59 protein-coding genes (1 of these 59 running past the window's edge) are annotated in these 56,381 nt (G+C 54.4%); 41 read left to right on the plus strand and 18 right to left on the minus strand.

Going from position 1 to position 56,381, the window contains the following annotated elements; genetic code table 11:
* From RBH33_RS08575 to RBH33_RS08615, 9 genes are all read left to right on the plus strand, one after another.
* The coding region (locus RBH33_RS08575; RefSeq protein ID WP_306731758.1) for a hypothetical protein at positions 1-323 on the plus strand (323 nt) is incomplete at its 5' end.
* 129 nt (positions 324-452) lie between these two features.
* The gene (locus RBH33_RS08580) at positions 453-830 is read left to right on the plus strand and encodes a hypothetical protein (RefSeq protein WP_306731759.1); all 378 of its coding nucleotides are present in this window, start codon (positions 453-455) and stop codon (positions 828-830) included.
* 527 nt (positions 831-1,357) lie between these two features.
* Complete coding sequence (locus tag RBH33_RS08585; protein WP_306731760.1) at positions 1,358-1,849, plus strand: HEPN domain-containing protein; 492 nt, start codon at positions 1,358-1,360, stop codon at positions 1,847-1,849.
* A 158-nt stretch (positions 1,850-2,007) separates the two neighbouring features.
* A complete protein-coding gene (locus RBH33_RS08590) occupies positions 2,008-3,567 on the plus strand; it encodes a transposase (protein ID WP_306731761.1) in 1,560 nt (519 codons plus the stop codon).
* Positions 3,568-4,184: 617 nt separating this feature from the next.
* Positions 4,185-4,544 carry a hypothetical protein gene (locus RBH33_RS08595; RefSeq protein WP_306731762.1) on the plus strand — a complete coding sequence of 120 codons (360 nt, stop codon included), beginning with the start codon at positions 4,185-4,187 and terminating at the stop codon, positions 4,542-4,544.
* A gap of 515 nt (positions 4,545-5,059) precedes the next feature.
* Positions 5,060-6,475 carry a hypothetical protein gene (locus RBH33_RS08600; RefSeq protein ID WP_306731763.1) on the plus strand — a complete coding sequence of 472 codons (1,416 nt, stop codon included), beginning with the start codon at positions 5,060-5,062 and terminating at the stop codon, positions 6,473-6,475.
* Between the two features lie 112 nt (positions 6,476-6,587).
* Entirely contained in the window at positions 6,588-8,243 is a 1,656-nt protein-coding gene (locus tag RBH33_RS08605) for an alpha/beta hydrolase (protein WP_306731764.1), read from the plus strand.
* Between the two features lie 99 nt (positions 8,244-8,342).
* Positions 8,343-8,879, plus strand: coding sequence for a DUF421 domain-containing protein (locus RBH33_RS08610; protein WP_306731765.1), 537 nt, complete (start codon positions 8,343-8,345; stop codon positions 8,877-8,879).
* Between the two features lie 143 nt (positions 8,880-9,022).
* A complete protein-coding gene (locus RBH33_RS08615) occupies positions 9,023-9,511 on the plus strand; it encodes a DUF421 domain-containing protein (protein ID WP_306731766.1) in 489 nt (162 codons plus the stop codon).
* Positions 9,512-9,663: 152 nt separating this feature from the next.
* On the opposite strand, the gene RBH33_RS08620 is transcribed toward RBH33_RS08615, so the two are convergent.
* Positions 9,664-10,983 carry a ferredoxin reductase family protein gene (locus RBH33_RS08620; protein ID WP_306731767.1) on the minus strand — a complete coding sequence of 440 codons (1,320 nt, stop codon included), beginning with the start codon at positions 10,981-10,983 and terminating at the stop codon, positions 9,664-9,666.
* Positions 10,984-11,290: 307 nt separating this feature from the next.
* On the opposite strand from RBH33_RS08620, the gene sseA reads away from it, so the two are divergent.
* From sseA to RBH33_RS08635, 3 genes are all read left to right on the plus strand, one after another.
* Positions 11,291-12,118 (plus strand): 3-mercaptopyruvate sulfurtransferase, encoded by an 828-nt coding sequence (sseA, locus tag RBH33_RS08625; protein WP_306731768.1) that lies wholly within the window; start codon positions 11,291-11,293, stop codon positions 12,116-12,118.
* Between the two features lie 90 nt (positions 12,119-12,208).
* The gene (locus tag RBH33_RS08630; protein WP_306731769.1) at positions 12,209-12,751 is read left to right on the plus strand and encodes a GNAT family N-acetyltransferase; all 543 of its coding nucleotides are present in this window, start codon (positions 12,209-12,211) and stop codon (positions 12,749-12,751) included.
* Positions 12,748-14,019: a hypothetical protein gene (locus RBH33_RS08635; protein WP_306731770.1), complete on the plus strand. Its 1,272-nt coding sequence runs from the start codon at positions 12,748-12,750 to the stop codon at positions 14,017-14,019. Before RBH33_RS08630 ends, RBH33_RS08635 begins: the two co-directional genes overlap by 4 nt.
* 96 nt (positions 14,020-14,115) lie before the next feature.
* On the opposite strand, the gene RBH33_RS08640 is transcribed toward RBH33_RS08635, so the two are convergent.
* The gene (locus RBH33_RS08640; protein WP_306731771.1) at positions 14,116-15,561 is read right to left on the minus strand and encodes a RimK family protein; all 1,446 of its coding nucleotides are present in this window, start codon (positions 15,559-15,561) and stop codon (positions 14,116-14,118) included.
* A gap of 81 nt (positions 15,562-15,642) precedes the next feature.
* On the opposite strand from RBH33_RS08640, the gene RBH33_RS08645 reads away from it, so the two are divergent.
* From RBH33_RS08645 to RBH33_RS08665, 5 genes are all read left to right on the plus strand, one after another.
* Positions 15,643-16,740, plus strand: coding sequence for a GNAT family N-acetyltransferase/peptidase C39 family protein (locus RBH33_RS08645; RefSeq protein WP_306731772.1), 1,098 nt, complete (start codon positions 15,643-15,645; stop codon positions 16,738-16,740).
* 25 nt (positions 16,741-16,765) lie between these two features.
* Entirely contained in the window at positions 16,766-17,104 is a 339-nt protein-coding gene (locus RBH33_RS08650) for a nuclear transport factor 2 family protein (protein ID WP_306731773.1), read from the plus strand.
* A gap of 39 nt (positions 17,105-17,143) precedes the next feature.
* Positions 17,144-17,671 carry a 5' nucleotidase, NT5C type gene (locus tag RBH33_RS08655; protein WP_306731774.1) on the plus strand — a complete coding sequence of 176 codons (528 nt, stop codon included), beginning with the start codon at positions 17,144-17,146 and terminating at the stop codon, positions 17,669-17,671.
* Between the two features lie 76 nt (positions 17,672-17,747).
* Positions 17,748-18,515: a glucose 1-dehydrogenase gene (locus tag RBH33_RS08660; protein WP_306731775.1), complete on the plus strand. Its 768-nt coding sequence runs from the start codon at positions 17,748-17,750 to the stop codon at positions 18,513-18,515.
* 81 nt (positions 18,516-18,596) lie between these two features.
* On the plus strand, positions 18,597-19,190 hold the full coding sequence (locus RBH33_RS08665) for a GNAT family N-acetyltransferase (protein ID WP_306731776.1): 594 nt from the start codon (positions 18,597-18,599) through the stop codon (positions 19,188-19,190).
* 43 nt (positions 19,191-19,233) lie between these two features.
* On the opposite strand, the gene RBH33_RS08670 is transcribed toward RBH33_RS08665, so the two are convergent.
* From RBH33_RS08670 to RBH33_RS08680, 3 genes are all read right to left on the minus strand, one after another.
* Positions 19,234-20,517, minus strand: coding sequence for a glycoside hydrolase family 5 protein (locus RBH33_RS08670; protein ID WP_306731777.1), 1,284 nt, complete (start codon positions 20,515-20,517; stop codon positions 19,234-19,236).
* A 13-nt stretch (positions 20,518-20,530) separates the two neighbouring features.
* Complete coding sequence (locus tag RBH33_RS08675; RefSeq protein ID WP_306731778.1) at positions 20,531-20,977, minus strand: hypothetical protein; 447 nt, start codon at positions 20,975-20,977, stop codon at positions 20,531-20,533.
* Between the two features lie 176 nt (positions 20,978-21,153).
* Entirely contained in the window at positions 21,154-22,326 is a 1,173-nt protein-coding gene (locus RBH33_RS08680) for a helix-turn-helix domain-containing protein (RefSeq protein ID WP_306731779.1), read from the minus strand.
* Positions 22,327-22,500: 174 nt separating this feature from the next.
* On the opposite strand from RBH33_RS08680, the gene RBH33_RS17790 reads away from it, so the two are divergent.
* From RBH33_RS17790 to RBH33_RS08690, 3 genes are read left to right on the plus strand one after another with little or no spacing between them, the layout of a single operon-like run.
* The gene (locus RBH33_RS17790; protein WP_473752978.1) at positions 22,501-22,650 is read left to right on the plus strand and encodes a glycine zipper domain-containing protein; all 150 of its coding nucleotides are present in this window, start codon (positions 22,501-22,503) and stop codon (positions 22,648-22,650) included.
* Positions 22,651-22,691: 41 nt separating this feature from the next.
* A complete protein-coding gene (locus RBH33_RS08685; RefSeq protein ID WP_306731780.1) occupies positions 22,692-23,183 on the plus strand; it encodes a GNAT family N-acetyltransferase in 492 nt (163 codons plus the stop codon).
* A 5-nt stretch (positions 23,184-23,188) separates the two neighbouring features.
* On the plus strand, positions 23,189-23,692 hold the full coding sequence (locus RBH33_RS08690) for a GNAT family N-acetyltransferase (RefSeq protein WP_306731781.1): 504 nt from the start codon (positions 23,189-23,191) through the stop codon (positions 23,690-23,692).
* 15 nt (positions 23,693-23,707) lie between these two features.
* On the opposite strand, the gene RBH33_RS08695 is transcribed toward RBH33_RS08690, so the two are convergent.
* Positions 23,708-24,241, minus strand: coding sequence for a hypothetical protein (locus RBH33_RS08695; protein ID WP_306731782.1), 534 nt, complete (start codon positions 24,239-24,241; stop codon positions 23,708-23,710).
* Positions 24,242-24,444: 203 nt separating this feature from the next.
* Here RBH33_RS08695 and RBH33_RS08700 point away from each other — a divergent pair, with 203 nt between their 5' ends.
* Positions 24,445-24,978 carry a CPBP family glutamic-type intramembrane protease gene (locus tag RBH33_RS08700; RefSeq protein WP_306731783.1) on the plus strand — a complete coding sequence of 178 codons (534 nt, stop codon included), beginning with the start codon at positions 24,445-24,447 and terminating at the stop codon, positions 24,976-24,978.
* 28 nt (positions 24,979-25,006) lie between these two features.
* Here RBH33_RS08700 and RBH33_RS08705 read toward each other — a convergent pair whose 3' ends face one another.
* Positions 25,007-25,282 (minus strand): hypothetical protein, encoded by a 276-nt coding sequence (locus RBH33_RS08705; RefSeq protein ID WP_306731784.1) that lies wholly within the window; start codon positions 25,280-25,282, stop codon positions 25,007-25,009.
* Positions 25,283-25,488: 206 nt separating this feature from the next.
* Between RBH33_RS08705 and RBH33_RS08710 the strand changes: the two genes are divergently transcribed.
* From RBH33_RS08710 to RBH33_RS08775, 14 genes are all read left to right on the plus strand, one after another.
* A complete protein-coding gene (locus RBH33_RS08710; RefSeq protein ID WP_306731785.1) occupies positions 25,489-25,875 on the plus strand; it encodes a helix-turn-helix domain-containing protein in 387 nt (128 codons plus the stop codon).
* Between the two features lie 121 nt (positions 25,876-25,996).
* Complete coding sequence (locus RBH33_RS08715; RefSeq protein ID WP_306731786.1) at positions 25,997-26,365, plus strand: SpoIIAA family protein; 369 nt, start codon at positions 25,997-25,999, stop codon at positions 26,363-26,365.
* Between the two features lie 137 nt (positions 26,366-26,502).
* Positions 26,503-26,856, plus strand: a complete 354-nt coding sequence (locus RBH33_RS08720) for a DsrE family protein (protein ID WP_306731787.1) — start codon at positions 26,503-26,505, stop codon at positions 26,854-26,856.
* A 265-nt stretch (positions 26,857-27,121) separates the two neighbouring features.
* Positions 27,122-27,712: a gluconate 2-dehydrogenase subunit 3 family protein gene (locus RBH33_RS08725; protein ID WP_306731788.1), complete on the plus strand. Its 591-nt coding sequence runs from the start codon at positions 27,122-27,124 to the stop codon at positions 27,710-27,712.
* Positions 27,713-27,714: 2 nt separating this feature from the next.
* Positions 27,715-29,415: a GMC oxidoreductase gene (locus tag RBH33_RS08730; RefSeq protein ID WP_306731789.1), complete on the plus strand. Its 1,701-nt coding sequence runs from the start codon at positions 27,715-27,717 to the stop codon at positions 29,413-29,415.
* A 373-nt stretch (positions 29,416-29,788) separates the two neighbouring features.
* Entirely contained in the window at positions 29,789-30,928 is a 1,140-nt protein-coding gene (locus tag RBH33_RS08735; RefSeq protein ID WP_306731790.1) for an ABC transporter permease, read from the plus strand.
* Positions 30,925-31,719: an ABC transporter ATP-binding protein gene (locus RBH33_RS08740; RefSeq protein WP_306731791.1), complete on the plus strand. Its 795-nt coding sequence runs from the start codon at positions 30,925-30,927 to the stop codon at positions 31,717-31,719. Before RBH33_RS08735 ends, RBH33_RS08740 begins: the two co-directional genes overlap by 4 nt.
* Complete coding sequence (locus RBH33_RS08745; protein WP_306731792.1) at positions 31,720-32,616, plus strand: MlaD family protein; 897 nt, start codon at positions 31,720-31,722, stop codon at positions 32,614-32,616.
* The gene (locus RBH33_RS08750) at positions 32,613-33,218 is read left to right on the plus strand and encodes an ABC-type transport auxiliary lipoprotein family protein (RefSeq protein ID WP_306731793.1); all 606 of its coding nucleotides are present in this window, start codon (positions 32,613-32,615) and stop codon (positions 33,216-33,218) included. Before RBH33_RS08745 ends, RBH33_RS08750 begins: the two co-directional genes overlap by 4 nt.
* A 79-nt stretch (positions 33,219-33,297) precedes the next feature.
* Positions 33,298-33,861: a TetR/AcrR family transcriptional regulator gene (locus RBH33_RS08755; RefSeq protein ID WP_306731794.1), complete on the plus strand. Its 564-nt coding sequence runs from the start codon at positions 33,298-33,300 to the stop codon at positions 33,859-33,861.
* Between the two features lie 29 nt (positions 33,862-33,890).
* The gene (locus RBH33_RS08760) at positions 33,891-34,901 is read left to right on the plus strand and encodes a metal-dependent hydrolase (RefSeq protein ID WP_306731795.1); all 1,011 of its coding nucleotides are present in this window, start codon (positions 33,891-33,893) and stop codon (positions 34,899-34,901) included.
* A gap of 171 nt (positions 34,902-35,072) precedes the next feature.
* Positions 35,073-35,843 (plus strand): MlaA family lipoprotein, encoded by a 771-nt coding sequence (locus tag RBH33_RS08765; protein WP_306731796.1) that lies wholly within the window; start codon positions 35,073-35,075, stop codon positions 35,841-35,843.
* A gap of 375 nt (positions 35,844-36,218) precedes the next feature.
* Positions 36,219-38,603, plus strand: a complete 2,385-nt coding sequence (locus tag RBH33_RS08770; protein ID WP_306731797.1) for an efflux RND transporter permease subunit — start codon at positions 36,219-36,221, stop codon at positions 38,601-38,603.
* 166 nt (positions 38,604-38,769) lie between these two features.
* The gene (locus RBH33_RS08775; protein ID WP_306731798.1) at positions 38,770-38,976 is read left to right on the plus strand and encodes a DUF3185 family protein; all 207 of its coding nucleotides are present in this window, start codon (positions 38,770-38,772) and stop codon (positions 38,974-38,976) included.
* A 61-nt stretch (positions 38,977-39,037) separates the two neighbouring features.
* Here the strand turns inward: RBH33_RS08775 and RBH33_RS08780 are convergent, their stop codons facing one another.
* From RBH33_RS08780 to RBH33_RS08790, 3 genes are all read right to left on the minus strand, one after another.
* Positions 39,038-39,625, minus strand: coding sequence for an NAD(P)H-dependent oxidoreductase (locus RBH33_RS08780; protein ID WP_306731799.1), 588 nt, complete (start codon positions 39,623-39,625; stop codon positions 39,038-39,040).
* A 93-nt stretch (positions 39,626-39,718) separates the two neighbouring features.
* On the minus strand, positions 39,719-41,350 hold the full coding sequence (locus tag RBH33_RS08785; RefSeq protein WP_306731800.1) for an ATP-binding protein: 1,632 nt from the start codon (positions 41,348-41,350) through the stop codon (positions 39,719-39,721).
* Entirely contained in the window at positions 41,347-42,138 is a 792-nt protein-coding gene (locus RBH33_RS08790; RefSeq protein ID WP_306731801.1) for a response regulator transcription factor, read from the minus strand. Before RBH33_RS08790 ends, RBH33_RS08785 begins: the two co-directional genes overlap by 4 nt.
* Positions 42,139-42,813: 675 nt before the next feature.
* On the opposite strand from RBH33_RS08790, the gene RBH33_RS08795 reads away from it, so the two are divergent.
* Together RBH33_RS08795 and RBH33_RS08800 are read left to right on the plus strand one after the other, a co-directional pair.
* The gene (locus RBH33_RS08795; RefSeq protein ID WP_306731802.1) at positions 42,814-44,355 is read left to right on the plus strand and encodes a hypothetical protein; all 1,542 of its coding nucleotides are present in this window, start codon (positions 42,814-42,816) and stop codon (positions 44,353-44,355) included.
* A 3-nt stretch (positions 44,356-44,358) separates the two neighbouring features.
* Complete coding sequence (locus RBH33_RS08800; RefSeq protein ID WP_306731803.1) at positions 44,359-45,039, plus strand: vWA domain-containing protein; 681 nt, start codon at positions 44,359-44,361, stop codon at positions 45,037-45,039.
* Between the two features lie 53 nt (positions 45,040-45,092).
* Here RBH33_RS08800 and RBH33_RS08805 read toward each other — a convergent pair whose 3' ends face one another.
* The 7 genes from RBH33_RS08805 to RBH33_RS08835 all read right to left on the minus strand — a co-directional run bounded on the left by RBH33_RS08805 (position 45,093) and on the right by RBH33_RS08835 (position 50,782).
* Entirely contained in the window at positions 45,093-45,602 is a 510-nt protein-coding gene (locus RBH33_RS08805) for a chalcone isomerase family protein (RefSeq protein WP_306731804.1), read from the minus strand.
* Entirely contained in the window at positions 45,599-46,117 is a 519-nt protein-coding gene (locus RBH33_RS08810; RefSeq protein ID WP_306731805.1) for a DUF2878 domain-containing protein, read from the minus strand. The genes RBH33_RS08805 and RBH33_RS08810 overlap by 4 nt, the downstream gene beginning before the upstream one ends.
* Before the next feature lie 124 nt (positions 46,118-46,241).
* A complete protein-coding gene (locus tag RBH33_RS08815) occupies positions 46,242-47,504 on the minus strand; it encodes an SAM-dependent methyltransferase (RefSeq protein WP_306731806.1) in 1,263 nt (420 codons plus the stop codon).
* On the minus strand, positions 47,485-48,282 hold the full coding sequence (locus RBH33_RS08820) for a DUF1365 domain-containing protein (protein ID WP_306731807.1): 798 nt from the start codon (positions 48,280-48,282) through the stop codon (positions 47,485-47,487). Before RBH33_RS08820 ends, RBH33_RS08815 begins: the two co-directional genes overlap by 20 nt.
* A 3-nt stretch (positions 48,283-48,285) precedes the next feature.
* Positions 48,286-49,584 (minus strand): NAD(P)/FAD-dependent oxidoreductase, encoded by a 1,299-nt coding sequence (locus tag RBH33_RS08825; RefSeq protein WP_306731808.1) that lies wholly within the window; start codon positions 49,582-49,584, stop codon positions 48,286-48,288.
* A gap of 2 nt (positions 49,585-49,586) precedes the next feature.
* Complete coding sequence (locus RBH33_RS08830) at positions 49,587-50,351, minus strand: SDR family NAD(P)-dependent oxidoreductase (protein WP_306731809.1); 765 nt, start codon at positions 50,349-50,351, stop codon at positions 49,587-49,589.
* An 8-nt stretch (positions 50,352-50,359) separates the two neighbouring features.
* The gene (locus RBH33_RS08835) at positions 50,360-50,782 is read right to left on the minus strand and encodes a nuclear transport factor 2 family protein (protein WP_306731810.1); all 423 of its coding nucleotides are present in this window, start codon (positions 50,780-50,782) and stop codon (positions 50,360-50,362) included.
* A 152-nt stretch (positions 50,783-50,934) separates the two neighbouring features.
* Between RBH33_RS08835 and RBH33_RS08840 the strand changes: the two genes are divergently transcribed.
* The 4 genes from RBH33_RS08840 to RBH33_RS08855 all read left to right on the plus strand — a co-directional run bounded on the left by RBH33_RS08840 (position 50,935) and on the right by RBH33_RS08855 (position 55,673).
* The gene (locus tag RBH33_RS08840) at positions 50,935-51,537 is read left to right on the plus strand and encodes a sigma-70 family RNA polymerase sigma factor (RefSeq protein WP_306731811.1); all 603 of its coding nucleotides are present in this window, start codon (positions 50,935-50,937) and stop codon (positions 51,535-51,537) included.
* An 84-nt stretch (positions 51,538-51,621) separates the two neighbouring features.
* Positions 51,622-52,296 carry a ChrR family anti-sigma-E factor gene (locus tag RBH33_RS08845; protein ID WP_306731812.1) on the plus strand — a complete coding sequence of 225 codons (675 nt, stop codon included), beginning with the start codon at positions 51,622-51,624 and terminating at the stop codon, positions 52,294-52,296.
* A 204-nt stretch (positions 52,297-52,500) separates the two neighbouring features.
* Positions 52,501-53,706 (plus strand): efflux RND transporter periplasmic adaptor subunit, encoded by a 1,206-nt coding sequence (locus tag RBH33_RS08850; RefSeq protein WP_306731813.1) that lies wholly within the window; start codon positions 52,501-52,503, stop codon positions 53,704-53,706.
* Positions 53,706-55,673: a MacB family efflux pump subunit gene (locus RBH33_RS08855; protein ID WP_306731814.1), complete on the plus strand. Its 1,968-nt coding sequence runs from the start codon at positions 53,706-53,708 to the stop codon at positions 55,671-55,673. The genes RBH33_RS08850 and RBH33_RS08855 overlap by 1 nt, the downstream gene beginning before the upstream one ends.
* A gap of 14 nt (positions 55,674-55,687) precedes the next feature.
* Here the strand turns inward: RBH33_RS08855 and RBH33_RS08860 are convergent, their stop codons facing one another.
* Positions 55,688-56,381: the 3' portion of an alpha-L-glutamate ligase-like protein gene (locus RBH33_RS08860; protein ID WP_306731815.1), read on the minus strand. 299 nt of this gene lie beyond the right edge of the window; only the last 694 of its 993 coding nucleotides appear in the window; its start codon lies off the right edge, out of view; the stop codon is at positions 55,688-55,690.

Raw genomic sequence — 56,381 nt, forward strand, 5'->3', positions numbered from 1 at the left:
TGTGTCGTGAGATTTCAATGAGCATCGTTAAATCAGGTATATGGCTATACGACGATACTGTTGAAAAGCCAGTTGACATCGTGGCGCTAGATTATGACTGGTGGTACGAAATGGTAGCCGAGGAGGATGGGCTTGAAGAGGGAGAGAAGCCCGGGCCATTCGATGAAAATGGTTTAATTTATTATGTACGCTTTCGCTACGCTGGAGAATTAGATCAAGTTCACTGGGCTGATTCTATAGGCCACACTAAAATTTCTGATGCAGTTAAAGAAGCTGAATCAAAGGTGCAAGGTGGCATTAGGTGGTTAGGTGAAAACACATAACCATACGTTCAACCGGACAGTTTGCAGCGGGGCATTTGCTTTGCAAATTCTACGCCCCGCTGCAAACCGCTTCGCCGGTAGGCCGGCTCCGCTCTGCCGGTTAACTTGGCGTTATGAGAATCGAATCAAATGAATAGAGTTGCTAAATCTATAGTTTTATATTTTGTTGTTGTTTTAGCTGGATTGGCTACGAGCCTGTTCGCTATAGGTCTTGCATGGGATGAATTCGGTTCTAAAGCAACAAAGGTAATCTTGTCGGCTGGTGAAAATGGAAGCTTAGGTCGCTTGTCTCAAGATCTAGATTATCAGTTAATGCTTGTCGAAGCATTGGAGCGTGACAATACAGAATTTCTCTATAATGCGCACTGTTATAAAATAAACAGCATTATTGAAAGCATTAATCCATCATTAGCTGAGGATTTCGCTCAAATGAATAGGCTCGTAGAGTTAAGCTCCAAAGCTTCGAAAAAACTGGAGGAGTTGAAGCGCAGTGGAAAGTGCGAATAAAATCATAACAATGTGCTGCAACATCGCGCACTGCGTGCGCTGGACAGTTTGTAAGTCGCAGTTTTGTGATTTTGCTGCGCAAAAGTATTCCACAAAACCGCAACTTACAAACTGCCGTTGAGCACGGCGTTCTGTGTCTATACGATTTCAAATGATGGAAAATTAATATGGCAATTTATATTATATTGATCCTTACTATAGTAAGCATTATCGCCTGCCATTACATCGCCAAAAGTCGGGGAGCCAAACCTGTATTTTGGGGTTTAATGGGAGCAATATTCGGACCCTTTGCAATACCGTTTGCTTTTATCTCCAAGCCGGAAGCGTAATTGTCGGGGCAGAAGTTAGATTGATGCGCAAAATGGCACATCTGTCAGAACATGCGTGGTTTTCGCCAAAGAAAGACGTTGTGCGTGCATCCCACAGAACAAGGCGCACCACTACACAGCCTTCGGCTGTCGGACGCTCGCAAGCTCGCGCCGGTGTGCGCAACGTTAGCATTCCCAGGAGATTGTTGAGCAAATCATATGTCAGTCAAAAAGATGCATGGTGGAGCTGCTCACACTGCCGAAGAATTTGTGCTGGCAGGCATGGAGCTCTCAAAAAAAGCAGAGAACAACCGGCTGATAGCGCCAACTATGGTTTGTTTCTCATTTGCAGTGGAGCTTTTCTTAAAAGGCATTCTATCTGAAGAGCAGGTTGATCCTGGGAAAAATCATGATTTATGGAGTTTGTATCAACTTCTCCCAGACAGAAAGAAAAGCTGGGTTCAGAGAATGTATGCCCTAATAGTTGACGATGTTGCGTCTGGAGAGTTCGAGAAAGAGATCGAGCGATGGGGGAAAACATTCGTTGAAATCCGATATTGGCATGATGAAACAGGGAAGGAACAGGCCTTTTTCGATTTTTCAAACTTTATCCCGAACTTGGCCATAGGTCTTAACAACGCATACCTTCATACCGAGAAATTCAGTCGCTTCTATTTCCCTCAAATCGAGGGTGCTGGTGGTTCGGATTGATGCGAATGCTAACCATGCCAGTCACGGCGACGTCTACTCCATTGCGGCTTCGCCTCCATTCCGTAGCCGCGCGTGCTGAGCGGCGTTGAGGCCGTAGAAAAACTCCAAAAACAAGGTGTTTTTTGCTAAAATTGGCCATCGTTTCAGGAAGCGAAGCCATGCCAAACTTCAAAAAGTATAACTACAACCAGGACGCGATGGTTGTGGTCAATTTTGAGCAACAAATCAAGCCCGGTACCTTCGAATTTACCCTCCACAAGCTCATTGATCACCATATTGATCTGAGCGTTTTCTACGATAACTACAAAAACGATGCTGGTGGCCGTTCCGCCTATGATCCGGCCATCCTTCTGAAGATTATTCTGTTTGCCTATTCCCGCGGGATCACCTCCAGCCGAGAGATTCAGTGGGAGTGCGAGAACAACATCATCTTTAAGGCCCTGACTTGCGACGCGGTGCCCCATTTCACTGGCATTGCCCATTTTGTCAGCAGCTACCCAGACGCTATTGAGTCGGTTTTTGAACAGGTCCTATTGGTCTGCGACCAGCAGGGTCTTTTAGGCAATGAGCTATTTGCCATTGACGGCTGCAAAATGTCATCCAATGCGGCTAAAGAACATTCTGGCACCCTCGAAGAGCTGAGCCAGAAACGAGACAAGATTCAGAAAAGAATCCGCACCTGCCTCAAGGAGCATAAAAAGCTGGATGGCCGCCGACCCAAGGAACGCGACCGCAAGCAGCAGCTCGCCCAAGCCTCGGAAACCCTGCAAAAAGAGTTCGAGCGGATCGACCAGTTCCTAAAGACGGCAACCCCAAGGATGGGGCAAGGTAAACGACCTAAGGAAGTCAAAAGCAACATCACCGACAACGAGTCGGCCAAAATGACCACCAGCAAAGGCACCATTCAGGGCTACAACGGTGTAGCGACCGTCGACAAAAAACACCAGATTGTTGTGGACGCCCAAGCCTTTGGTGAAGGCCAGGAACAGCACACCTTAAAGCCGGCATTGGACTCCGTTCAAAAGCGCTACCAAAGAGCCGGCATCCATTCTGACATTCTGAAATCCGGTGTTGTTGTTACGGCGGACACCGGTTTCTCAAACGGTAGCAACAATGTCTATCTAAAGGACGAAGGTATCAACGCCTTCATTCCAGACAACCAGTTCCGATCCCGCGATCCCAAGTTCAAAGATCAAAAGGCCAAGTACGGGCATCGCCACCCTGGAAAGGGTGTCGACAAAGATGTGATTCCCTCCAGCGAATTCGACTTCGACCCCGCCAAGAAAACATGCATCTGCCCACAAGGCAACCCCATGTGGTTACATTCCGAGCGGCTACAAAACAGCGGTAATTACTTGATCTCTTTCGAAGGTCGGCTGACCGACTGCCGACACTGCCCCAATAAAACGGACTGCATGAAAAACCCCGAGTCGGCCAACACCCGTAAGGGTCACGGTAGACAGGTATCCTTTACCGTAAAAGCCAAGCGCAAACCCAACGCCACAGACTGGATGAAGAAACGCGTCGACAGCATCGAAGGCAAGCGCATCTACGGTCATAGAATGTCGGTCGTGGAGCCGGTCTTTGGCAACATCGGCACCAACAAAGGCCTTAATCGTTTCTCCTTGCGAGGAAAACGCAAGGTGCAAGGTCAATGGCAGTTGTACTGTTTAGTGCATAACATCGAAAAATTAACGAATTACGGCGCTGTGGCGTGATCCACAGGCTTATCCACACTCGAACTCGCCCCACTGTCGATAATGGGTGATTATGTTAAGCGATTCTGGTTAAATATCGATCATAGAAGAATACAAAAATAGGCCTACGAGCGGCGATTTCCAAAATCGTTTTTCTACGGCCTCGTTATGTTTTTGAATAGGATTGTGACAATTAGAGGGAGGTCAGATGGAGCACAGAAAGTTAGATTGGATATGTCCTGCATCCACAGCAAAGATAGTTAGTCTTATCGCATTCGCAGTGACGCTCGCTTTGTACGCGCTTGGATTGCTTGCCGGCTTCGTCTGGTTTGCTCTCTCCGCGACTCAGCAAGGAGATTTTAGCTCGGCAACTAGCGCACTAAGCTGGCTGAGCGCGCCTCTTTGGGCCCTATTAATCAAGTCTTTTATGTACTGGGCTATTGCTTACATCGCTGCATACGTAATCTGCTTCGTGTACAACAAATTCGCTTCTAGCTTTGGAGGAATACGCTATGTGTCCAGCGTATTACCCTAAACATAGATTCAAGAGTGAAGCGCAACACTACGACATATCGTAGTGCCTGCGGCGGTATGCTTGTAAACTCGAGCCCTTGCTCACGACATTATGCAGAGTGACTATGAAAATTCCATCTAGAAACAGGCATTGGCTGAAAGAGGTCATCAAAGCGTACGAGGCTGCTGAAAAGACAACGTCGAAATCCGGCGGGGACACCCTGGAAATGTATAAATTGGCGCCCTCGTTCGTCGCCAAAAATAGAAGCATTACATCTGAAGCGATAGTTCAAGATATGCTAGCCGAAGCCGAGAAGGATGTAGCGTACGAAAAGAAAGTAGACCCAGATTCCGAGAACCACTACAAATTTCACTTTGTTTCAGCCTACATTAGGGGGCACGTTGTAGCAGATTTGATGAGCGAGTTTGAGGCAGACAAGATCATGGATTATATCAATCAAGAATGGCAGTTGTTCACGGATTAACAACCAACTGAAAAAATTCACTATGCCGCTACAACCATTTCCGGAAGCGTCTTTGGGACGACTTAAGGTCGCACCCCCACGCAATTTTGTTTTTCAGAGCGATTTTATCAATGCCAGATAAAGGACAAGGGATTCACATGTCTTATATGGATATTTATCAGAAGAACATGCAAAGCTGGAAACTTTACATATCGGGCTTTGTACTACTTTGGATTCCAGCTTTGGTAATAAACATAACCCCTGGCTACAGCAACATTATCGTTTTGCCACTAATGGGAGCTGCCATTTGCAGTCTTGCTGTGGCAATTTCTAAAGCAAGATGCCCAAAATGTAGCAGACTACCCAGATGGGGCTGGAGAATTAAAGTGTGCAAGGGCTGCGGTGAAAGGCTTTCGTAACCATAACTCAAGTAGACTTCGGGCTTTCGGCCCTCAGCAGGAGGCTTGGACACGCCAAAGATATCTCGGTAAGCTTAACGGAGACATCATAAATGGTTGGAGGCTGTAGGGGATGGCGTGTTTTCACTGAGGCGCAAGGGCGATTACCGTTTACAGCTGACCCGCACGTTGAAGAACCCTGGGCAGTATACGGTTGAGCTGTACCTGTTTACTCCGTATGAAGGGAAGTTTTCCGAGTGGACGCTATCCGAGCAGCAATTCTTTTTCAATTCTCTGGAGCATCGCTTCCGGTTGCTGGGCCTGCCGGACAAGAAGCGAATCAGCAAATCCGGTAGTTCATTCGCGCTGCTCTCCCCCCACTACGAAATCCAGTATGGCTCCTGGCTGTTCCAGTATCGGGCCTCTATGGACCATCTGCGCCAACAAATTCTGGGGGCGGAGCTCGCCGCCGAGCCGGTGAAACGCGCGCTGCGTCTGATACAGAACTTTGCCCAGCGTTTGCGCAAGTCCAACCCCGAACGAAGCAGTCATATACGCTATTTTCGGTTGGTAGACGTTTATTTTTCATGGCACGCCGAACAGTTCCTGCTTGAATGCATGACGATGGAAGGATACTCAGAACTGAACCAAGAGCTCAGGGATTCCATCAGGGATTTTTTGCAACAGGAATACCGGTATCGGCGAGAGATGAAGTACCTGCCGGATTTCCGCGGCACGCCGACTCGGCTCTGGAACCGCATGAGTCTGTATCTCAGGCTACTGGAGTTCCCCGTGGTGCTGCGCTCCAAGGTGGTCGAACTGGGTTCTGGTACACGCAAGCTCGTGAAAGCGGGCTCGACCATGATGGTCATGTCACTGATCACCTATTTCCTTTTCAACGCACGAGCTAGCACCCAGCAGCTATCCCTAGCGCTTCTCCTGGGCATTGCCTTGGCCTATGCCCTTCGTGACCTGCTGCGCGACGATATGATCGCGCGCGTCACCAGTTGGTTGCGCAAAGGTAAGCCACGCTGGAAGGTTCGCTTACAGATGCCCTACACCAACAAGTTGCTGGCTGTGCAGAGTGTCTGGCTGGACTACCGCAAGCTGCCCGATTTGCCGCAACAGGTTTTGGAACACTCCGGCACATGGACTTCCAACGAGGAGCGGCAAATCATCTGCTATCGCTCGATGCTGAATCTGGATAAGGCGGCGTTGGAGCAGGATCAGATTCAAGAGCGCCTTAGCCTGGATTGCGAAGAGCTCTGCGCGATGATTCAAGCCGCCAGAAATAAAGTGTTTACCTGGGCAGACGAGGACGATCCGATGTCTCCCGTAGAGGCCCATCCCATCGAAAAACAGCATGATTACGATCTGCTCCTGGTGTGCTCTGAAGACAGCACGGGGCATTCTTCGGCCCAGCGATGGCGCCTGCGGTTGGGCACTACTGGTATCGTGAAATGCGAGAACAAGAAGACGCACTGGCCCAGCCCAGAGGAGCAACAGAAGAAAAATGGGTTGGCACGCCTTCGTGATAGTTTTCGCCGGCGCTGACCCGCCGCGCAGTCAGAACAATAGCTAAGCTCAAGCCCAGTGGGCATTGCTGGACCACTGGTTGCCTTTGCCTCTGTTGACACCAAAATTTTTTACTGAAGATTATAAGACTATGATTCCACGCCCCTTGCTACGGCTTTGGTCTACCTTCTCGGCCGCGGGGTTGCTGATCGGCACCCTACTGTTTGCCATCTCGCTTACACCCAGCCTCGTTCCTCGTCCCTTTGCTCTACAAGTCATACTGTCGGGCGTCGCTCTGGCCGGAGGCTACGGCGTGGGTGTTTTGGGACGCTGGTTATGGGACTTTATGGGATTGCCCCATTTGCCTCGCCGCCCTCGCCGCTATGTGAAGTTGGCGTGGGCGGTTATCAGTGTGACCATCGCCATTGTGTTTTTGGCTATGGCGGCGTCCTGGCAAAACTCGATCCGCACGCTGATGAATATGGAGCCGGCCGGGGGTACGCGGCCGATTCTACTCGGGTTGCTGGCAGTGTTGCTGTTTGTGGCTATCGTGGCGATGGCTCGGTTTTTTCTGTTTATTGCACGGCGCCTTTCACGTTGGTTAAGGCGCTTTGTGCCACGACGGGTGTCGATTGTGATGGGCTCCGCCGGGGCGTTGATTCTATTCTGGCTGATTGTGGAAGGCGTGGCGGTCCGTTTTGTACTGAACACGTTTGAGAGGTCTTTCCAGCAGCTTGATGCGGTGGTCGAGGCCGACCGTGATCCACCGGCATCGTCTGCGCTCGCGGGCAGCCCAGCTTCATTGATCGACTGGCAGGACTTAGGCCGGCACGGGCGGCGTTTCGTCAGTGGTGCGTCAACACCTACCGAGCTGGAAGACTTTTTCCGTGAAGATACTGCCGAGCCAGTGCGGGTCTATGTGGGGTTGAATGCCGCCGAAACGATTGCTGAACGGGCTGAGCTGGCGCTGCAGGAGCTGATCCGCGCCGGGGGCTTTGATCGGGAGGTGCTGGTCGTGGCCACGCCCACCGGTACTGGCTGGATCGATCCGGGCTCCATAAACAGTGTGGAGTATTTGCATCGTGGCGACGTTGCCAGCGTGGCGATTCAATATTCCTATCTCCCCAGTTGGCTGACTCTAATGACCCGCCCGGAGTACGGTGCTGAAACCGCTCGCCGGCTGTTTGAGGCGGTGTACGGACATTGGAGCGCTATGGATGTTAATGAGCGTCCGCGTTTGTATCTACAAGGTTTGAGTTTGGGTGCACTCAACTCCGAGCGGTCGATGGACGTGTGGGATATTGTGGGAGATCCGATACACGGTGCTCTTTGGAGTGGCCCCCCATTTCGCAGTGATACCTGGCGCTGGATTACTGAAAATCGCACACCTGACTCCCCGGCGTGGCTGCCGGAGTTTCGAGACGGCTCGGTGATTCGGTTCACTAACCAGTACGATGGCCTTGCTTCCAACGAGGCAGGCTGGGGCCCCTTGCGCATTGTGTATTTGCAGTACGCCAGCGACCCGATCACCTTTTTTGAGCCAGACTCCTGGTACCGTGAGCCGGAGTGGATGGCCGAGCCCCGCGGCCCGGACGTTTCCGAGCATTTACGCTGGTACCCCGTCATTACGTTTATGCAGCTGGCGGCCGATATTGCCGGCGCCGAGAGTGCACCCATCGGCTATGGCCATACCTATGCGACGGAACATTACATCGATGCTTGGCGCGCCGTGAGCAACCCCCAGGGTTGGGATGACGCCGCCATCAACCGGTTAAAGGAGACCATTGGCGACTTGGTTGCGGAGTGACCTAAAGAGCGAGAAGATAACGGCCGAGCCGGGCCATAAGCGAGACTAGAAAGGCATACCAGTGCTTTGCTATGGAATCAGTTCTACCAAGGAGGAAAAATGGATCAGATGTTTTTTGACGGATGGGAGAGCCTACTTCGTACCCTGGTCGTTGGAATCTTGGCGTATATCGCTCTGATCTTGTTCTTGCGCCTCTCAGGCAAACGTACGTTGTCAAAGATGAACGCTTTCGACTTTGTAATAACCGTTGCATTGGGCTCCACCTTGGCTACCGTCCTGCTGACCAAAGATGTCGCCTTAGCTGAGGGGGCACTGGCCTTCGCCCTACTCATTGCTCTCCAATTCGTCGTTACGTGGTCAAGCGTTCGGGCAGGCTGGATTCGCCAGCTCGTCACGGGAGAACCGCTGATGCTGCTGTATCGCGGCGAGCTTCTCACGGCCGCTCTTCGGCAGGCGCGGGTGGCCGAGGAGGAAGTGCGTGCGGCTGTCCGGTCGGCGGGTATCGCATCACTGCAAGACGCTGAAGCCGTCGTGTTGGAAACGGATGGATCATTCAGTGTTGTTCAACCGGGCTCTGGGGAAGACCGCTCAAGTCTTGCTGGGGTGCAAAGGCCACCGCTTAGCCAGAAGATATAGCGTCGAGACAGTTACCCGGTATGGCAGCAGCGAAGCTCGTCAATGGTACTCGATTGGAAATCCCGTTTCAGTCAGATAACCGCACAACGAGGAGGTGAGGAATGAACGACATTGGATGGCTATACGGGGGCTGGGAGCCTATCGTGCGCATTGTAGTGGTCGGCAGCCTCGCTTATGTGTCGCTGGTTCTGATCGTCAATATGAGCATTAAGCGAACGCTGGCGCAGCTCAATGCCTTTGATTTCATCATTACTGTCGCGCTCGGCGCCTCTTTTGGCCGGATTCTTACAGCCCGCCAGGTCGCCCTAGCCGAGGCGGTAACGACCTTCGCGCTTCTGGTTATACTTCAGTTTGTTTTCACTTGGCTGCAGCAGCGCTCTCCCCGTATTGCCAGTGCAGTCACTGCCGCGCCTTCATTGCTGTTTTATCAAGGGCAATTTATCCGTGACGCTATGCGTCGGGAGCGGGTGACGGAGGCGGAGTTGAAATCGGCCGTGCGGCTGCAAGGTGCCGGCGCGTTCGAAAAAATAGAGGCAATCATTCTCGAACCCAATGGAAAGTTCTCGGTAGTGAAGAAGGAGTCCGCTGGCGACGGGGCCTTAGTCGAGAAATTGGATCCGCCCTCTGGTTGACGGAAGTGCGCCGGATCCTTTCGGATCCGGCTGAGCTCTGAAATTTTTCTTATCCGGCTATAAGCCATGCGACGACGATTACGATCGCCACTAGCACTATCGCCATTACTGTGCCGGTGCGCCGAGCTAGGACATGTAACATAGATAGCTCCTCAAACGAGATCGAATCGTTCAGAGTAAAGGTGCTGTAGCCGCACCCCGCGCTCACGTAACGATGACTCAACTTGGTTCATCATCGGGGGAGGGCCACATACGAAGTAGTCGATTTTGCCGTCGTCGTCAGGAAGATACTTATTGAGCAGGTCCGCATCAATGAGCCCGCTTTCACCATCCCAATCTTCGGGCGGTTTGCGAATGACATGCACCACCTTTAGGGCCAGGTCTTTACTAAGTGAATCCAGTTCCTCTTTGAAAATAATATCGTCCACACTCTCATTGGCGTAGAGCAACAATAAAGACTGCTTACAACCCGTTGCACGACAGCTACGCAACATGCTCATCATCGGCGTAATTCCGATACCACCAGCAACAAATACAGCGCGCCTACCAGAACTGGGCTCGAACCAAAAAACGCCATAGGGACCTTCAAGCCACGCTTTGGTGCCGGCCTTAACATCGGGCAGGGAGCGGGTAAAATCCCCGGCGTGTTTGGCGGTGAACTCCAGCCGGCGGGGATTGTTTGCTTCTGAATCTATCGAGAACGGATGTTGCTGCAATGAAAATGGTGTATCACCTAAAGTGATCCATGCCCATTGGCCGGGCTTAAAGATCATGCCCTTGTGATTCTGCGCCTCTAATACTAGTCGCGTAGCATCGCCAGCTTCCTGACTGGTTTCCACAACTTGCCAAGGGGCCCGTTTTAGCCGCCACGGACGCAGAAAGCGCGAGTCCACCAATAACAACAGAGAGAGGCCAACGAGCGCGCCGACCGACAACTTCGTGGCCATATCAGCTGTGTAGTTGTTCACCAGCCACGCGTGGACAAAACCACCGGATACAACCACAACCGACAGCGCGCCATGGATCGCTCGCCACCACTCGTATTGCAGCTTCATGGCGACGCGCCATAACGAACTGGCAACCAAAAAGGTTGTCGCCAGCAGCACGAAGATCAGTGAAGCGGCGCGGAGCAAGTCGGCACGAGGATTCAAGTAGGCAAGGAAATTGGGATCAGCGATAAACAGAGTCAACGGGTGGGCCAATACCAGCAGCCAGGCGAAAATACCCATCTGGCGATGAAACTGCAGCATATTGTCTTGACCGACTGCTCCAGCAAACCACGGGTGCCGCCCGGATATCACCAGCTGCATGGCCAGCACACCTAGGCCAAGTAACCCCAACATCACGCCCAACTCGACTAAAAACGAGCGTGGATCTGGACGATCAAAGGCTACAGCCAGCGTCAATGGCAACAGAGCAAGTGCCCCATACACAACCAGCCAAGCCAGCACCCGCGCCAGACTAATCTTCATTTATCTCTCCGATGAACGGCGCCCATGGTTCGATTAATGAACGTCGAGACATTCAACAATTAGTCACAACAGCCTATTTCAGTGCGACTGCGTTGGTCAAGTATGGAATCAACGCCCCTCATCGTTTTAACGATATGAGTGCGGATTGACGATATACTTAGGTGACGCACGGGACTCGGGTTGGGCGATTGGGTTCGTCTAAGGGCGATTCATTGTCGCACACAGTCTTATGGAGTTACTTCTATAAACGACTCACCCTTGCCAAGCTTGTGGAGATGCAAACAAGATACTTAAGGAGCACCATTTAGTGAACCCCACCGTTAGTTGCTCATGGCTTCAAGAGAGAATGTCAGAGCCGGACTGCATCATCTTAGATGCTAGCCTCACCCCTGTAGGCGGGGAGGGTCAATCACCTGCTTCCTCATGTATACCGGGGGCCGTGCGCTTCGATTTGGAGGAGCTATCTGATACGTCGAGCCAATTACCTCATTCACTACTTGGCCCCATGGAATTTCAGCGGAAAGTCAGACAAATGGGGGTTAACGCGGATTCCACAGTAGTCGTTTACGACAACAATGGCATCTACTCGTCACCCAGGGCTTGGTGGAACTTCAAACTCACGGGCCATGACGACGTTTACGTCTTGGATGGAGGTATTAATGAGTGGAACGCTCAGGGGCTTGAATCTACAAACCAACACAAGGTGATTGAGCGCGAGGGAGATTTCGTCGCAACCCCGCGCGACAGCATGACCTCATCTGTTCAAGATGTGTTGGCGGCCATTCACAGCCCTGCCCATCAAATCATTGATCTTCGAAGTGCTCCCCGATACGGGGGCGAACAAGACGAACCTAGGCCAGGGCTGCGCAGGGGTCACGTACCTTCAGCGGTAAACATTCCGTTTAGTGAATTGTTTGACGGGCACCGTCTAAAGGAGCCCAAACACCTAAAGGAATTTTTCGAGCGGGCCGGCTGTTCCACAGATCAATATCTGATTTTCTATTGTGGATCTGGCGTCACGGCTTGTATTGGAATCCTGGCCGCATTCGCGTGCGGATTTTCAAATGTCAGCTTGTACGATGGCTCTTGGGCGGAATGGGGTGCTGAAGGCAGCTTGCCTATAGCCAATCAGTAGTCTAACGTCAAAGCATGCCTGGGTGTGTTTTCAGTTTCCGTCATTACAAACCCCCACCTTGAGTTCCCACAATGAAACAAAGGATTCTGTGTGCCTGAAGTCGAAATACGAAGAGCAATGCCGACCGACGCGGCAGCTATCGCGCAATTGGTCAACCTGGCGTATCGCCCACCGCCCGGAGAGGAAGGGTGGACACATGAGTCGGCGCTGGTGGACGGCGACAGGATTAGTCTCGATTCGGTGAACTCCGCGCTGGAGAACACGATCGTATTGGTTGGCGTCAGCAACTCGGTCGTGGTCGGCTGTGTCCAAATTGAAGTAAATGGTCGAGCGGTGCATATTGGCATGCTGGCGGTTGACCCAATGCTTCAGACTTCGGGCGTGGGCAAGCTTCTCCTGGAGAGAGCGGAAGCATTTTCAGCTCAACATCTGCAGGCGAAGGAAGCCGTATTAATTGTTATCGCGGCTAGAATCGAATTGATTGAGTTCTATCAACGGCGCAAGTATAAGATTACTGGAGAGGGGCTGGAATATCCCATCGAAGCCGGCGTTGGAGTTCCGGGCGAGGAAGCGATGAAATTAGTGGTTTTGAAAAAAGCCCTCAACCCGGCAATGTATATGGAAAAGTCATGACAGTAATAGCACGCGAACGCACCACGGCGGGCACTGCGCCCACGGAGGGCGAGCAGCTACAAATCGATGAACATTTGGGCGCTCGGTGGTTCTCTTCGGCCACCTTGAGGCTCGGTATAACACCTGTACGCGGTAGCCACATGATGTGGGCCACGAGCCTCACGCTTTTTCTACTAGTGGCAAGCGTGGCGGCGTTCGTCATAGTAGCCATTACTGAAGAAGCGGACCTTGCAAAGTTTACCCAGGCCTTTGCGGACCTTCAGTTTCTGCTGCCCATGGTTTTTTTACTCGCTATGGTGCTATATATACTGGTCACCGCTGCAGGGGCGCGGGCTTCGAGCCTTAAGCTGACGGCGGATGGCATCGTCGGCGATATATCGCCTTGGTCTGGAATCGGACTTCTAAAACCCCGGCATACCACTGGCCAATTTCAAGTGTTCTGGCAATCTGTGCGCTCGGCCACAGTACACTGTCCGAAGACCATGCGCCCGGGTGCAGCAGGGTTGAAGCAGCTTCAGCTGGTACTGCACACGGATAATGGCCCATTCTCGTTTAATCCCTACTTCTGGTTCGACCCAAAGCACTCGGACCACAGGCTATCGCTGCGGGAGGGAGCTCAAAATACACCGCATCCCGTAAAACCTTTATTGCTACAGGCGCCACTGATACAGGTGCTGCTCAGCAGACGTATTCCGGTGTACATGGACCCAGCGCACGGGACCCACGGCCAGCAAGCCGCACCTAAGGGTTTTGACCTTAACAGTCATCGCGGCCTCATGACGCAGATGACAATACTATTCGTTGCCGGTAGTTACGCACTGGTGGATGGGCTCGCACTCTCCCCCTACCGCTTACTGGATCCGACGCCATGGCCTCTATTCGTTGGTGTTGCTGTGGTGGCTGGCGGACTGGTATGGGCGCTCGGCCAAGGGGCCCCGCGCCTGGAGCGCGGTGCTGTGGGTACGATGTGCGTAGCGGCAGTGGTTGCGGCCACCTATCCCGGCTTGCTGCGACTAAATGCCTTCGCCTCCGAATCGCACCAGGTGGTTTATGTTGCTGATGAACCAGCTCGCTTTCGTGCCGCGAATGGGGATTTTCCGCCTTTGGATATGAACTTTATGAGTCTGCCAGAATACTGGTCGCAATACCCAAGGGGCACCGAATACACCTTTACTGTCTTGCGGGGGTCATTGGCCGGGGACCAACTTGATCTAGAACCCATCCGGGAACAGACTCGTGACTTTTACAGCGAGAATTACCGGCCCTAGAACTGAATTCTTTTTCATAACAAAAATAAACCCAATCGATGCATGGCAAAGCTGGCACAACGATTAAGTTTAGAAGCTTAGAACCGGAGGTTAACTCTACTGCAGATCAAGGCGCCGCTTAAACTCGCCCATAATCGCATCGTAGAGCTCGCCCTCTAGGAATTTGTCCTCCACGGCGGATTCTATGGATGGGTTGTCGTTGACCTCGATCAGGTACACGGAGTTACCCGACTGCTTTAGGTCCACACCGTAAAGGCCATCGCCTATGTGTTTGGTCGCGTTGATGGCTGCTTTCAATACCGGCTTAGGCACCTCGAAAGTGGGCATGGCATCGAAGCCGCCGCTTTTGTTGGTCTTGCCCGCGTGGTTGTAGATCTGCCAGTGATTTTTTGCCATGTAGTAACGGCAGGCGTAAAGGGCCTGATTGTTCATCACGCCGATGCGCCAGTCGAATTCCGTATACACATAAGCCTGGGCTAGCAGCAGGGCGCTACTCTTGAACATTGCTTTTAGCTCGGCGCTAAGCTCGCCCTTATCTTTGACCTTTTTCACACCCACCGAGAAAGACCCGTCCGGCACTTTAAGGACTATGGGCAAACCTAGATCGGCAATTAACTCATCGACCTTATTCAGATCCGAGCGGGTCAGCACTCGTGTTTTCGGCGTTGGCAGGCCATGGTTTTCCAGCAGCTGCGCCAGATAAATCTTGTTGGTGCAGCGCAAAATCGAGTCCGGGTCGTCCATCACTACCAAACCTTCAGCCTGGGCTAACCGGGCGAACTTGTAGGTGTAGTGATTGACCGATGTAGTAGCGCGGATAAACAGCGCGTCGTACTCCGACAATTTTCCTAAGTCCTTGCGGGTAATAGTCTCAGCAAGAATACCGTGTTTTTTGGCGGATTTGATAAACCGGTTGATAGCCACACTGTTACTGGGTGGAAAGGGTTCGTTGGGGTCCACCAGAATGGCCATGTCGTAACGGTAGTTTTTACGCACCTTGGCCTTGCGCCACACCAAGTGGCTGTAGCTATCCAGGGCGTTGGCAAAATCGGTTTGCTGCTGTTCGTTAAGGGTATTGAGCGCAACCGCTTCAAAGCCCGCCAAGCGCCAGCTGCCTTTGTGCTGAAACGTCACCTTCAGTATCGGCACCGGAATCTGCTCAAATACCTGGCGAGCCAGCTCGGTCAGTTGCGGCTCGGCTGTGAAACCAAAGTAGATCCACAACTGGTGCTCTTTGGCCTCCCCGGCCACCGCACTGAGCTGCTTTTGAGCATCAACATTGATGACGCCGAGCCAGATACGGCGGGACAGGTCTTGAATGTGCTTGACGGCGGGGATCACTTGGTGGGAACGTGCCTCTGCCAACAGCGAACAGTAATACCCGGTGCTTGAGTAAGTGTATTGACGGCAAAGGTTAATCACCTTATAGCGTTCTTTGGAGACCGGCTGTTCTATGTAATCCTGCGCTAAGATCACATCCTCTGAGGGGTAAAAAGGGGCCCAATCGGAGGCATTTTCGATTACGATCTTCAGTTGCGTCATATACTGTAGGGGCTCTGTGTTAAATGGCTTACGGCTGCACGCCAGTGTGGCAAAAATTGCTAACTATTCAAGTGTTATTTTATGGCTTCGACCTCAGTACGCCTCGCCCACCGCGATGACCTCAGCGCCCTGGTTGCGCTGGAGAATCAGTGCTTTGAACACGACCGGCTGAGCACCCGCAGCTTTCGCTACTTTTTGACCAAAAGCCAAGCCGAAATCTGGGTAACCGGCACCCCCATCAACGCCTACGGTTTGGTGCTGTTTCACCGCGGCACCTCTTTGGCACGCATTTACTCATTGGCGGTACACCCCGAGGCCCGCGGCCAAGGGCTCGCTCGACAGCTGGTGGAAGCCATGGAGCGATCGGCGGTGGAGCACGACATCCTGTTTATCCGCCTGGAAGTTGCCGATGACAACCACGGCGCCCTGAGCTTGTATCGAGCCCTGGGCTACGAGCCTATTCGGCGCTTGCAGCGCTACTATGAAGATGGCAACGACGGCTTACGCATGGAGAAGCGGTTGCAATTGGACCGACCTAAACCACCGAACCTGCCCTACTATGCGCAAACGACCGAGTTCACCTGCGGCCCCGCAGCGCTTCTAATGGCTGCTAAAAAGCTCAACGATCGCCAAGCACTCAATCAGATTGAAGAACTCAACATTTGGCGTGAAGCTACAACAGTGTTTATGACCACCGGTCACGGTGGTTGCTCCCCGTTTGGGTTAGCACTGGCCGCACAACACCGAGGCTACCAAGCGCGCCTTTGGGTATCCAATACGGACGCGCCCTTTATTGACAGTGTGCGCAGCACCAAAAAGAAGGCGGTGATTGAACTGATCCACCAGGATTTCGTCGAGCGAGCGCAGCAAGCGCAGATTGGCGTAACGCCCTTTCCCAAAGACATTCAGACGGTGCAGCAAACACTGCGGGATGGAGAGCAGGTTATCTTATTGATCAGCACCTACCGTCTCAATCGTAGTAAAGAACCGCACTGGATATGGCTGGTGGGTATGGATGAGCACTACGCCTACTTCAATGATCCGGACGTAGACAGCTACGAATGGAAAACGCCGTTCGATTCGCACTACGTACCGGTGCCCCTCGCCGACTTTGCCAAAATGATGAAGTATGGGCGCAATCAGTACCGCGCCGCTATTTTGCTTTCGCGTAGTGACTGAACATGAAACGTACTAGTGATGACCTATGACGGAACTATCGGATCTCCTTATTGGATACGAACGGGAGCTGGCAGCACCCGAGGTGATGGAAGATCTCGCACGACTGGAAACACTTGTTGCTGACGATTTTGAAGAAGTTGGCAGCTCCGGAAAACATTCCGTCAAATCGGACCTGCTGCGCGCAACAGGTGCGAGGCCACAGTACGAACTCAGCGATTTTTCGGTTTTCCTTCTGGAGGAACGAACGGCGCTAGTGAAGTACAGCGCTAGCTTTTCAGGAAAATTGTCATACAGAAGTTCGATTTGGATAAAGAACGGCAACCAATGGCAGCTCCGCCACCATCAATCAACTCTGGCACGCTGATTGATTTACGGTTGAATGTAACAAGAAAAGGTAGTTGAAGTGAAAAAGAGTATAGCGATAGATATGGATGACACAGTTGCAGACACGCTGGATCGTCACCTGACTTGGTACAAGAGTGAGTTTGGAATCAGTCTGGAGCGGTCAGATCTGATCGGTAAGAAAATTTACGACGTAGTTCCGGAGCATCACTTAAGCACGGTACGCTCCTTCCCCACACACCCAGATTTCTTCCGAGATTTAAAAGTCATCGACAATGCCATTGAAGTGATTTACGAATTGTCTCAGCGATATGAGATCTACTTTGTTAGCGCCGCAATGGAGTACCCGCCGTCCTTTAACGCCAAGTACGAATGGCTCAAGCGTCACTTTTCTTTTATTTCGGATATGAATTACGTGTTCTGTGGATTTAAAGGTGTGTTTAATTGCGACTACCTGATCGATGATAGCTCGCGCCATCTTGACGCGTTTTCGGGTCAAGGCTATCTGTTCACATCGGAAAGCAATGCCCATGTATCCGGTTATGAACGAATCAACAGCTGGCTCGAGGCGAAAGAGTTATTGGGCTAACACCCACTAAATCTCATGCCTGGAAAGTGTGTACAGCGCCCCGCAGGAAGTAGATGAACATAAAGGACCTGACCGAATGACACGGAATCAAAGCCCCAACGATAAAGTAGCCATCGTCACGGGCGCAAGCCGGGGGATTGGTGCCGAAACCGCGAAACTGCTGGCTCGCGAGGGCTACTCTGTGTGCGTTAATTATTTGAACAATGACGCCGCAGCTCAGCAGGTTGAGCGTGAGATTACTGAAGCTGGCGGTCACTGCATCACTGTTAAGGCAGACGTGTCCAGCTCGGTGGAGGTTGCTCGACTGTTTGCAACGGTCGATGAAGAATTGGGCACTGTGTCCGTATTGGTGAACAACGCGGGCATCTTGATGCAGCAGTGCCAGCTGGAGGAGATTTCAGAGGAGCGTTTCCTGCACGTTCTACACACAAATGTGATGAGCTGTTTCCTGTGTTGTAAGGAGGCGGTTAAACGCATGTCGACATGCCACGGTGGAACGGGCGGCGCCATCGTGAATGTCTCCTCGGGTGCGTCTAAAAGCGGATCGCCCAACGAGTATGTTGACTACGCCGCGTCAAAAGGAGCCATTGATTCGCTGACTCGGGGATTGGCGCTGGAAGTGGCGGCTGAAGGAATTCGAGTCAATGCGGTGCGCCCCGGTCTGATTTACACGAACATGCATGCCGCAGGTGGGGAGCCCGACCGGGTAAATCGCTTGGCATCGAAGATTCCGCTGCAGCGCGGAGGCGAGGCGATTGAGGTGGCCGAGGCCATCCTATGGCTCGCCAGTGAAAAGGCCTCCTTTGTCACAGGTAGTTTTATCGACCCCGCTGGGGGCTTATGATAGCTGATCTGGCAAGGCGGTTGCCAAGGTGGGGGTTAACTTCCGTCGTCAGGGAGACAACTAACTAAGGAACACTAGTGCATGGAATGTATATTGCGGAAGGCGGAAGTAAACGATTGCCGGGCATTGGCCGAGCTGATGAATATTGCGGGGGAAGGTTTACCGGCTTTTTTGTGGCGAGCTACCGCGGAACCCGGCGAAGATCTTTTGGATGTTGGCGCGCGGCGGGTTGCCCAAACTGAAGGCGCCTTTAACTATAAGAATGCGTATGTGAGCACGTCGTCTGGAGTTATTACAGGCATGGTGCTGTGCTACCGGCTCCCTGATCCGTATGTTGTCAGCTCGATATCAGATATTCCAGACGTCGTACAACCGCTGGTAGAACTGGAATCGCTCGCGCCGGGCGCCTGGTATGTTAATGGCATAGCCACGGTTTCCAGTTGCCGGGGGCAAGGCTTGGGCCAAAAGCTTATGGCGCTGGCCGAGCAGCTGGCTATCGAAGCGCAAGCAACCACGGTTTGTTTGATCGTGGCGGAAGAAAATATTCAGGCCAGGAGGCTCTACGAGAAGCTGCACTACCAAGTCATAGCACGGCGGCCGGTGGTTCCGTTTCCCGACTGCCCTCACATGGGGGATTGGCTGTTGATGGAAAAGACTTTGAAAACGAGGAGCTAGCCGCCTAGATCCTGCGTAGGCGGCTTGTGCTTTTTCTCAATGGCTATTCCGCATCCTGCCAGTAGGGAGGATGGACGTTGGCCCCGTCTATAAGTCCATCTAACGCCAGCTGATCCAGCACCGTGTATTCGCTCCGGTCCAGTAGGCTACCGGTGTCCCAATAGAAAGGCACCATGCCGGTGGCGATAGCTTGTTGGGTTACATAGTAAAAGTAATAGGCGCGGCTTTCCAAATGCAATTGCAGGTCATCGCCCGTGAGATGGTCGCGAACCATCGCACCGTATTCACCGAGAATAATCGGGATACCCTGATCGGCGAATTGGACTTTCATCAGGTCAAACATGTCGTCCACGTATTCCTCTTCGCCCCAGGTAGGGTTGTGGGCCGTATCCGTGTCGGAGTGGTTGCCGTTACCCCAATAGAAGAACCGATTCCCCCAGGACTCATCCTGCTCCATAAGCGTGAAATTCCACGGGCTGTAGAAGTGCAATTCCACCATCATGCGCTCACTCACGCTGTCGGTTGGCAGGGTTGTCATTAGCTCATGGGTCTGCTCGATATCGGTATACGGGCCTTGTACGATCAGCGACCGGTAAGCGTTTTTACCGCCGGTCGAACGGACCGCGTCGATAAACGTCTGGTGGGAGGACATGAGAACGTCCATTTCTTCCGCGTCGGCAACATTGGGTTCATTGGTGCCGGCAAACAACAAGCGCTCATCAAAGTCGCGCAGTAGGGTAGCGATTTGCTCCCAGTAGGCTTTTTGCTTCGCGTTGTTTTCTTCTTGCTTGGCGGGTGTAACGTTGTTCTCCAGCCAGCCGCCGTCCCAGTGAATGTTTACTATCACGTACAGATCTTCGTCGATGCAGTACTGCACCACTTCTTTCACCCGGTCGAGCCAGGCCTGTTCAATTTCCGCCGTTTCTTGATCGGCGTATTGATCCCAGGATACCGGCAGGCGTATCGCATTAAATCCCGACTCTTTGGCAAAGGCGACGAATTCGCGGGTGATCTCCGGGTTGCCCCAGTAGGTTTCGGTCTTTCCGCCCATGGCTTCCAGGGTGTTGCCGATATTGAGGCCGATGGTCATACGCCCGGCGAGCTCCGCCGCTGTGCTCTCCATCCCGGTAATGTCCGGCGCTTGGGGGCTGGTGTTGTAACTGGGTAGCTCCACGGAAGAGGGCGGTGTCTCAGGCGGTGGTTCGCTGGGAGGTGGCGTCTCGACCGGGGGCGTCTCGACCGGAGGCGTAGTACTCTTGCTCCCGCCGCCACACGCGGTTAGCGAAAGGATGAACAGTAGAAGTATCAGGTGTTTACACAACGTCATTGGGCAGACTTCTCTATTGGGAGGTGAGTTGAGTTTGCTTGAGCAAAGTGCCCTGGGAATCCGCAATCAGCGAGGGCTTATGCTCGCCCAGTGCGTAGACGGCGCTTTGATAGAGGGCGTAGCGGGACGAGGACGAGTCGATCTGAGCGGTTACGTAGAAGCTTGTGGCCGTACACGGCGCCCGAAAGTGCAGCTCTTGCTCGAGCAGTGAACAGATCCCGATAGCCGGCCTGGCGGCAAGACGAGCTGCGCAATCTATTACGCACCCCAAAGCGGCTCGTAGGTCACCGCTGTCCGCGAAAGCGGAATCGCGCGCCTGAAACTCGATGGTCACGGCATTGACAGTACAGCGGGTGATGGTCAAATCGAATAGCTGGCTCGCCGGGTGGCTACTGAGTAGCGTTTCCGGCGGTGGAATGTGCGGAATCGAGGAGTCTGTTGGCGCGCTTATTATAGTCATGGGTACCTCTGCAGTTTGAACGGGTGCCAATCACGTCGAAGGCTAGCCTATTCAAAGTCGCTGAGGATCCAGTAGCGATTTTCTCAAAAAACGTATCAGCCGGTAAAAAGTTGAAGTTATTTTTACGCAAATTGAAGTTTTGGTGGTGGAGAGCGGGCCGACTTGCCGCCCAATGATTAGCTTTCGCTATCTTTGGGCGCTTTCTCATAGAGCGACTTGAACGTCCGGGGTGTGCAGCTGTACTCGTCTTTAAAGAGCTTGTTGAAGTACGACACGTTTTTGTAGCCCACTGAGTAGGCAATTTCAGAGACGCTGGCCTCTGGCGCCTCCGCCAAAAGCCGGGCCGCCTCAGTCAGGCGAAGCTTGTTGAGGTAGCCGGTAAAGGTAAAACCCAACTCGGCCTTGAGAATATCGTTAATCTTGGTGCGGCTCACCCCAATAGCGGCACCCATGCCTTCCAGATTCAGATCCGGGTTGGAATACTCTGTGGCCATAAAGCGCAAAATGGCGTCTTTGTCCTTGTCCCGTTTCGGCTCAACAGACAACTGCTGGTAAGCGACCAGGGGCCGGTCCTTGTGCAGTTTGCTTCTGAGGTCACTGACCAGTGCTTTGGTGTGCTGGCGAAATAGCCAAACACCAAACACAGCCCACGCTACAAGCAGCAGCATGGCCAAGAGATACATGTAGCGCCAATCTCGGCCGTGCAACGTTAACTCGTTCACTTGAACCCGGGAATCGGTTTCCATGGGGCTTTGAAAGGTGGAGCCAAACATGACCTTGGCCACTTTGGCTAAGTCATACCCCTTCATGGAGAGGTCAATTTCAAAGGCGTCTAGCCACCACTGAGGCATTTCCAGGCGGGTTAAATCCACTTCCACCTCGCGCCACTGGTCGCTGCAGGAAAAGTAAGCTGAAGGTGCGCGATACGTGAAGTAATCGCCAGGTTCGGTAAGCTGACGGTCAAAGGTGAATACGGTAAACCCCAGTACATTAGACGGTGCGCATTTGACGTTGAAGGTCAGCCGGTCGAACGAAGCCAAGTCCTTTAGGGTAGGCTCGCCGCTTTGGTCCTTGAAGACCAGTGACAAAGAAGCCTGGGCGTAATCCACGGCGGGCGATAGGAACAATTCAAAATCCAGGCTGTAGCTGGCGTCGTGGATCTCGACGGTGGAAAGGCCGCCGCGGTTACGATCGGATTCCGTTTCGGCTTCCCAGGGGATAGCGCTGGTGTCGGCCGGCAATAAGGGCCACTGCAGGAATGCGCGCTGCACGCACAGGTAGGCCGCAAAGGCGCTGACAATGAGCAACCCCAGGAGGACCAAAAGCGCTTTTTTATAGAATTCCAGCATGCGCGGAGGTTACTCTCTAATCAGCATTGCGCCAACTCTGGCAGGTTGGGCGAAGCGGAAAATTATTGCACAGATTTCGGTTATAGTAACCAGAACAGCTACAGCAGCTGGACAACCAATAGCTTACAAGGAGTTATTATGAACCGCCTATGTAAAACATGTTTTTCCTCTAGAATGGGGGCTGGGATCGCGATCGGCGTTGCCGTGGGGGCTGGCTTTGGTGTGGCAACCGGAAATATGGCCCAGGCGGTGGCTTTTGGTACGGCATTCGGTGTGGCACTGGGAGGCCTTTGGTCCCGGCGGGCTCGCCGGCCTGAGCAGTAACTGAAGTACAGTCCTCATTGGTAACTTGAGAAAACACAACAATGGACATACGCGTTGATGACCTTCAAGGCGCTGCGGTTCGGGCGTTACTGGCCGAGCACTTGCGACACATGCATGAAATCTCCCCACCGGAAAGCGTTCACGCGCTAGACCTGGACGGGCTCCGCCAACCGGGTGTTACTTTTTGGAGTGCGTGGGAACGGGATACACTGTTGGGCTGCGGCGCATTGAAGGAACTGAGCCCAGACCACGGTGAAATAAAATCCATGCGCACCACGGCCGCTGCGCTGCGCAAAGGTGTCGCGTCGGCGCTGCTTAGCTATTTTATTCAAGAAGCTAAACGTAGGGGTTACCAACGGTTGAGCCTGGAAACTGGCCCCTTGGCCACGTTTGCGCCCGCACACCATTTGTATCAAAAATTTGGCTTCGAGCTGTGCGGCCCTTTCGCCAGTTACTGTGAAGATCCCCACAGCGTGTTTATGACGCTGCCCTTAGCGGAGCAACGGCTGGATGACATTGAGGAGTGCTGTTAATTCACATGATAAATATTGAGACAGTTGAAGTTGTCCCTGAAGAGGACTTAACCCGGTTGATGCACTGGCGGGAACAAGTATTCCCTGTGGAAGGCCGGGGTATGGAATGGGCGCAGTCCACTTGGCACAGTGTCGCCTACGACGCTGGCGGGCAAGCGATTGGGCATATTGGTTTTGGAGCGTTTACTCTCTTTGAGGACTCGGTGGAACGCGCGGTTATTGGGGTTGGCGGGGTTGTAGTTCGGCCCGAGCACCAGAGCGAAGGCATTCCTGCGCAATTGTTTGCGGAGGTTCATCAGCAGGCGGAGCAGCGGTTAGGCTCGGACATTTTTACGCTCTTCTGCCCCCTCAGGCTCGTGCCGTACTACACAAGACACGGCTACGGTCACCACAGCGGGCCGGTACAGTTTATACAGAAAGGCGAACTGGTTACTTCAAACTTTGAGTTTATGCACCGGGATGGTTTAAGCCTGGACAGTGCAATAGAGCTCAAGGGCAACCCCTGGTAACTAAAAAGCCGGGATTTACGGCCGCGAAATAGTCCCCACAATATTTTCCGCAACTGCTGTTGCCGCTTCAAAATAATCCCCATGTTGAGCAACAATGATTAGGCGGATCAGGTTCCCTTCAAATTCAAAGGCGTACTCCCGCCGGGATCGTTGTTCGTTCGGATAGTCGGCAATTACTACTTCGCGACCGTGAACGGTAGCCGAACGTGAGCTGAAATTTTCCTCATCACCAACCAACTGATCAAGCAGGCCACGGATGCTTTGCGCATTCAACGTCGCAGGCACTCTGGGGCCATTTTGCGTGATCATTTCACCGGACTCGAAGCGAGTTACGCCAACCAAGGCGTTGGTTAAATAGTTGGGCGTTAAAATAAATGGGTCTGAAGTATCGCTGTGATTCCATCCACTGGTGGCAAAACGCACGGCGGGATCGTCCCGCAAAGTGACGTAGCCTTCAGCATCAACTCTTGGCGCCACCGAGGCTGGCTGACTGGCGCAACCCACCAAAAAAACGAAGAGTAACAATGCCGTGCTGGCGCAATACTTCATAGCGTCTCCTGTCAGTACGCTTACCCAAACCCTGAAATTCGTACAGCCATTGGCTCGAAAATCATCACCAGTGCGTCAAATTAGGCCGATGCTGTAAACCTGTCAAGACAAAAGGCCCTGAGGCGAGGCACGGCCAGAGCGGAGAAAACTGAGCGGCACCCGGTCCAGGATCTAGGTAGGTAATAAGCGGAGGAGCAAGGGACATGTTCGCGAAGCTGAAGCGATACGTTGTCGAGAATCTTTTTAAAGGCCTCCTGGTGCCGCCGTGGCGAGCACCCCGCGAGGCCTGGCTGCCAGTACCCGTGTTTGTTGTGGTAGCTCTGGCGCTGGCTATTGGGACGGGATTGTTTCAGCTCGATGTAATCAGCAGCCCTTTGGCGCCGTTGCTGTTCGTGGGGCTACTGTTTACACCTTCTCTGGTGGAAGAGGCGCTGTTTCGCGGTTTACTGATTCCACGCCATATCCGCGACCGGGGCCCTCTTTGGGTGGCGTTGGCCATTGGCGGGAGTACCATCCTCTACGTGCTCTGGCACCCCCTAAGCGCTCTCACCAACCGCCCGGAAGCCCAAGCGCTGTTTCTCGATCCGGTGTTCCTGACGATTGTCGCTCTGCTGGGCATCACCTGCGGTTACAGCTACGTATACTCGAGCTCCCTCTGGGTGCCGACCCTCATCCACTGGGCAACGGTCGTAGCCTGGGTATTTTTACTGGGAGGACACCACTTGGTGTTGGACTAACGAGCCGCTAAACGTACAAACCCAGCCCTTAATGATGCGTGGCGAGTTCCACTAACAGAGTCGCCCGAAGACGCCCCGAATGAGCTCGGAGCTCTTCCAGCTGTCGTTTCATTTGCTCGGAGGTGGCCTTTGCGCCACCCCAGGTGGCGGGGTCAACGCCAGCGTCCACTTGCAGCATGGCTATCACTGCATCGCAGAAAAATGATAGGTTGTCCCTGAATTCATCGAGATCGTCGTCGAAGTCGGTTAGATGACGACAGACATCCCGCCCAACGACGGGGGCTTTTGTTGATTGATCCGACATTAAATTCCCTCAAATACGTATAGCTCTTCTTCGGCTACTTCAAAAGTCTCGACAAATGCTTCAATAATGCGAACAAATTCATTCTTAAGCGTATTTGCCGAGTAATTACATCGTTTATGTTGATGATTCGATGTTATCGGCTGATTAACATACCTGTCAACCGTGTGAATTCTGTAAATTCACCCGTTTTTTGGATGATGTCGTAAATGCCGAAACCTTTAGTGACTGATATTGATCGACACATAGGCGCCCGCCTTCAAAAGCTGCGCCAACAGAACGGCATCAGCGCCTCAGCCTTGGCCGAAGCCATTGGCTCCACCCAACAGCAAGTCTCCCGATATGAAAACGGGGAGAATAAAGTGGGTGCCGCACAGCTGTACCGCATGGCCCAATCCTTGAATACCCCCGTCTCCTGGTTCTTTCAGGGCGTCGGCTCGGATCGCGCGCCCCTGGCCGTCCGCGAAAGCAATGCCTATTACGAGAAAACCCACGTCGCCGATGAGTTGGCGATTTTGGAGTCCATGTGGCCCCGGCTTACGGAGCCTCAACGAGCCTCCATCTTGCGCTTGCTGGATACCTTTCTGAACCAATAGCCCTGACTCAGCGCCTGCTTGACGGGGCGGGGGCTGAAGGATAGGTTGGTAAAGTCACACTTGCTATTGGCGTCTGAGCTTGTATGGACTCCAGCGTCACTCACCGCAAAGGAGGAGCCGCATGTTTCAAGTAACGCGCAAAACCGACGACCGCCTGAATGTTGAGTTTTCCGGAAAGCTCGAGACAGAGGAAATGAAACGGTTACTGGACGAACTCATGGAGAAGTCCGAAGGCGTCACCCACGGCACTATGCTCTTCAGAATCAACGAGTTTGATTTTCCATCCCTTGGGGCAATTGGCGTCGAATTGTCCCGCATGCCAAGTATGTTCAAATTTATCCGCCGGTTCGATCGTGTTGCCGTAGTCGTTGGAAAGACCTGGTTACGTAAAGCCAGTGAAATAGAGGGCGCGTTGATTCCTGGCGTTGAAATTAAAGCGTTCGACCTAACGCAAGGGTCCGATGCGGAAGCCTGGTTGCAGACAACCTAAAAAATGCCAAAGGCGAGAATAGCGCCATCGCGGCTGGTAACGGAAAGTGCAATGGGCTTTCGCAAATAGGGCGTACAAGTTGATTCTGTACCCCGACTTTCGCAAAAAGACAAAACAGAGATAACAGGAGGCGATACATGCACTATGCAATTTCCACTACCTGGGGCCCCAGTGACACCACCCGGGCGGCAATCCCCTTTATATTCGCTGCGACCGCTCTGGAGGCCGGGGATACGGTCACCATGATTTTGTTTCACGATGCGGTCAGCATTGCGGTTCCCGGTGCTCACGAACGAATAGTCCCTTGCGGTCCGCCAGCGAAATTTAAAGAGGTATTTGAAAGCAACAATGTTGATGTAATCGTTTGCAAACCCTGCGCGGATGTTCGGGGGATTACCGAGGCCGATCTACCCAGCAACTGCCGCATGGGTGGAATGGGTGATTTTTACAAACAGGTGAGCCGGGAGGATTGTAAGCCCATCGCCTTTTAAGGCCTGTCACCGCACGGGAGGCCCGGCCTCCCCCTCCTGCACTTAACTCTCCTTTACAATTCATTTCGTTGACCCGTTCACAAGTTTCGGGGTAACTTCCTTGAACCAAAACAACAAGTTGCGGCCTATATTCCCCCGGTTAATTGCAGTATGGGCAACCTTGGCCTATAAATAGGGCTTTAGTAAAAAACCGCACCCGAAATCAATAGAACACCCCCATCAACCCCTGTACCGGCTGTTTTCAACGGTATCGCAAAGGCTTCCCATGAACAGACGACAAATACTTCAATACACCGCTTGGATCACCGGCTCAGCCGTGTCCGCGCCCCTAGCCGGCGCCATCTTATCCGGTTGTTCCAGATCCGATAATGACAAAGTGGCGACGCGCACCAGCAGCGATAGCGAGCTTCCTATCCTGCATTTTTTCAGCCCTGATCAGTTTAAACGGGTCAAGTATTTGGCAGACACCATTCTGCCCAAAACGGACAGTCCGTCCGCGAGTGATGTGGATGTGCATATCACCATGGACTCTATGCTCGGCCAGGTTTTTGCCGAGCCGCATCAACGGACTTTTAAGCATAACTGGTTGGCGCTTGAGCGCCATTTGGAACAGCAAAACTTTATGCAGCAGGATACCAGCCAGCAAACCGATATGCTGAGCGCGTTGGAACTAAGCACCGACAGTGCCACGGCGGAAGCACGCCAGGGCTTGCTCGATTTCAAGCAACAGGTGATTGCTTATTACCTCTCCACGGAAGAAATTGGTCGCAACTATCTGAACTACCTCCCGATTCCCGGCACTTATGAACCGTGCATTTCCGTGGATGATGTAAACAACCGAGCTTGGGCCATATAACGATGATTGAAACTAAACAAACCGACTACGATGCCATTGTTATTGGTTCCGGCATCAGCGGTGGCTACGCCGCTATGGAACTGTGTCAAAAAGGCTATAAGACTTTGGTGCTTGAACGCGGGCGCTCCGTTGAGCACGGAGATTACCCCACGGCCCACAAAGACGTTTGGGATCTGCCGCACGAAGACATGGTGACCCAGGAAGAAATTGCCAAACACTACGAGAAGCAAAATCGCTTGCCCTGGTGGGTGCGCCAAAGAGTCAAACACTTTATCAACAAGGATGACGAGTATCCCTACGATGAAGACGAACGATTTGACTGGATCCGGGGCCATCACACCGGCGGCCGGTCCATTATGTGGGGCCGCCATTGTTACCGCTTTAGCGACATCGATTTTGAAGCCAACAAAAAAGAAGGCATCGCTATCGACTGGCCCATTCGTTATGCGGACATCGAATCCTGGTACGACCGAGTGGAAACGTTTGTCGGCGTGGCCGGACAAAGCGAAGGATTAAAGCAGGTTCCGGACGGAAAGTTTTTGAAGCCCTTTCCCCTGAACTGCGCTGAACAATATTTCCGCGAAGCGGTTGCCAAAAAATACCCTGAGCGCGTGGTGACACCCGGACGCGTGGCCAACCTGTCCGAGTACAACCCGGACGTGCACAAAGGCCATCGCGGTCAGTGTTTGTCGCGCAACCGCTGCGACCGCGGCTGCCCGTACGGTGCTTACTTCAGTAGCGTATCCGCCACATTGCCGGTGGCTCAGGAAACCGGCAACCTGACCATTCGCCCCAACAGCATTGTGCACGAAATTGTTTATGACCCGGCCAGCGGCAAAGCCACGGGCGTGCGTCTGAAAGATGCGGTTAGCGGCGAGGATCTGGAAATTTCCGCGCGGCTGATTTTCTGTAATGCCAGCACCGTGGGCACCACCGCGATCCTGCTCAACAGCCGTTCTGAAGCTTTCCCCAACGGCCTGGGCAATGGCAGTGGTGAATTGGGCCACAACATCATGGACCATCACTACGGCATGGGCGCGTCAGGCATTCTGCCCGGTTTGGAGGACACCTATTACTCCGGCCGCAAACCCGGCGGTTTTTACATTCCACGCTTCACCAACCTTGACGAAGAAACAAAACGCCCGGATTATCTGCGCGGTTTCGGTTACCAGGGTAGCGCCCGGCGTATTACCAACGCCCCCGCCGGCGTGCTCGGGAAGGATCTGAAAGACGTAATCTTCCGGCCCGGCGCTTATCAGATTGGCATGACCTGTTTTGGCGAACTGCTGCCGTACCATGAAAACCGTATGTACCTGAATTTCAACAAACGCGACAAGTGGGGCATGCCCATCATCACCTTTGATGCCAAGCTGCGCGAAAACGAAGCCAAGTTGCGTGAACACGGTGTTCAAAGTGCAGTAGAAATGTTGGAAGCGGCGGGATGCACCAACATCACTTCGTACAACTCCGCTACTGCGCCGGGGGCCTGCATCCACGAAATGGGCACCGCGCGCATGGGTCACGACCCAGCTACCAGTGTGCTTAATAAATGGAATCAGATGCATGAAGTGCCGAACGTCTTCATCACCGATGGCGCGTGCATGACAAGCTCTGGCACCCAAAATCCGAGCATCACTTACATGGCGCTCACCGCACGCGCAGTGGACTATGCGCATCGGCAAGTGGAGGCGGGCGAGCTGTAACGCACTCGCTCATTGAGAGAACCACAACGTAGCCACCTGAATCGCATGACCTGTTTGGTCGACGCTATTGAGGTGGTTGCGTGGTGGGAATCACGCAATCGGATCTCCGCTTTCCTCGCCTCGCCTAAGACGCTTCTTCGAGCGGACTACAAATTCACGTCCGTGAAAACCATAGCAAATTGAGTTACAACTGCTTGCGGTATATACCGTAGAGTCTTGAGCTCTCTGAAAAAGTCCCCTAATGTAGGGGCCGCGTGCATTGCTTTTAGCGGTCCAGGAAGAGAAGCTCGATGGTTACATTGCCCACAATATCTGCAACACCTCTAGCCAAGTTCAGTATGGCTTCGTATGGGCACCTCCTAGGCGGTTATCCATGTCTTTAGGGTCTACCACAGAGTCACAACCCGGGCGCATTGAACAACAAGCCAGTGACGTGTGCATCAGCGGGGATTGGACCCTTCTGCATTACGCGAAGCTGAAGCAAGTCGTTGCCCATGCAGGCGAGGTGCCGGCAAACACTTCCATTAATCTGCAGGCCTTAGGTGTACTCGACACAGCGGGCGCCGCCTTGCTGGTTGAATTACTGGGCACCGAGCGCTTACTGCGAATCTCGGACTGGGCGCCGGATTTGCCAGAGGCTCGTAAAGCGCTGTTGGAAACAGTCGCCGAGGCACTCTCGGAACCTCTAAATCCACCCACACCACCGAAAGCGCCTGTCACCGATTTCCTTGCCCGAGTGGGTGCGGGTACGGAAGATTTCTGGCAGCAATTCACAGCCTTGCTCGGGTTTATAGGCCTCACGCTGGAGGCCTTTGCGGCCACTGTTTTCCGCCCAAGCCGGTGGCGCCTCGCCGCGTTAGCCATGCACATCAAACAGACGGGTGTGGACACCATCCCGATCATTGCGTTGTTGACGTTTTTGGTGGGCGCCGTGGTGGCATTTTTGGGTGCGACCGTGCTGGGAGAGTTTGGAGCCGGCATTTATACCGTAAATCTTGTGGGCTTTTCTTTCCTGCGGGAGTTCGGCGTGGTGCTGGCCGCCATCATGCTTGCTGGCCGTACCGCCAGTGCGTTTGCCGCCCATATCGGCTCCATGAAAGCGAACGATGAACTCGACGCAATTCGCGTTCTCGGTCTGAATCCGATTGAGCTTCTGGTGTTGCCCCGAGTGCTCGCAATGGTGATTACTCTGCCGATTTTGGCATTCGTGGGTATGATCGGGGGACTCCTCGGCGGGCTGATGGTCTGTCTGTTGGTTTTGGATATTTCGATCGCGCAGTACTTTGCCATACTGCACCGGGACATTCCCGTACACCACTTGTGGGTGGGGTTGAGCAAAGCCCCCGTGTTCGCCTTTGTCATTGCGGTCATAGGTTGCCTGGAAGGTTTCAAGGTCACTGGCAGCGCCCGCTCGGTGGGCGAACACACCACCTCGAGCGTGGTACAGTCCATTTTTGTCGTTATCCTTTTGGATGCTGTGGCGGCATTGTTTTTTATGGAGATGGGTTGGTGACTCGGGAAGCAAAGACACTGATTCAGATTCGCGGGCTCGCCAACCGCTTTGGCAAGCTGGTGGTGCACGAAAATCTGGACTTGGATATTCACCAGGGCGAAATCCTTGGGGTTGTGGGCGGTTCTGGCACCGGCAAATCGGTACTCTTAAACTGTATTGTTGGCTTACAAAAACCCTCGGCCGGGCAGGTGCAGGTGCTCACTGAGCATTTGCAGCACCCACACACCATCCCCCAGACCCTGGACCTGGCGTGCCCCTTCGGCGTACTGTTTCAACATGGCGCTTTGTTTTCATCGCTCACCGTCCAGCAAAACGTCGCGCTGCCCTTGATCGAACAAGCCAGCCTGGAGCGTGATGACGCGGAGCACCTGGCACGGCTTAAACTTGCCATGACCGGACTGCCGCCGGAGGCGGCGCTGAAGTACCCAGCGGAACTGTCCGGCGGCATGATCAAACGCACCGCTTTGGCCCGAGCTCTGGCTTTGGATCCGGAAGTGTTATTTTTGGACGAGCCCACAGCGGGGTTGGACCCCGTGGGTGCCGCCGCTTTCGACGAACTGATTTTGACGCTCAAGAACGCGCTAGGGTTAACGGTGTTTTTGGTGACACACGACCTGGACACCTTGTATACCGCCTGTGATCGGGTCGCAGTACTGGAGAACAAACGCGTACTGGTGGCGGACCGCTTGCCCGTTGTGGCCGCGCACGATAACGCCTGGATTCAATCATATTTTCACGGCCCACGCGGCCGCGCGGCCCGCCGGGCTGCAGATTCACTGGAGAACTCCTGAATGGAAACCCGATTTCGCCACATTATGATCGGCTTGTTCACCGTGTTGGCGTTTTTTGCCATCCTGATGTTCGCCCTGTGGCTCGGGAAGACAGCCTCCGACCGTGATTACACCTACTACGAAATCGGTTTTGAACGAGCTGTGAGCGGTCTGTCCGAGGGCAGCTCAGTGCTCTACAGCGGCATTAAAGTCGGTGACGTGCTCAGCCTACAGCTCGATCAGGACGATCCTCGCCACGTACGAGCACGCATTCGAGTATTCAAAACAACCCCCATTAAAGAAGACACCCGCGCCAAGCTGGAGCTGGCCAATATCACCGGCGGCATGGTGGTTCAGCTTCACGGGGGCACACCGGAAAGCCCGCGGTTACCCGGTGACTACGACGATCCCCCGGTCATTCCCGGTGATCCGTCTCCACTGAGTGCCCTGCTCACGGACGGTGAGGAGATTATCGGTAACCTGAACCAGCTCCTGGAGAACGCCGCGCGCCTACTCTCCGAGGATAATGCCACCAAGGTGAGCCAAATACTGGACGATGTTGGGCAAACCACGCGTACCTTTGCCGAACACCGGGGCGAACTGGGAGAAAGCCTGCAGGCGCTGAATCAATTGCTCACCGACGCTGGCACTTTGGTGGACACCGTAAACCAGTTGGTGGATGCGGACGGACGCCAGGCCTTGGCAAGTGCCCGACAGGCTATGCATACCTTGGAAGTCTTGCTGGATGAAAACCAGAGCAGCCTGGACCGCGGGCTGAAAAGTGTCGGGGATTTGGGTCCGGCGATCCGAGATTTCCGCAGCGCCCTGCGCGCGGTACAGCAAGTGGCGGAGCGGCTCGACGACAACGCCACGGAATTTCTCTTTGGCAGTGATCAGATTCAGGAGTACAGCCCATGAGTGTTAGACCTTGGCTGCTGGCTGTGGCCTTTCTTGGCGGCTTGTCGGCCTGTACGGTTTTTCCCCAGCCGGAGCCCTATCAAGTGTATGTGCTTCCGTCAGCGCCGCCAGAGGCCTCTGACGCCGCCGCCATCAATCAGTCCCTGCGTCTGGAAACACCCCGTGCCAGCCGCACCTTGGCCAGTACGCGTCTCTTGGTGATGCCCTCCGAGCAGCAGCTCAGTGCCTATGAAAACGCCCGCTGGGCGGATTTGGCGCCGGTGCTGGTGCGGGACCATTTGATTGAGGCGTTCCGCGAGCATGGCCGCCTGAGAGCCGTGGTGGATGAGGAGAGCCGAGTCAATGCGCGTATTGAATTGGTGAGTGATTTGCGCGCCTTTCACATTGAGTATGTCAATGGCACTCCAGAGGCGCGTATACGCCTGGACGCTCAACTGATCCACGCCGGCCGTTTTGAAGCCCTCGCCACGCGCCGTTTTGAGGTGCGCGAGGTCAGTTCCGGCACCAGTCTCGATGCCGTGGTCAGCGCTTTGGGGAGAGCGGCCGATGAGCTGGCCATGCAACTGATGGAATGGAGCTATCAATACATTCCCGAATCCTAATGTCTGTGCTCTGCGGTGTGTAGTACCCCGATAAGCAAGGCATTGTTTAGAGATGGAATTTCTTAACCTGGGACCGCCTATGACAACGCAACAGGAAATTTTGGATCAAGCGCTGAGTCTGGCCGCCGAGTGCGGCTGGGAAAAGCTCACTTTGAACCACATCGCCCTCGCCCTGCGCATTCCCCTAAGCGACATTTACCGCCACTTTCCCCAAAAGGACGATTTGGTGGAGGCTTGGTTTGACCGCGCCGACCACGCCCTCCTCAGTCGCACGCCCACCCCCGATTGGGCGCCTTTGACCAACCAGGCGCGCTTGGAGCAGGTGATTCTGTGTTGGTTGGATGCCATGGCGGAACACCGACAGCTCACCGGGCAGATGCTGCTGTACAAGCTCGAACCTGGCCATATTCACCTGCAGGCCGCGGGCGTATTGCGTATCAGCCGGACCGTACAGTGGTTTCGCGAAGCCGCTGGCCTTACTGCCAGCCACGGCCGGCGCATTGCCCAGGAGTTAGCGCTTACCAGCTTGTATCTGGCGACTTTCTCGTACTGGTTGCGGGACAGCTCTGAAGACCAACGCAAAACCCGCGAGTTTTTGCACAAGCGTTTAACCAATGGGGACCGCTTGGGCTTATGGATGTAAGCGGAACCAGTTAATTGGATCGGGGCTAAATGGATCTATTCACCCACGCCGGGCTGGGCGCACTCTGCGCGCTGTCCACCCCCCGCCGGCACAAAAAAATATCGCCTTGGGCCCTCGTTGCCGCAGTGGGCGGAGCGCTCTTTCCAGACGTTGATTTCGCTCTATTTTTTATTGACCCGCTCGCCTTTCACGCCTATTGGCACCGAAGCTTTACCCACTCTCTGATTATGCTTCCCCTATGGGGCGCGCTGGTCAGCAGCGCTGTGTATGTGGTGAGTGGGCGCCAACAATCCTGGCGGTTTTTATACGCCTATGCCTGCCTCGGTGTGCTTTCCCACATCCTCGCCGACTTAATTACCGCCTGGGATCTACAGTTACTGTGGCCCATTAGCGACTGGCGCCTATCGCTGGGCTGGGTGTTTGTCATTGACCCCTGGTTTTCTTCTCTACTGCTGCTCGGCTTGCTGCTAGCTTGGCGCTGGCCCAAGGCGGTGGGCGTGAGCTGGCTACTACTGGCACTGTGGTTGGGGTGGTTAATCGTCAACAAACAGGAAGCGAGACACATTGGCCATGAGTTCGCCGCCAAGGTGGACGAACCGATTGAAGTCGAGGCCTGGCCGCAACCCTTCTCGCCTCTTAACTGGAAGCTAATCGTTAGTACTGAACATGGCCACTGGCAGGCACATGCGCATCTGCGTTCTGACGCCTCACCTCTGGCGCGCTGGTGGCCGCACCCCTGGCTGCGTGATGCGGCTCAAGCCTATGAACCTTTGCCCGATCTCTCCTGGCACTATCATCCGCGCTTTTCTGCGCTAGGCAGTACCGACGCCGCCGAAGCAGTACGCGCCTGGAACAGCGACGCACTCAAAGACTTTCGATTTTTTGCCCATTACCCAGCTCGGGTGACGGCAAGCAACAACAATTGTTATTGGTTTACCGACTTGTTGTATGTCATTCCAACACAACACCCACCCTTCGTTTACGGCGCTTGTCGAACTCCCGACGGCCAATGGGAAAGTAGGCGCCAATCTATTTGGTAGCGTCGCATTCCACTACCGACTCGATTTACTCCTTTGTGAGATTGTGGCAATGTCAAAGCCATGCGCATGCCAATGCTTGATCAGTGGGCCAAATCAACTCGCGTTTACGCGCGAGGGTCGGTCGCGTTTTGTCGATCTATTCTTGCGCCAGGAAGAGTCCAACCCTTGGTCATGCTTGTATTCGTCGCGGTCCTTGCTGGCGGATGCGCATCGTTAGAAGATGATTTTGCAGCAACCGCCGACGAAAGCAGCGACCATCCTGACGACATTGAACCCACGGTAGTAGCCTACCGCGAATTTCGCGATCCCCTTGAGCCTGTTAATCGGGCCGTGTTTGCTTTTAACGATGTCAGCTATCGTTATGTGTTCGTCCCCTTAGCCCGAGGTTACAACCGCCGCGTGCCCGCGCCGGTTCGGCAGGGCTTCAGTAATTTTTTCGATAACCTCCAGGCACCGGTTCACCTGATCAACAATCTCTTGCAGTTGGAGCCCAGGGCGGCCGGCGCCAACGTGGCTCGCTTTGGCATTAATACTACCGTTGGCATTCTGGGATTTTTTGACCCCGCCGACAATTGGTTTGGCATTGAGCCCGCGGACGCCAGTCTTGATGACACACTAGCCAAGTACGGCGCCGGTTATGGTTTCTATGTGGTGGTGCCATTTTTGGGACCATCCAGTTTGCGCGCTGGCACCTCGGCGCTGGTCGAAGGTTATTTCCACCCCATTTCATACATCGTTACCGACGACGGCGAGCGTATCGTTATACAAGGCTTTGATTACTTCCAGGATTTTGCGCCCGAGGCAGACGGCTATGTAAAAATGGTGGAGGAGAGCGACGACCCCTACCTATTCATCCGCAACTTTTACCTGCAAACCATTATGCGGGATGCGGAGTTTAAGTTTGATGATGATAACGAGGACGAGGACGAACAAGAGGAATAGTGCCTTAGCGCAAATTACGGCGACGATGGCGGGAATGACACGCTATGTGATGACCTCTCTGGATCCCCGCTTGCGCGGGAATGACGAAGATTGAACCCGAGTCGTTGAACGCCGTCATCCTCGCGCAGGCGGGAATCCAAAAACTTTCTGGCAATGAGGAATAACTTTAACTTTCCGACGAGTGAACGCAGCACCCAAGCCGAAGGAAAGGGTGCCCGGCGTTCTGAGACCCTCGGAGGCAGGAAGCCGACGCGGAGCGTACAAGGAAATATACACAGCGTGTCTCAGAACGCCGGGCACCCTTTCCTGCTAATTGCTAATTCGCTAATTAATGGTAAGAAAGCAAAGGATTAACTCACTTCAAAGGCAGAATTTGTGAAGCGACTCGCACAGGCATTGACCACACATCCACTCATCGTCCTGGGTGTTTTTATTCTGGCCGCTCTGGCGCTGGGTTGGCAGGCGCAACACTTTCGTATTGACGCTTCGGCCGACACCCTGCTCACACGAGATAACATTCATTACATTCGCACCGAAGTAATGAACCAGCGCTTCTCTCCCCAGGAATTTGTGCTGGTCGCGTATCAACCGCGAGAGCTGGATCTTTTCTCCCAACAGACATACACCAACCTCGGCTCACTGACCGAAAAGCTGCGCGGACTTGAACGGGTAGAATCCGTACGTTCTCTATTGAACGTGCCGCTTATTTCACTGATGGAAGGTGATTGGACCGAGGGCGAACCGCAAGAATGGACACACGAACAAAAAAACTTCAGCCACGAGCAACTGCGCGACGCACTGTCGGGCAACCCCATCTACGAAGACTTGCTGGTAAATCAGGCACAAACGGCCACCGCCATCCAGGTGTTATTTCGACCCCATGAAGAACTCGAAGAAATACGCAGCCAGATTACGGCCATTCAAGCGAACGCCCTGGAGCGTGACCTAAGCAGCGAAGAACAGGGTGAAATTGAGCAGCTTCAGGAACGGGCGCAGCCGCTACAAGATGAACTGGATGAAATCCGCGTTCAAGAAATAGATACCATCCGAGACATCATTGCCCAGTATGAAGCTGACGCGGAGCTTTATCTGGGTGGCGCCCATGTTCTGGGTTACCAACTGATCGAGATCATACAAAACGACTTGTTCCTGTTCGGAAGTCTCATCGCCGCGATGATCTGCGTGTTGCTGTTTGTGCTCTTTGGCGGTTTTCGTTGGGTGCTGATTCCCGTAATCTGCTGCACATTCAGCGTGCTGTTTACGGTGGGGCTGTTCGGCATGCTCGGACTGAGAACCACCGTGATTTCCTCCAACTTTATCGCCTTGCAACTGATTCTTACCCTGGCGATCGTGGTGCACTTAATCGTGCAGTATCGAGAGTTCAGCGTCGCGCAGCCCAAGTGGAGCCAACAGGAGCTGATTCAAGCCGCCTTCGCCAAGAAAGCGGCACCGTGTTTTTATGCCGGTTTAACTACCTCGGTCGGCTTTGCCTCTCTGCTGTTTACGGGCATACAGCCTGTGATCTCCTTCGGCTGGATGATGATCATCGCCATGTCATTTTCGCTGTTGGTTAGCTTGTTGTTATTTCCCGCCCTGCTTGCGCTCTTTCCCCGTGAAGGTGCCAAAGGTCATCGGAAGCTCGCGCACCGAGTGTTGGCGGGAACCGATGCCCTGAATCAGCGCTGGAAGGGCACCGTTATCACTATCAGTCTTGTGGCACTCGTTGTCGGCGGTGCTGGCTTGTTTCGCCTAAACGTGGAAAACAGTTTTATCGATTACTTCAGTGAAGGCACGGATGCACACCGGGAGCTGTCGTTTATTGATCAGGAGCTGGGTGGATCTACGCCCCTGGATGTGGTTCTTGAGTTGCCGGAGACCGATCAGGACGAGCTCATTATTACTGCTGAAGCCGTGCAGATGGCACAGCGGGTGCAGGAGATGCTGCAGGATCTTGAAGGCATGGGAAAGCTTCTCTCTGTGGTTAACTTTACTCAACTGGCGCAAGACATCCTCGGCGTGCCTCTCACGGAATACGAACTGACTGCCGCCTATCGCATTATTGATGAAGAGCTGCGAGAAGAATTGGTGGGTTCCTATTTTTCCGAAGAGCACTCCCAGCTGCGTATCAGTGCGCGGATTCAAGATGCCACTGAAGGACTCAACCGGGCTGATCTCATGGCGGACATTCATGCCGGCATGGAAGAGCTTGGCATCGGTTCAGATGACTATCAGCTGACCAATCTGTTTGTGCTTTACCAAGACATACTGCAACGCCTGTTTCGCTCTCAGGTACTCTCACTGGGCTTGGTGTATATCGCATTAACACTGACGTTTTTGGTGATATTTCGATCTCTCCGGACTGCTTTTATTGGCATTGCGCCGAACTTGCTGTCGACGGTGGGAGTCTTGGGCACCATGGGCTGGTTGAATATTCCCCTTGACCTGATGACCATTACCATCGCGTCCATTGCCATGGGCATCGCGGTGGATAACACCATTCACTATGTGCATCGCTACCGCCAGGAGCTGGCCGATGGTTCCAGCGCTGACGCGTTGCATAACACGACGTTCAGTGTGGGTTTCGCCATTTTGTTTACCTCTTTGATTATAATTTTGGGGTTTTCGCAATTAGGCTTTTCGGATTTTGTGCCCAGTGCCCAATTCGGTCTGCTGTCGAGCTTGGCCATGTTTATGGCGGTACTGTGGAATTTGACGCTGCTGCCGGTATTGCTGGGCAAATTTGTTACCGAATCCAAGTAGCAAAAGGCTTGTTTGATCTGGGTGCGGTTGACAGCCTTGCGGGGAGCCAGTAGCGTCGATAGCGGAGCCCGACGAAAAGGGTGGCGCTGTGTTCGATGCCACGCATCAACGCCGTATTCAAATTACGGCACGGGAACCTACAATCAACCTTAAAAAGGAGTGACTTATGGGTGCACCAAAACTTGTCGGCATAGTGTTACTGGTGGTGGGTGTTTTACTGCTTTTCTTCGGTTGGCAATCATCCCAGGCAATTGGAGATCAGGTAACAGAAGCTGTTACCGGGCGCTTCACAGACGCCACCATGTGGTACTTCATACTCGGGGCAGCGGCAGTGGCTGCAGGCGCGTTCCTAACCTTTTTCAAAAAGCCTTAGTCAGCAGATTGTTTAATCGTTGAAGGCGACCCAGCGATGCAAGGTCGCTTTCAACCGCTTGCTAGGCGCCTTTCTCGCCCAGTTTACGCATTTTACTCAACCACTTTTTGGCCGTGTCGGGCTTCATGAGCCCGGCCGAGCCAATCAATGTTTCATCCACAGGCGCAAAGCCCACAAAGCCCAAAATATTTCGCTCCAAGGCTTTGATGCTATGGGCGCGAAAGTACCACCGGTACACCAGCGCGGGCATGCCCATGGTGACTACCACCCGGGCAGAACGACCAATCAGCCGCTTGCGGGCAAACGGATTCGACTTCTCTTGATTAAACGCAAAGCTCGGCCGCGCCACCTGCTCCAGAAAGCCCTTTACCATCGCGGGCATATCACCCAGCCACAGTGGGAACACCAACACCAGGTGCTCGGCCCACTCGATGGCCTCTTGAGCCTCTTCCAGCGCCGGGGGCACGCTGCCGTGCTCCCACTCTTGCTTGCTGCGCAAAAGCGGAAAATCCAGGGCCGCGATATCCAGATGCTTGACTGTGCGCCCGGCTCTTTGTGCGCCCTCGGCATAAGCGTCGGCCAAGGCGTGGCACAGGTGACCTTCGCTGTTATCGGGGTGGCCTTGAATAATCAGGATGCGTTCGGGCATGGTGTGGACTCTCTTCAGGGGCGTTGAGTCCAGAAAAAGTAGCACGGTGCTCGAACGGACACTTTGATTTACCGCAAACAAAGGTTCGAACGGTCAGGTCGACCCCCCCTGGACCACTCGCGCCCGAAAGCGCTCATCCAGGCGTTCAACTTCCGCATCGATGTCTTCGGCGAGATCGAGCTCAGTGTTATCCAGACGTTGCGCCGCCGTGGGCAACAGTACATCGAACTGAACCCCGCTAATGTCCATGGGCTCAAAGCAGAGGCGTCGAGCACTGCGTTGGGGTTGGTAGCTCAGACGCCAAAAGGGGCGCTCTGGATGGGCGGGATCGAACCGCTCTTGTTTACCCTTGGTGGCAAACGCCTCGAGCCGCTGGGTGGCTTCGTGGAGCTGCTCACTGACGGCCGTGACTTCCACGCTGCGTAGCGCGGCATCCAGGGGCCACTCTCTGGCTTCTTCGTAGCCGCCCTCCGGCGCTCGGCATTGAGGTTGGCCATCGACCAAAACCACTTCCACTCGGTCAGTCAGAATATCTCCATTGTCCAGCTCCAAACGCACGGTGTAACTGGCTTCTGGCGTATAGATGTTGTGCACCTGTATCTGGCCCTCATAGCCTTTGACGATTTCATTGACAAAATACAGGCCCAGGCCGCGGCCATGATGCTCGCGGGCGCGCCGGGTGGAAAAACCCAGTTGGAACAGGTTGGGCCGGTCTTCTTCACGAATATGCGGCCCGCGGTTGTAGACACACACATGGGCGTAGCCTTGATTTTCCGCCAAGGTCAGCGCAACGGGGGCGAAAGGCACTTTGTAACCGCGCTTGCCGGAAAAAAACTGAGCATTTTTGAGTAGGTTTTCCAGCAGCAGTACCAAATGGTTTTCATTGCCCAGCAAGCTGCCCACCGTGGACAAGTTTACAAACCATTGAGAATCGACCAGCCGATAGTCCTGCTGATCCAAAAGCGGTGACAGTGGTTCGGAGCGCACCAAGCCCAAGGCTCTCCAGGCCGCAGCTTGAGGTGAGTAGACGGGTTCGTAGGGCAGAAGCGGGGCATCCGCTACGTCCAACATCTGCTGGCAGTAGTGTTCCTCGCATTCGCACAACAAATTGCCAATATGTAGAGCCAGGTTGTCCGCCGTGGAAAGGTCGAGCAGATCCCATAGATAGCGCATAGCTTCGAGGGCGGCCTGAACGTCTTGATGGTCGGGGGCCCTGTCGGCCTCGGCGTTGGCCAGATCTTTCAGTACAGTCTGTACTTTATCGAAGCTGATTACGCCGTTGTGCCTAACTTCTGCTGCAATACTTTTGAAATGTAAGAATTTTTCATCGTACTCAATGTAATCCAGCAGCTTGTCGCTGATAAATAATTTGAGCTTATCCGCGTGACCAGAGTAGGTGTGGGCTTTTAACTGCAGTTGCTTTTTGCTCTGCCACAATTCAGTGACCTGATTGCGCAGCCTCTTAATATCTTTCCCCTGGTTTCGGTACTGACGGTGGTAACGGATCAAATCCCGAAATAGCAAACACACGAACACCGCTAAAAATAGGTATTTGATCTCGTCCCTAAGCCAGATGGCGGGAATGTCGTAGAAGTTCAGCAGTCCAGGGTCACTCAATGCCAGAAGGTACAAAATCAGCGCGAGGCCAGCGAGCGTGCTCAGCCAAGGAAAAGTTACTTTGTGCACCCGGCTATCGGGCGGTTTCATGTTGTTATCTTTGCTCATCGGTTAGGCTTCCAGAAGTAGGCGCCTTCATCGCCAAAAGTGACAATACCGGTGCCGTTTCGACACAGCTCCAAAAACTCGCCACTCCCTCCCATCGCCTGGTCAAAGGAGAGGCGAAGGGTACGAATGTGTTGCCGATAATTGGCATAGGAAAATCGCTCCGGGTCGGCATCCAGATGACCGGCAATTTGTGTCGTATTCAGCGGCTGTGGTGCGGCCTCCACCAGATAGCGCAGGATTTTTCTCGGCGTGGGCGCCAGTGGCCGTTTGTGGTTGGCGGGGTTCATGAGTTTCTGTCCCTTCCAGTAAACTTCCCAGCTTACGGTATCCAGTGTGAGGTCGCCCGAGTGCAGCACATCGCCCACGGCCTGAGACCCTGGCCGACTGAGCGCGCTCTGTCGCAAGGCCGCGCGTATGCGCCAACAGAGTACCGATTCGATATTGCGTTGATGTTTGGCGATAAAGTCCACGGCGCCAGTCGTTTCAAAAGCCTGCTGTTCTATACCTGTTCCGCTGTGTTCTGAAAGGTAGAGTATGGGTACGTCGGGCCATTTTTTTTGCAGTGCGCGGGAAACGGAAAAGCCCGCTTCATCATTACCGTTCATGTGCGCGTCGAGCAGCGCGAGATCGGGTGCTTGCTTGGCCAAACGAATGTGCTGGCAAGCGGCCTCGGCAAAGCGGAACAGGTGTACGTCGGTAGGCTTTTGGTCGAACACCGTCTCTTCCAGGATCGGCTTGAAGCGATCCACCCAGTGAGACTGATCTTCTACCCAGAGAATGCTGGCCATGTGCCTTGCCTTTAGCGTTTTTGTTTGAGTGTAGCACTTTACTATCGATACGGAATGAAGGGATTGCGCTTTGGTCTAGTGCTGCGAGTGGGGTAGATACCTCCCGGACACGCCGAACTAATCGTCAGGAAAGACGATTAGCACAGCCGTAGGCTGCCCGTAGGGCTGGGCACATGGACGTGCCCAGTGAAACCCTTCCCTGGGGGCATGACGCAGACTTCCTGTCTGCGACAGTCCGGGAGGTATCTACCCCACTCTCCGCCGTGCCACGCTGATACATCCGGGAGATAAGCGGATTGGCAATCTAAGCAGAGTGCGGAGCAAGCATTTACCAAAGCGGACAAGAGCTTAGTGGCACCAGTCGGTCCGCAGGGTTTGGGGAGTTACCTCCGGGACCGTCACCGACATGGATGTCGGTGCCGAGCCTACATGGACGTATCTACGGCGTGTCCCGGAGGTAAATCGCCAAACCCTACCCCAACGGTTATTAAGAAAATCATTGCTGCAGCTCAAGACGTTTTTAGGGCTTTGATAGGAAATGCCAACCAAGGAGACTCACTCACCACCCGTCCCCAAAAACAGTAACTCACAGATTTTTCACCAGCGTGTTGGATACTCACTCTGTATCAGGCATGCCGCCTGCCAAAACTTTATATAACACACAGGGTGAACATCATGTTGACGAATATTTTTTATGTTTGGTCAGACTCGCCAGCGCTATCGCTGGCCATCTGGCTTGTGATCTGCATCACATTACTTTATGCCGGCCGGCCGCACGGCCATCAACTTTTGCGCAGTACAGGCCGGGCCATATACACCAGCCTGCGCCTCGCATCGGCGAGCATTCGCCAATTGGAAGAGCGAGTCAAGGAACGCAATCGCGATGTACTGCTGGCCATGGGGCGCGAAGCGTCCGAAAAGGCCGTTGAACGAGAGTTCCACCGCATCAATGCTATTGTCGAGCGGGATTTGAGCCAGTATCCGAGTTTGCACCGCAAGCTGGCCGATACATTGCAAAAAATTCAGGACGACTACCACGAAGCCAGTGGGGAAGTCCTGCTGCCACCGGCTTGGTCGGAAGTGATGGACACCATTGCCTCGTTGCCCACCTCGGGCGACCCGGCGGTGGTAAAGATTCTGGAAAACATCCAGGACGCTGTGGAGAATTCCCACCAGCAGAGCTTCAAGGCGTACCAAAAAAATGCCAACGAGCGGCATAAAATCCTCAATAGCATGCAACCGGAGTGGCGCACACTAAACAGCACCATGAGCAAAGTTCAGAACATGCTCACCGGGCTGGAGGAGCGCAGTAAAATTATCGATCGTCACATGGCTGATTATGAGAGCTTACGCAAAGCGGAAGACAAAGCTGTGAACTCGCTCACAGCCTCGTCCCTGACGCAGTTTTTTATCGCCAGCTTGGTACTGGTTATCGCCGCGTTCGGGGGCATTATCAACTTCCACTTGATCGCTCTGCCCATGTCCGAAATGGTCGGCGGCGCCAGTTATATCGGCTCCGTACGCACGTCGGATGTGGCGGCGCTGGTGATTATCATGATGGAGATCACCATGGGGCTGTTTCTGCTGGAAGCCTTGCAGATTACGCGTTTGTTTCCTGTGATCGGCAGTCTGGACGACAAGATGCGCAAACGCATCGCCATTGCCGCTTTTACCATACTGGTGATCTTTGCGAGCATTGAAGCCTCCTTGGCGTACATGCGCGATCTGCTGGCGCTGGACCGTGAGGCATTGGCGCAATCCCTGGCAGGCGCCACAGTGGCAGAAGCGCAGTTCCGCTGGATTCCTTCCATCGGTCAATTGGTGCTTGGTTTTATTCTGCCTTTTGCATTGGCCTTTGTGGGCATCCCTCTGGAATCGTTTGTACACTCTCTGCGCACGGTCCTCGGCCTGTTGCTGTTGGGATTTCTGCGCACATTGCGCGTCCTAATTCGCACCACCGGTGGTATGGCGAATCATCTGAGTAAGATGCTGGTGAGCTTCTACGATCTGCTGATTATGATTCCGCTCAGTATCGAACGGGCGGTGAAGTGGCACAGAGAGAATTCTACCCAGAACGCCCGCCTCGAAGCATCAGAACTGGACGCCGAGGACGAAAGCGCGCCTGTGGGGCCCAAGAAACGCAAAGCCACCAGTCGTCGCTCGCGCACGGTGGACGATGTCGCAGACGACTTGCCGTTCAACGTTCAGGAGGCCTAAGCAATGAAAACGCATAGCCTCTTTTTTCTGAAATCGTACAACATCGTTATGGTGTTGGCTGCGCTCGCCGTGCTGCTTCTGCACGGCTGTGGCGCACCGCCGGACAACCGCCGGGCCGCGTTTATACTGATCGACATTTCAGGAGACTACGCCAGCGAGTTGCAACAGGCGCGCACCCTGAGCAACTATTTGCTGGCCAACCTGAACAGCGGCGATTCCCTGGCGATTGCGTTCATTGACAACAGCAGCTTTACCGAACGCAATGTGATTGCCCAGGCGACCTTCGATCACCGGCCCAGTGTCGCTAGCCAACAAAAACGGCTGTTTCAGTCCCAGGTGGACGGCTTTTTGGATAAGTTTCGGGTACCCAGCCATCACAGCGATATTACCGGCGGCATACTGTTGGCCAGTGACTATTTGCATGAGATGGAAGCGGGACAAAAACACCTGTTCATTTTGTCGGATCTGCACGAGGACCTACCACCCTGGCTGGACCGGGAGGTGAAGGCAAACCTGGATTCGGTTCACGTGGTTGCGGTAAATGTAAAACGCCAGCGGGGGGACAACAATAACCCCAGGGAGTACCAGGAGCGATTGGCAGGTTGGCAACAGAGGGTCGAGGAGGGCGGCGGGCATTGGATGCTGGTTAACGATATGGCTCGCCTGGAGCGGGCTTGGCAATAAGCGTTTCCCCGACGCCGTAACGGCAACGCTGTGTTGCCGCGCCAGCAGACTTGTCAGGGAGTGATAAGCTGCGCTCGGTGCTCGGGGCGGCTGGTGTTGGGGGACAGCCAGATATGCAGAAAGGTTGTTGTCATTTCAGAGTCAGAGATCACCCCAAGTGGGGTACCGTTGTAGGTAAAACGGCCCTTGCCATGTTCATCAATGTCAAAGGATAGTAGGTCGCCCTTCCCAACATCCGGCCACAAGGCTTTTAGTTTGTCGGACCAGGTTTCTACTTTCGCTTGCTCGACGCCCAAATGGCGCCATTCCTTACGGGTTTGCTCGAGAAGTTTGCTCGCGGTGATATCCCGCTGATAGTGAATGTCCAACCGAATAGGCCTTTGGCCTTCCTGGTAGCGGCCGTCTTCAGTGTAGAGTCGGCTCTCATAGACATCAAAGAACAGCACTCGCAACTGGGCCTTTCCCACCAACTGCCATTGGCCTTGCTGTTCAGATTCACTCGCCAGGGCGACGCCCTGGAGTAGCAACAAACAGGAACACAGTAGAACGTTCACCCGGTTCACGGCATTCTCCTCGGTGCAGATGCATGAAAAATGCGGTTGAGAGCAATTAACAGAGGAAACAGCAGGGCCCACATTGAAGCGATGAGTACGACGCTCAGCCACTCAGGCAAACCGAACGCCACAGCCCCCAGCTTCATGCCGCTCCAGTAGCTTAAGGCGCCGCCCATACCGCCGAAACCCACACTCAACACCCAGTGCCGAGCGAAAAATCGCATACTGCGGTGAAGACAAAGAGCGAAGCCTAGCCAAAGCGCCGCGAGCCAGGGAGGCGCCCACAGATAACCTTCAAAATAGAAAAATCCGACGTAGCTGAGGACGCTATCAAGCAGCACGCCTATCGCTGCCAAGGGCAAGGCTGACGCCAGCTCCCGACGAGGGTATTCAACCACTAGGATGTGAATTAGCAGCAAGGCCAGCGTAACCGGCAACCAGGTTTCGCGACCAACGATGGCACAAGCCCAAAGCAGGTAAAACCAAATACCGTTTCCTGCGGGATGCTCGAGCCAACAACCCAAAACCCGTCGCCAGTTTACGCAGCGGCTTATCGCACCAGACTCCATGGGTAACCTCGACTCAACATTCAGCACCTAACGGTATGCCTTCTGTTGTACGGGGCGCCCAGGAGTTTGGATCAGTCACTTAGAGATAGCGATCGCGATTGTGCGGTTTGGCGAATAAAAACTGGGCCGTATTGACCATTCGCTCACGAAAGCCGCCTTCGCAATAACAGAGGTAAAACTCCCACATGCGAATAAAACTCTCACTGTAGCCCATGCCTTTTACGGCATCCAAGCGATCAAAAAAGCGCTTGCGCCAATCCCGCAGGGTTTGTGCATAATCTTGGGTGATGTCTTCCAGGCCTACTAGGTGCATATCCGTGGCCGAGGCCGTAGTGGACAGAATCTCGGCATTACTGGGTAAACAACCGCCGGGGAAGATGTAGCGGCGAATGAAATCAATGTTGCGCTTCTCCCGGTCAAAACGCTGATCCGCCGTGGTGATGGCCTGCATCAGCATTAAGCCGGAGGGCTTGAGCAGAGATGAACACTTGTTGAAGAACTCACCATAATACTGGTGACCCACAGCTTCCACCATCTCGATGGATACCAGTTTGTCGTACTGTCCTTCCAGCAAGCGATAGTCCTTTTTTAACAGCTGGATCTTCCCCTGTAGTCCTTCTCGAGCAATGCGCGCCTGCGCGTAGTTAAACTGCTGATCCGAAATGGTGGTTGTGGTAACGGTACAACCGTAGTGCTTGGCGGCGTGAATCGCCAAGCCGCCCCAACCGCTACCGATTTCCAGCAGGTGGTCATCGGAGTTCAGTTTCAGGCGCTGGCAAATATGATCCAGTTTGTAAACGGCGGCAGTTTCCAGGGAAGTGTCATCGCTTTGGTAAATCGCCGACGAGTACATCATTTGCGGGTCGAGAAACAACTCAAAAAAATCATTGCTCAAATCGTAGTGCGAGACTATGTGTTTCTTTGAATTGCTCACGGTGTTGGGCGTTACCGCTTCTAACAGACTCAAGCCGCGGTTGGCTAGCCAGCTCCAACGGGAATCCATTTTTTCTAGCAGTGCCTGATTGGCAACAAATAGGCGAATGACCGCCAACAGATCCGGCGAACTCCAGGCACCGGCCATATAGGCCTCCCCGGAGCCGATGGTTCCACCCAACAGTACTTGCCGGTAGGCGCTGGCGTGGTGCACGCGAATGCGGGCCTGTATGCCTGAGGCGCAATCGGGCTTACCAAAGTGCCAGGTCTGATCGCCGTCACTCAACGTCAAACGCCCTACGGCAATACGTTCCAGCATAGGCAGCATTATTTTTTTCGCCCAATAGGCGGTCAGGCCATCGCCCGAGGTGTGTTTAAACCTTTCGGCTTTATAGTCTATGGTCTTCATGGCCTAACGGCTCCACATTTGCTTTTGAAGGTACTTGTTCGAGGGTTTTGTCTTTTCCGAGGAACGGTGTTTTTTTAAGCCACAAACGCAAGGCTTGCCAGTAAATCGTGGCAATGACTTTGGTTGTCTGCAGCGGGTAGGACAGGAGTACTCGGTTAAGATTGGCGCGGCTTATGGGCCGACGCTGCAATGACAACGCGGCGCTGTGCACACAGGTATCGTCCATCAGGTTATCGATGCGAATCGACAGAGTCTCGCCGGGCAACGTCGATCGCCAGCTGTACGTCATATTCAGGGGGTTGAACGGAGAGACGGTAAACGTCTTGTCAAAGTGATAGCTTTGTTTAGGCGCCGCTGGATCACAGGGAATCACATAGGCGTGGCGCTCATTCCAGGGCGTATTGTGAACCTCCGCCACAATTGCCTGCAGCTCGCCGGCCTTACTAAAACAGTAGTAGGTGACCAAGGGGTTCATGTTGTAGCCGAAATAGCGCAGGTTGGCGAGTAGGCAAATATCGCCGTCGGGGCGTGTCCCCAGCGCCTGAAAAACTGTTTCCCGGACGGCATCATCCAGGGGTACAGCGGGGTCGCCGTGGAAATCCTCACGCTTAAAGCGAGCGAGCGCGAAGCGGCTCGTGGACCACCAGCGCGACAGCTTCAATACCTGATCAAGTTCACTCAAGTTCAGATACATCAAAAAAATCCGATACCGGAATGCGTGCACATGGGGCCGGTGTCGTTGATGAAAAATGGAGCCGGTGTAGATTGCGCTTTTCATCGACTAGATCGCCAAACTCGCCGAAAGCGTCGATTTTCGGACTTGGGACGACAGGGGATCTCGGTCGATCATTTCGGCGGCTCGCTGCGCGCTCGTCACTCCGTCCTCGTGAAAACCGTTGGCCCAGTAGGCACCACAGTACCAAGTGTTGTTAACGCCGTTGATATCCGCCCAGCGCTGCTTGGCCGCTTCCGCCTCCAGCGAGAACTGCGGGTGAGCATAGGTGTAACGGCCGATAATTTTGGCGGGGTCTATGCGTGAGTCATCGTTCAGGGTTACGCAAAAGGTTTTGTCGCTTTCAATGCCCTGCAAAATGTTCATATTGTAGGTGAGTGTGGGCAGCGCCTGAGCGTCTTTGCCCAAGCGGTAATTCCAGCTGGACCAGGTACGGCGGTTTTTCGGAAGCAGGCTTTCATCCCAATGCAAAACCACGCTGTTGTCCTGGTACTGGATGGCACCGAGCACCGCGCACTCCTCCGGCGAAGGGTCATTCAGCAGCGCCAGGGCTTGATCCGAATGGGTGGCCAACAGCACCCCGTCGTAGGTTTCTGTGGTCCCATCCTGCATGAGTAGACGCACACAATTGGCACCGCGGTTGATGCTGACAATGGTGGTATTCAGGCGGATGCGGTCTTTAAAGCTGGCGGCGAGTGGTTTCAAATAATTTGCCGAGCCGCCACTAATGACTCGCCAGGTGGGCCGATTCACGACGTTCAGCAATCCGTGGTTGCTGAAAAAGCGCACAAAAAACTGCAGCGGAAATTGCTCCATCTGCGCACACGAGGTGGACCAGATGGCCGCACCCATGGGGATCAAGTAGCGTTGGCAGAACGCCTGGGAATAGTTTTCCCGTGCAAGGTAGTCCCCCAGCGTCATGTGTTCGGGAATGCGATTGTGCTCCAGGTCTTCCTGAGCTTTCTTGTTAAAGCGCATTATGTCCCGCAGCATACGCCAATGACTCGTAGAAAAAATGTTGCCGCGTTGTGCAAATAGCGTGTTGAGGTTGTCACCGGCGTATTCCACGCCACTGGTTTCGCAACTGACACTGAACCCCATATGGGTGGGCTGCGTGGCCACATTCAGCTCCTCAAGCAGCTGAATGAAGTTGGGGTAGGTCCATTCGTTGTACACAATAAAACCGGTATCTACGGCGTACTGTCGGCCATCCAATTCAAAATCAATGGTGGCCGTGTGGCCGCCAATGCGCTCGGCCGATTCGAACACCGTAACGGCGTGACGACGATTCAGTTGGTAAGCGGCGGTTAGGCCCGAAATGCCGCTTCCGATGATGGCGATTTTCATCTTTAGAAGGTGTCCTGCTTGCGAAGTTTTGGGGCGACGATCCGGCTCCAGAAGCCGTGAAACACCCTGAAAAAACCCAGCGTTAAACTGAGCTTAAGAGGAAAATGGATGGTATTTTTGCCTTTGGCGATACCGCGCAGAATTGTTTTGGCGGCAACCTCCGGTGCCATGAGGAATGGCATATCAAAGTCATTGCTGCGGGTGAGCGGGGTATCCACAAAGCCGGGCCGCACCATCGTTACCGCCACTTTGATCGGTGCCACATCCACGCGCAGGGATTCCAAAAAATAATCCAGCGCTGCTTTGGAGGCGCCATAGGCTTCTGCGCGCGGAAAGGGCACCAGTGATGACAAACTACCCACGCCCACAAGACGGGGCGCACTCTGCGAGTTCTTCAGCAGTGGCAGAGCCATCCGCACCGTATTCACCGCACCGAAATAGTTGGTGTCGAACACCCTCCGGTGCAGGCTGGGATTCACCTGCCAACCGTCTTGATACTCGCACGTACCGGCGCACATGATGACCAGATCCAGACTGTCCACCTGCACCTTGAGACGTTTTTCTGCGGCCAGCATTTGCGCCTCGTCGGCCACATCCATCGGCAACAGCAGCATAGGTGCGCTCACCTCCTCTGCCAGGGCCAGGAGTTTGGCTTCGGAGCGACCGGAGACGATCAGAAAATTGCGCTCTTTGGCTAATTCATGCACCAGGGCTCGGCCGATGCCAGAGCTGGCTCCGGTAATCAAGATAGTCTTGTTACTAATCATCCCCAACCTCAGCTTTGCATCCTGTGGCGAATGGATCGCACTACAGACCGCAGTATCGGCACCTGTTCGTACACCATGGCACCCATATCGTAGAAATCCTGTTGGGCCAGAATCTTAGTGTCAAACTCCAGCAGGCTGAGACCGGGCACCGTGATCAACTCCCCCTTGTTGAGCTTTGGGTGAGCGAAGGTCATAGTCCAGGGTAGGGCGGCCCGGCCCGGTGTGACCAAATCGCCGTGGAAGGCAAAGCGACATTCGGTGACATTGGCCAGACCGGCGCGTAAGTAGCTATCCAGTGCATCAATGCCCTGAATTTGGTGCACAGGGTCTGTAAAGGTCACCTGAGGGTGGTAAAGCCCAGACAAGTGCTCACTGGAATAGCTGTTAAATACGCGGTAAAACTCTTTAACTTGTTCAATCAGAGTGCTCATGTGTGGGCCGATTGGTTTCTGTGTTGGGGGTTGATACGAAATAACCTTACCAGCGGATCAGTCAGCGACTAAAATTTGTCAGTGATCCAACTGAGCCCGGCAGCCGTATATGCATACACAACATCTGTTAATAGTGACCAAAGCGCGCAACTATGGCCATAGCACCCGGCTCAACCAACATTGTGGCATCGACAACCATGCGTGAGGACGAGTGGTCGCAGCTGCTGGCCCGGCTGGCGACAGCCGGGGATGAAGGCGTGTTTGCGCGGCTTTTCCGGCATTTCGCGCCGCTCGTTAAGGGTTTTTACCTGTCCAACGGCGGCCTGACGCCAGAATCCGCCGACGAGCTGGTGCAGGAAGTGATGGTTAAGGTGTGGCGCAAAGCGGCTGGCTTCGACCCTCGCAAATCCTCCGCCAGCACGTGGATATTCACCATTGCCCGAAATAGCCGCATCGATTACCTGCGCAAGCACGCCAGTAACGAAGCCGCCACCAGCACGCTGGAGTCCGAGGACATCTGGTCTGAAGGTACCGACAACCCGCCCTTTGTCTACTTGCAGCAGTCACTGGACCAGCGGGACATAGACATTCTGTTGAGTGAGCTACCTCAGGAGCAGCGCGAATGCCTGTTCAAGGTGTACCTGGAAGGAAAATCCCACGCGGATCTGGCGGAAGAACTCAATCTGCCGTTGGGCACGGTGAAGTCGCGCATTCGGCTGGGACTATCGCGCCTGAAATCAGCGGTAAATTTATGATGCTATTGGGCATGTACAATTTAGACAAAACAGTGAACCGAGCGCCATTGCGTGGCGCGCGGGCAACCTCAGAGGTATGGCAACGTGGCTAGGTATCATCCAGAAGACGAATTGCTGCTGGAATACGCCGCCGGTCGCACGGACTGGGCGGTCAGTATTTGCGTCGCAGCCCACCTGCACTTCTGCCCAAGCTGCCGCGAGCAGGTGGCCAAATTCAATCGCATTGGCGGCCATTGCCTGGAACAGGCCGACAAAGTCGACGTGCCTGAAGATGCGCTTAACTCCGTAATGGCGATGATTCGCACAGAAAGCCGTGGGGAAAAGGCGCCGAACCCGACAAAAGCGGCACCAGCGGTCAAACCCGCCTTTCAACAGCTGCCGCCGGTCATTCAGAAGTTGATTCCAGATTCCGGCAAAGTGCGTTGGTCCTTTGTCACACCGGCCTTGAAAGCTGCCCGGCTGGAAACCGGCCAGGACAAATACGAAGTGTGCTTCCACCGGATCAAAAAAGGCGGCACCGTCGCTGAACACGACCACAACGGGCGTGAACTGACACTGGTTCTGCAAGGGCGCTTCTCTGACGAGAACGGCACCTATTCCGTGGGCGATTTTCTGATGAAGCAGCCCGGCGAAACCCATCGTCCCACCGCCACCCTGGATCAAGATTGCCTGTGCCTGTCCGTTCAAGAGGCACCGGTGAAGTTGACCGGTCTGGTGGGCCGCGTGATTAACCCCTTTCTACGTGTGCGGCCGGGCTGATCATCGACTGGTAACAGACCCGGCCACTCAGCCCACCAATGGCTATAACACCTGGGCTTTTGTTAGCGCCTGCTTGTTGTAAAGCCGTGTAAAGCCTCGTAAAGCACCACCCCCGTCGCCCTGCACACCCCCATAATTGTTGTTATCCTTTTGATCGTCGCGCTTGTCGCGATGGTCCGTTTCTATGCCCTTGCGAGAGAAGTCATGCCCGCACCGATGCTGTTCCGAAAACGCGCCTGGTTAGTTACGGCGCTGTGTATGATCCTGGCTGTGTTGGCCCTCTGGTGGATACTGCGTGATGACGGCGGCCGAGATCCGCTGGCCACCGCCACTGTCAGCCGGGGCAATGTCGAGGCTCTGGTCACCGCTACCGGGGTTTTGCAGCCGCGCAATTTTGTGGATGTGGGGGCTCAGGTCTCCGGACAATTGAAAACCCTGCACGTCAACGTCGGCGATCAGGTGCAGGCAGGCGACTTACTCGCGGAAATTGACGCCACAGTTTACCTGGCCCGTGTGGATGGCACTCGCGCTCAACTGCGGAATCAACAGGCGCAGCTAAAAGAGCGCGAAGCACAATTGACCCTGGCGGAGATACAGTTGCGCCGGCAGCAGGATCTGGTCCGGCAAGCGGCCGGTACCCGTGAGCAAGTGGAAGTGGCTGAAGCTAATCTCCGCTCCGCCGAAGCGCAGGTGGAAGCGTTAGAAGCGCAGCTGGAGCAAACCCAATCCACCCTGCGGGCGGAGGAGGCTAACCTCCAGTACGCGCGTATCTTCGCCCCCATGGACGGCACTGTGGTTTCCATTGATGCGCGCCAGGGTCAGACGCTGAATGCGGCGCAACAAACACCCTTGCTAATGCGCATCGCCGACCTGGCCACCATGACCGTGCAGGCTCAAGTATCCGAGGCCGACATCGGCCGACTGGAGCCGGGCATGCCGGTTTACTTCAATACTATGGGCAGCCAGAGCCGCCGCTGGGAAGGAGAACTGAGCCGGATTGAGCCAACCCCGGAAGTGGAAAACAACGTGGTGCTGTACAGCGCCTTGTTCGATGTGCCCAATGAGGGCGGACGCCTTCTTCCCCAGATGACCGCACAAGTATTTTTTATCACCGCCCAGGCGAAGGACGCCCTCATTCTACCTGTGGCAGCCCTACGCTTTGGGGGCTCTGAAGGAGCGCCCAGACAAGCCAGAGGCAATCGCACCGCTGGCAACCCTCGAACCGCCCAGGTGCAAGTGTTGACCGCCAATGGCCAGCGGGAAGAGCGTGAGGTTCAGGTGGGCGTGACCGACCGGGTACACGCGGAGATTTTATCCGGCCTTACGGAAGGCGAGGAGGTGATCATCGGCCTCAGAACCACCGGCCAAAGTTCCGGCGGTGACCAGCGCATTCCCCGGAGACTGCGCTAATGCCCCAGGCTGTACCCGAACACGTCCAGCCGCTGCTGAATCTGCGCGGCGTTACCAAAAGCTACCGCAACGGTGAGCTGGAAACCCAGGTCCTGCGCGGCGTGGACCTGCAAGTCTACCCCGGTGAGTTCGTGGCCATTATGGGCACTTCGGGTTCCGGTAAATCCACACTGATGAACATCATCGGCTGCCTGGATAAACCCACGGCGGGCCAGTACCGCTTTGATGGCCAGGATGTGTCCGAACTGGACCGAGATGGCCTGGCGCAACTGCGTCGGGCCGCCTTCGGCTTTGTGTTTCAGAGCTACAATCTGCTGCCCGGCGTCAGCGCCCGGGAAAACGTGGAGATGCCGGCCATCTACTCGGCATTTTCCGCCGCCGAGCGGCGCGCCCGCGCGGAACAGCTACTGGGCACGCTTGGGCTGGCCGAGCGTATGGACCACAAGCCCAATCAGCTTTCCGGCGGCCAGCAGCAGCGGGTGTCCATTGCCCGAGCGCTGATGAACGGTGGCCAGATCATTCTCGCTGATGAGCCCACGGGCGCCCTGGACACTCACAGCGGCGCGGAAGTGATGAAACTGCTGCAACAGTTGTCCGATGATGGCCACACCATAGTGCTCATCACCCACGACCCGGATGTGGCCAAGCACGCCCACCGGCGCATCGATATCAGCGATGGCCGGATTATCAGCGATCCCGGCCCCAAAACGGAGGCCGTTGAGCACGCCAAGCCTCTGGAAGAAACCGCCAAACTGCACGGTGACCCGCCCTTTCGCAATGAGCTTATGGAAGGCACCAAAACGGCGTTTCGGTCCCTAAGCAGCAATATTTTTCGGACCGTACTCACTTTGCTGGGCATTGTCATTGGTGTCGCCTCGGTGATTACCATGCTCGCCATCGGCGATGGCGCGCGCAAGGAGGTGGTGGACAGCATCAGCGCCATGGGCAGTAATCTGCTGCTGGTGCGCCCCGGCGGCCCCGGCCAACGCGGCGGGCGCTGGAGTGTCACCACCCTGGTGCCGGAAGACGTGGATGCCATTAACGCCACGGTACCCAATGTACTGGCGGCGATTCCGGAACTGACCGGGGGTCAAACCCTGCGCTACGGCAATGCCGACCACAGCGCTGAGGTGAACGCCACCTCCTTCCAATTTCCTCTGGCCCGGCAATGGCCCATCGCACACGGGACCTTTTTCACGGAAGAAGACCAACACAACTATTCCTCGGTGGCGGTATTGGGGCAGTCCTCCGCCGACGCACTGTTTGGCTCGGCCGATCCACTGGGCGAATACATCATGGTGAACAATGTCCTGTTTCAGGTCATTGGCGTGATGAGCTCCCGAGGTGCCTCGCCCATGGGCCATGATCAGGATGATGTGGTGTTCGTGCCGCACACCACCGGCAGCCTGCGCATTTTTGGCCAGAGGCACTTGCGCAACGTTACCGTCGCCGTGGACAACACCGAGTTGATGGATGCAACCCAGGATGCGGTGCACCAACTGCTGCTGGATCGCCATGGCGTGGAGGATTTTCAAATCCGCAACATGGCTTCGTTGATTGACACAATTGCCGAAACTCAGGACACACTCACCTGGTTGCTGGGGTCCATCGCCGCCATTTCGCTGTTGGTGGGTGGTATTGGTGTCATGAATATTATGCTGGTCAGCGTCACTGAGCGCACACGGGAAATCGGTGTGCGTATGGCCACGGGGGCGCGCACGCGGCACATATTGCAGCAGTTTCTGATCGAAGCACTGGTGGTGTCCGCCCTGGGTGGGCTTATTGGGGTGGGCTTTGGGCTGGGCGCAGCCGCGCTGGTCGCCTATGTGGGCACGCCCATTCACTACTCGCTGCTGCCGGTGGTGCTCGCGTTCAGCTGTGCCTTCGCTACCGGGCTGGTATTTGGCTACCTTCCGGCCCGCAAGGCCTCACGCCTTAACCCTGTGACGGCTCTAGCGACGGAGTAAGGGGGCGACGGGTGTCAGGAGGCCAGGGCGGCCTGGATGGGAGACTCTTCCTCATCAGTATCCGAGGCGAAGGTATTCAAGACGTAATCCACCCGCTCTTCGGGGGTTTTATGCAGGCCTTCCTTAAGGCTCTCCAGGTGACGCAGGCGCGGCAGTAGCCCCATGCCGTTGGCCACCTGGATGGATAGGCCAGGGCGGGCGTTCAGCTCCAGCAACTGCGGTCCGCGGCTGCGATCCAACACTATGTCGGTGCCCATATAACCCAAGCCGGTCATGTCGTAGCAACCGGAGGCCAGCACCAGCAGTTGCCGCCAGTCGCTGATGCAGATTTGATCCAGCGGTTTTTTGGTATCCGGGTGCAGGGTGATGGGTTGACCGAATTGCACCGCCTTACGGCAGCGGCCGTTCGCGATATCCAAGCCCACCCCCACGGCGCCCTGGTGCAGATTGGCTTTGCCATCGGACGCATGCGTGGCCAGACGCAGCATGGCCATTACCGGGTAGCCCCGAAATACCACGATGCGAATGTCTGGCACGCCCTCGTGAGAGTAACCCTCAAAGACGTCGTCAAACTCAATCAAGTCCTCAACAATCACCACATCCGGCGCACCGGCCAGTGAGTATAGGCCGGCGAGCGTGTTGGTCATGTGGCGGCGAATATCCTCAATGCCAATTTCGGCGCCGCTGGACTTGATAAAGTTTTCCCCG

Source organism: Marinimicrobium hydrolyticum, from assembly GCF_030848505.1.
GTDB lineage: Bacteria > Pseudomonadota > Gammaproteobacteria > Pseudomonadales > Cellvibrionaceae > JAVDDU01.

Excerpts from the sequence above, each read along its gene's own strand:
- RBH33_RS08580 (WP_306731759.1), top strand. The coding sequence starts at position 453 with ATGAATAGAGTTGCTAAATCTATAGTTTTATATTTTGTTGTTGTTTTA.
- RBH33_RS08585 (WP_306731760.1), top strand. The coding sequence starts at position 1,358 with ATGTCAGTCAAAAAGATGCATGGTGGAGCTGCTCACACTGCCGAAGAA.
- RBH33_RS08590 (WP_306731761.1), top strand. The coding sequence starts at position 2,008 with ATGCCAAACTTCAAAAAGTATAACTACAACCAGGACGCGATGGTTGTG.
- RBH33_RS08595 (WP_306731762.1), top strand. The coding sequence starts at position 4,185 with ATGAAAATTCCATCTAGAAACAGGCATTGGCTGAAAGAGGTCATCAAA.
- RBH33_RS08605 (WP_306731764.1), top strand. The coding sequence starts at position 6,588 with ATGATTCCACGCCCCTTGCTACGGCTTTGGTCTACCTTCTCGGCCGCG.
- RBH33_RS08610 (WP_306731765.1), top strand. The coding sequence starts at position 8,343 with ATGGATCAGATGTTTTTTGACGGATGGGAGAGCCTACTTCGTACCCTG.
- RBH33_RS08620 (WP_306731767.1), bottom strand. The coding sequence starts at position 10,983 with ATGAAGATTAGTCTGGCGCGGGTGCTGGCTTGGCTGGTTGTGTATGGG.
- RBH33_RS08635 (WP_306731770.1), top strand. The coding sequence starts at position 12,748 with ATGACAGTAATAGCACGCGAACGCACCACGGCGGGCACTGCGCCCACG.
- RBH33_RS08640 (WP_306731771.1), bottom strand. The coding sequence starts at position 15,561 with ATGACGCAACTGAAGATCGTAATCGAAAATGCCTCCGATTGGGCCCCT.
- RBH33_RS08645 (WP_306731772.1), top strand. The coding sequence starts at position 15,643 with ATGGCTTCGACCTCAGTACGCCTCGCCCACCGCGATGACCTCAGCGCC.
- RBH33_RS08650 (WP_306731773.1), top strand. The coding sequence starts at position 16,766 with ATGACGGAACTATCGGATCTCCTTATTGGATACGAACGGGAGCTGGCA.
- RBH33_RS08660 (WP_306731775.1), top strand. The coding sequence starts at position 17,748 with ATGACACGGAATCAAAGCCCCAACGATAAAGTAGCCATCGTCACGGGC.
- RBH33_RS08665 (WP_306731776.1), top strand. The coding sequence starts at position 18,597 with ATGGAATGTATATTGCGGAAGGCGGAAGTAAACGATTGCCGGGCATTG.
- RBH33_RS08670 (WP_306731777.1), bottom strand. The coding sequence starts at position 20,517 with ATGACGTTGTGTAAACACCTGATACTTCTACTGTTCATCCTTTCGCTA.
- RBH33_RS08675 (WP_306731778.1), bottom strand. The coding sequence starts at position 20,977 with ATGACTATAATAAGCGCGCCAACAGACTCCTCGATTCCGCACATTCCA.
- RBH33_RS08680 (WP_306731779.1), bottom strand. The coding sequence starts at position 22,326 with ATGCTGGAATTCTATAAAAAAGCGCTTTTGGTCCTCCTGGGGTTGCTC.
- RBH33_RS17790 (WP_473752978.1), top strand. The coding sequence starts at position 22,501 with ATGGGGGCTGGGATCGCGATCGGCGTTGCCGTGGGGGCTGGCTTTGGT.
- RBH33_RS08685 (WP_306731780.1), top strand. The coding sequence starts at position 22,692 with ATGGACATACGCGTTGATGACCTTCAAGGCGCTGCGGTTCGGGCGTTA.
- RBH33_RS08690 (WP_306731781.1), top strand. The coding sequence starts at position 23,189 with ATGATAAATATTGAGACAGTTGAAGTTGTCCCTGAAGAGGACTTAACC.
- RBH33_RS08695 (WP_306731782.1), bottom strand. The coding sequence starts at position 24,241 with ATGAAGTATTGCGCCAGCACGGCATTGTTACTCTTCGTTTTTTTGGTG.
- RBH33_RS08700 (WP_306731783.1), top strand. The coding sequence starts at position 24,445 with ATGTTCGCGAAGCTGAAGCGATACGTTGTCGAGAATCTTTTTAAAGGC.
- RBH33_RS08705 (WP_306731784.1), bottom strand. The coding sequence starts at position 25,282 with ATGTCGGATCAATCAACAAAAGCCCCCGTCGTTGGGCGGGATGTCTGT.
- RBH33_RS08710 (WP_306731785.1), top strand. The coding sequence starts at position 25,489 with ATGCCGAAACCTTTAGTGACTGATATTGATCGACACATAGGCGCCCGC.
- RBH33_RS08715 (WP_306731786.1), top strand. The coding sequence starts at position 25,997 with ATGTTTCAAGTAACGCGCAAAACCGACGACCGCCTGAATGTTGAGTTT.
- RBH33_RS08720 (WP_306731787.1), top strand. The coding sequence starts at position 26,503 with ATGCACTATGCAATTTCCACTACCTGGGGCCCCAGTGACACCACCCGG.
- RBH33_RS08725 (WP_306731788.1), top strand. The coding sequence starts at position 27,122 with ATGAACAGACGACAAATACTTCAATACACCGCTTGGATCACCGGCTCA.
- RBH33_RS08730 (WP_306731789.1), top strand. The coding sequence starts at position 27,715 with ATGATTGAAACTAAACAAACCGACTACGATGCCATTGTTATTGGTTCC.
- RBH33_RS08735 (WP_306731790.1), top strand. The coding sequence starts at position 29,789 with ATGTCTTTAGGGTCTACCACAGAGTCACAACCCGGGCGCATTGAACAA.
- RBH33_RS08745 (WP_306731792.1), top strand. The coding sequence starts at position 31,720 with ATGGAAACCCGATTTCGCCACATTATGATCGGCTTGTTCACCGTGTTG.
- RBH33_RS08750 (WP_306731793.1), top strand. The coding sequence starts at position 32,613 with ATGAGTGTTAGACCTTGGCTGCTGGCTGTGGCCTTTCTTGGCGGCTTG.
- RBH33_RS08755 (WP_306731794.1), top strand. The coding sequence starts at position 33,298 with ATGACAACGCAACAGGAAATTTTGGATCAAGCGCTGAGTCTGGCCGCC.
- RBH33_RS08760 (WP_306731795.1), top strand. The coding sequence starts at position 33,891 with ATGGATCTATTCACCCACGCCGGGCTGGGCGCACTCTGCGCGCTGTCC.
- RBH33_RS08765 (WP_306731796.1), top strand. The coding sequence starts at position 35,073 with ATGCTTGTATTCGTCGCGGTCCTTGCTGGCGGATGCGCATCGTTAGAA.
- RBH33_RS08775 (WP_306731798.1), top strand. The coding sequence starts at position 38,770 with ATGGGTGCACCAAAACTTGTCGGCATAGTGTTACTGGTGGTGGGTGTT.
- RBH33_RS08780 (WP_306731799.1), bottom strand. The coding sequence starts at position 39,625 with ATGCCCGAACGCATCCTGATTATTCAAGGCCACCCCGATAACAGCGAA.
- RBH33_RS08785 (WP_306731800.1), bottom strand. The coding sequence starts at position 41,350 with ATGAGCAAAGATAACAACATGAAACCGCCCGATAGCCGGGTGCACAAA.
- RBH33_RS08790 (WP_306731801.1), bottom strand. The coding sequence starts at position 42,138 with ATGGCCAGCATTCTCTGGGTAGAAGATCAGTCTCACTGGGTGGATCGC.
- RBH33_RS08795 (WP_306731802.1), top strand. The coding sequence starts at position 42,814 with ATGTTGACGAATATTTTTTATGTTTGGTCAGACTCGCCAGCGCTATCG.
- RBH33_RS08800 (WP_306731803.1), top strand. The coding sequence starts at position 44,359 with ATGAAAACGCATAGCCTCTTTTTTCTGAAATCGTACAACATCGTTATG.
- RBH33_RS08815 (WP_306731806.1), bottom strand. The coding sequence starts at position 47,504 with ATGAAGACCATAGACTATAAAGCCGAAAGGTTTAAACACACCTCGGGC.
- RBH33_RS08820 (WP_306731807.1), bottom strand. The coding sequence starts at position 48,282 with ATGAAAAGCGCAATCTACACCGGCTCCATTTTTCATCAACGACACCGG.
- RBH33_RS08825 (WP_306731808.1), bottom strand. The coding sequence starts at position 49,584 with ATGAAAATCGCCATCATCGGAAGCGGCATTTCGGGCCTAACCGCCGCT.
- RBH33_RS08830 (WP_306731809.1), bottom strand. The coding sequence starts at position 50,351 with ATGATTAGTAACAAGACTATCTTGATTACCGGAGCCAGCTCTGGCATC.
- RBH33_RS08835 (WP_306731810.1), bottom strand. The coding sequence starts at position 50,782 with ATGAGCACTCTGATTGAACAAGTTAAAGAGTTTTACCGCGTATTTAAC.
- RBH33_RS08840 (WP_306731811.1), top strand. The coding sequence starts at position 50,935 with ATGGCCATAGCACCCGGCTCAACCAACATTGTGGCATCGACAACCATG.
- RBH33_RS08850 (WP_306731813.1), top strand. The coding sequence starts at position 52,501 with ATGCCCGCACCGATGCTGTTCCGAAAACGCGCCTGGTTAGTTACGGCG.
- RBH33_RS08855 (WP_306731814.1), top strand. The coding sequence starts at position 53,706 with ATGCCCCAGGCTGTACCCGAACACGTCCAGCCGCTGCTGAATCTGCGC.